The organism is Aminobacter sp. BA135, from assembly GCF_050859125.1.
Taxonomy (GTDB): domain Bacteria; phylum Pseudomonadota; class Alphaproteobacteria; order Rhizobiales; family Rhizobiaceae; genus Aminobacter; species Aminobacter ciceronei.
In genome coordinates this window covers 4,346,994-4,403,383 of record NZ_CP139572.1, presented here as the reverse complement: position 1 = coordinate 4,403,383, position 56,390 = coordinate 4,346,994, and the positions used below count along the sequence as shown (strand labels likewise).

Below are 56,390 nucleotides of genomic sequence, written 5' to 3'. Positions count from 1 at the left end.
TGGGCCAATGAGCGCATCTATGAGGCCGCAGCCGAGCTCGAAACGCAAGACTATGAGCGCGACACCGGCGCCGTCTTCAAGTCGATGAAGGGAACGCTCAACCATCTGCTGGTCGCCGACCGTGTCTGGCTGAAGCGTTTCACCGGCGAGGGCGACGCGCCATCTCAGCTCGATGCGATCATCCATGCCGATTTCGACAGATTGCGCGCCGCGCGCCAGGCTGAGGACAGGCGCATCGTCGAGTGGATCGGCTCGCTCGGCGACAAGGCATTCACAGGGCGCTTCACCTACATGACCATCACCGACATGCGCACCATCTCGCAGCGGCTGGCGCCGGCCCTGATGCACCTTTTCAACCACCAGACGCATCATCGCGGCCAGGCGCACATGATCCTGACAGTTCTCGGGCGCCCGTCCGTAGCTCTCGATCTCATTTACTTCCAGCGCACCGAAGATGGCAGAGCATTCGCTTAAATTGCATAAAATTTTATGCTTGCAACGAACATAATGAAAAGGATTCGATCGTCTACTGCTTCATGTAACGCAATTCAGGGTGGCAGTAAAAAAGTTGATGATGTCCGGGGGGTAGGTGAAACTTATTGCCACGTGGGTTCGTTACTATGCCGGCAGCCAGTCTCAAGGCTGGGTGCTGGGATCGGCAACCACAGGGAGACTTCCATGACTGGTATATCGAAGGCAATTGCCAAGACACTGGCGGGTGGTATCGTTTTTGTGGCGCTCTGCGCGCCAGCCAGCGCCCTGGACATAGGCAACCGCAGCAGTGGACTTGGTGTTTCGATCGATTCAGGCGGAGTGGGCGCTACCGTCGGCGGGTCCGGCGGCGTCAATGCCGACATAGGCTTGGGTTCCGGCGGCAATCCGGGCGGCACAGGTGCCAACGTCAGCGCCAGCGTTGGCGGTTCCAATGGCATCAATGCGGGTCTGAACGCGGGCGCCGGCGGAAGCAAAGGCCTCGTCGACGCCACGGCCAAAGCCACCGTGGGCGGCAATAACGGGCTGGCCGCCAATGTCGGCGCCAATGTCGGCGGCAACAACGGGCTGGTCGGTGTGAATGCCAATGTCGGCCTCGCCGGCAACACGCTCGCCGACATCGGCGTCAACATCGGCGGACCCGGCATTGCCGGTCCTGGCGGTCCCGGCGGACCCGGCGGTCCTGGTGGCCCCGGCGGCCCCGGCATCAACCCAGGCGTCATCGGCGGCATGTCGCAGGCCCAGATCGCTGCCTATGTGAAGCGCTGCAAGATGGTGCTGTCCAACCCGGGTGCATTCGAAAGCGACCTGCGCGAACTGTGCAAGCTTTTGCGCACCGCAAGCCGCTGAGCCTTTCGCCAGATGTTTCGGACGGCCCGCCACCTGCGGGCCGTTTCGATTCCGGCGGTCGGTCGGCCCGGGCCCTTGTCATGAGCCGGTCTTTTGGCATGCCCCAGTATTTGTCATGACCCCGGTATTTGTCATGGCCCCGGTATTTGTCATGACCCCAGTATTTGTCATGAGATGTCTGGATCATCAGATAGCTGCCTCTGGGCAGCGTGACTTGCCTTGTCTTTGCACGTCATCTCGGCCAGACGAAGCATCTGCGACCGCGCCCGGCCAGCCGGCCTGACGTCGCTTTCTCTGTATCGGGATAAAAACGTGCGTCCATTCGGCGACAAGACCGGCCAGGCCATCGTGCTGTTGCTCATTGCCGGTTCCGGCATGGTGGCGATCGCCAGGGGCATGAGCCTGACCTTCCTGGCCATCCGCCTGCAGGGCGATTTCGGCCTGAGCCCAGCCTGGATCGGCGTGCTGATCGGCACCGGGCCGTTGCTCGGCGCTGCCATAAGCCCGTTTGCCGGCACCATTTCGGACCGCATCGGCCGGCGCGTGGTGCTGGTGACAGCTCTTCTGTTTGCCGGGCTCGGGCTTGTCGGCCTCGGTCTCGCGCAATCGGTCGCGGCCTTTGCGCTGGCCCATATCGTCTCGTCGGTGTCGGCTGCGGTCTATGAGCCGGTGTCGCGGGCGCTGATGAGCGATGCGGCGCCCGAGAAGCTGCGGCTCAGGATGTTTTCCTGGCGCTACCTCGTCATCAATGCCGGCTGGGCCGTCGGGCCGATGATCGGCCTGGCCATCGGCGCCAATTCGCCCTTGCCCTTCGTCATTGCCGGCATGGTGCATTTCGTCTTTGCCGCGGCGATCTTCGCCGTCGTGCCGGCGGCACTGGCCGACCGCAGCGGACAGGCCGCGCCGCAGCAGGCGCCCGGGCTGCGCCGGCTCAGTGCCGCTTTGCGCGACCGCCGGCTGCTGTTTTATGTCGGCGGCGGCACGCTTTTGATGGCGGTCTACGGCCAGTGGTCGGTGACCTTGTCGCAATATCTGACCACCAATGTCGCCGACGGCATGAAGATCTTCGCCTGGCTGGTGACGACCAACGCCGCCGTGGTGGTGCTGGCCACAGCGCCGGCGCGTATGGTGATCGAGAAGATCGGACCGCTGCGGGCGATGGTGCTCGGCTGCCTGCTGTTTTTGGGCGGCGAGCTCGGTTTTGCCGTCTCCACCAATGCCGCCATGCTGATCGGCTTCATGGTGCTGTTCACCATCGGCGAGGTGCTTGTCGTGCCGGCCGAATATGTGCTTGTCGACAGGATCTCCAATGACGGCAATCGCGGCGCCTATTTCGGCGCGCATTCGCTGAGTTCGGTCGGCAATTTCATTGGCCCGCTGTTTGGCGGGCTGGCGCTGGGCGCCTTTGGCGGGCAGGGCATGTTCATGCTGTTTGCCATGCTGGCCGCCGGAAGTGCCGTGCTGTTTGCCATCGGCCACGCCGCGCCGCCGCCCGCCACGTCAGACGGCGCGGCGATCGATGCGACAGGCGAGATGCCAGGCGAAGCGCTGCAGCGCAGCCTGAGGCCGGCCTTCGCCTGATCGCCGGGCGACGGCCCTTTCCATCATGCGTCGGTGCTCCGGCATGATCCCCTGGGGTGACCGGTTCCAGGAAAAGATCATGCTGCAACAGCAAGCTGGAGCGGCGCGCTCTTGCCATATCGGCAACTCTCGGCCAAAACCGCCACGCCATGCTCATCATCAATGACCTTTCCCTCCGCATTGCCGGACGCCTTCTCCTCGACCACGCGTCGCTGACCTTGCCTGCCGGCACCAAGGCCGGCCTTGTCGGCCGCAACGGCACCGGCAAGACCACGCTGTTCAAGGCGATAACAGGCGACTTCAGCTCGGAAACCGGCAGCATCAGCCTGCCCAAGAACACCCGCATCGGCCAGGTCGCGCAGGAAGCGCCCGGCACCGAGGAGCCGCTGATCGACATCGTGCTCAAGGCCGATGTCGAGCGCTCGGCACTTCTCGCCGAGGAAAAGACCGCCACCGACCCGCACCGCATCGCCGAGATCCACATCCGCCTTGCCGACATCGACGCCCATTCGGCGGAGTCCCGCGCCGCCACCATCCTTGCCGGCCTCGGCTTCGACGACGAGGCGCAGAAGCGCCCGGCCTCGTCATTCTCGGGCGGCTGGCGCATGCGCGTGGCGCTCGCCGCCGTGCTGTTTTCCGAACCCGATCTTTTGCTGCTCGACGAGCCGACCAACTATCTCGATCTCGAAGGCACGTTGTGGCTCGAGAACTATGTCTCGAAATATCCGCACACGGTGCTCCTGATCAGCCACGACCGCGACCTGCTCAACCGCGCCGTCAATTCGATCGTCCATCTCGACCAGAAGAAGATGACCTTCTGGCGCGGCGGCTACGACCAGTTCGAGCGCCAGATCGCAGAGCAGCGCGAGCTGCAGGAAAAGGGCCGCGTCAAGCAGGAGGCGGCGCGCAAGCACCTGCAGTCCTTCGTCGACCGCTTCCGGGCCAAGGCCTCGAAGGCGCGCCAGGCGCAGTCGCGCATCAAGGCGCTGGAGAAGATGAAGCCGATCGCAGCACTGATCGAAGACAATGTGCGCCCGTTCAGCTTCCCCGAGCCGGTCAAGACCGTGGCCTCGCCGATCGTTGCCCTCGACAAGGTCAATGTCGGCTACCAGGCCGACAAGCCGATCCTCAAGAAGATGACCTTGCGCATCGACGCCGACGACCGCATCGCCCTGCTCGGCGCCAACGGCAACGGCAAGTCGACCTTCGCCAAGCTTCTGGCCGGCCGGCTCAAGGCCGAGACCGGCTCGGTGACGGTCGCGCCGGGGCTCAAGGTGGCGATCTTCGCCCAGCACCAGCTCGACGATCTCAGGCCCGAGGAAAATGCTTATGAGCATGTCCGCCGGCTGATGCCGGAGGCGCCGGAATCGAAGGTCAGGGCGCGTGTCGCCCAGTTCGGCCTGCCGACCGAAAAGATGAACACCGCCGCCAAGGACCTGTCCGGTGGCGAAAAGGCGCGGCTTCTGATGGGCCTGTCGGCCTTTGACGGGCCGAACCTGTTCATCCTCGACGAGCCGACCAACCACCTCGACATCGACAGCCGCGAGGCGCTGATCATGGCGCTCAACGAGTTTCCCGGCGCCGTCATCCTGATTTCCCACGACCGCCACCTGCTGGAAGCCACGGCCGACCGGCTGTGGCTGGTCAAGGACGGCTCGGTCAACCCTTATGACGGCGACCTCGAGGACTACAAGACGCTGGTGACGGGCGTGTCGGGCGACCGGCGCAAGGAGCGCGAGGCCGACAAGGCATCGAAGGCCGACAAGCGCCGCGAGGCCGCCGCACGGCGCGCCGCACTCGAGCCGCTGGCCAAGGAAATCCGCGCCACCGAGGCGCTGATGGACCGCATCCGCAAGCGCATCGACGGCATCGAGGACCAGCTCGCCGATCCCAAGCTCTATGAAAAGGACCCGACGACGGCGACGCAGCTGGCCAAGGAACGCTCGCAGCTGTCGGCCCAGCTCGAAACCAACGAAGAGAAGTGGCTGACCATGTCGGCCGAATATGAAGAAGGCGTCGCGGAGTAGGGCATCTTACCCTCCCGCTTTTGCGAAGGGTCGGACCGAAGTCCGGGGTGGGAGGGGCGGACCGAAGCTCCGGGTGGGGGGTGGCCGAGATCACCCCATCCCGCCTTACTCGCCTTGCTTGCCCGCTCGACCCACAAGGGGGAGGGTCATGCAGCGGTCCGCAATTGGCCCTACACCGCAAGCCGACATCAGGGTAAAACGGCGCCATGAACCAGCACGCCAAGATCAGGATCGGCCATTCGGCCTGCCCGCATGACTGCCCCTCGACCTGCGCGCTCGAAGTCGAGCTGCTCGACGACAAGCGCATCGGGCGTGTGCATGGCGCCAAGTCCAACAGCTATACCGCAGGCGTCATCTGCGCCAAGGTCGCCCGTTATGCCGACCGCGTCCACCATCCCGACCGGCTGCTGAAGCCGCTGGTCCGCGCCGGCACCAAGGGTGACGGCACCTGGAAGGAAGCGAGCTGGGAAGCCGCTCTCGATCTCGTCGCGGAAAAATTCATCGCCGCCGAGGCAATATATGGCTCGGAGACGGTCTGGCCCTATTTCTACGCCGGCACGATGGGGCTGGTGCAGCGCGACGGCATCGAAAGGCTGCGCCACGCCAAGAAATATTCCGGCTTCTTCGGCTCGATCTGCACCAATCTCGCCTGGACCGGTTATGTCATGGGCACAGGTGCGCTGCGCGGCAGCGATCCGCGCGAGATCGGCAAGTCGGACTGCGTCGTCATCTGGGGCACCAATGCTGTCGTCACCCAGGTCAATGTGATGACCCATGCGATCAAGGCGCGCAAGGAACGCGGCGCCAGGATCGTCGTCATCGACATCTACGAGACGGCGACGCTGAAGCAGGCCGACATGGGGCTGGTGCTGAAGCCCGGCACCGACGCGGCCCTTGCCTGCGCCGTCATGCATGTGCTGTTCCGCGACGGGTTTGCCGACCGCGCCTATCTCGAAAAATACACCGACGACCCCAGGGGCCTGGAAGCGCATCTCGCCGACAAGACGCCGGAATGGGCGGCCGCCATAACAGGTCTTACGGTCGAGGAGATCGAGGCCTTCGCCCGGCTCGTCGGCACCACCAAGAAGACCTTCTTCCGCCTGGGCTACGGTTTTTCGCGCCAGCGCAACGGCTCGGTCAACATGCATGCGGCGCTGTCGATCCCGGCGGTGACGGGGGCCTGGCAATATGAAGGCGGCGGCGCCTTCCACTCCAATTCGGGCATCTTCAAGCTCAATGGCGAGCTGCTCGAAGGCACCAAATTCCGCGATCCCAACATCCGTTATCTCGACCATTCGCGCATCGGCCCGGTGCTGACCAATGCCGAGGACGCGCTCTATGGCGGCCCGCCTGTGACCGCACTTTTGATCCAGAACACCAATCCGGCCAATGTCGCGCCCGAGCAGCGGCTGGTGGTCAAGGGTCTTCTGCGCGACGACCTGTTCACCTGCGTGCACGAGCAGTTCATGACCGACACGGCCAAGCTTGCCGACGTCGTCCTGCCGGCAACGATGTTCCTCGAGCATGACGACATCTACAAGGGCGGCGGCAACCAGCACATCACGCTGGGCCCGAAGCTGATCGACCCGCCCGAGGGCCCGCGCACCAACCACTATGTCATCGAGGAACTGGCCAGGCGGCTCGGCGTGTCCGACATGCCGGGCTTCGGCCTGACCGAACGCCAGCACATCGACGTCATGCTGGAAAAGAAGGGCCTCGGCAATTTCGACAGCTTCAAGGACCAGAAATGGGCCGACATGCAGCCGAAGTTCGAGGATGCGCATTTCCTCAACGGCTTCGGCCATGCCGACGGCAAGTTCCGCTTCAGGCCTGAGTGGAACGGTGGTGCCGCCCCCAACAAGCCGCCGCGCAGCATGGGCATCTTCGGCCCGGTCGCGCAGCTGCCCGAATTCCCCGACCATGTCGACCTGATCGAGGTGGCCGATGCCGCCCATCCGTTCCGCCTGGCGACGTCGCCGGCGCGCAATTTCCTCAACTCGACCTTCGCCGAAACGCCGGTGTCGCGCGAGAAGGAAGGGCGGCCGGAACTGTTGATCCATTCCGAGGACGCGGCAGAACTTGGGCTTTCGACCGGCGACCGCGTCGAGATCGGCAACATGCGCGGCGAGGTCGTGCTGCATGCCCGCCTGTTCGACAAGATCAAGCGCGGCGTCGTCATCGCCGAAGGCATCTGGCCGAACTCCGACCATGAGCGCGGCGAAGGCATCAACGTGCTGACCGGCGCCGACGCGCCGGCGCCTTACGGCGGTGCTGCCGTGCACGACAACAAGGTCTGGGTGAGGGCGGCGTAGGCTCTTGAAGCCATAGCCGCATCAAGGCCGGTTGCGCGATGGCGCGGAAGCTGGCTGCTCGCTGGTTGGGGAACAGACGCGATGTCACCCCGCCGGAGTCGGTCAGATACACCGGCTCATGCCGCTGCTTGACCGACATGGAGAAAGCGTCTGGCAGAACGCGTCATCTTTCGCTGACGCTTTGCAGTTTACCCGTCGAGACATCGGTAACCGACCGACGCGTCATGAAAGCGGCCATTCTGCAGCCGACCGATTGCGTCCGTTCGATGACAGGAGACGAAGACGACCACAGGAGACCATGCAGGTCCCTGTCATCTTGAATCATATCCGTCGCAAGTTTCGGGAATTTTGCGACAGATTACGAACAGCTTACAGCTTGGCCGGCTGAAAGCCGAAACCACCAATCTCAGCCCTCACCTTTGGTTAAGTACGAATCCATTCGATAAAATTTTAGTCTTAATGCCGCGCGTCTACGCCATTAGTGGTCGACACCATGGAAATCCCTACGCGCGGAGACTTCACATGCGACGCTGTTTTCTGAATGCCCTGCTGATAGCTGTCATCGCCGGCTTCAGCGTCCCTGGTGGTCCGACGCTCACATACGCCCAGTCGACTCCAAAAGCTCAGTTGGGAGAGGGGCGCGCATACGAGATCATCGATAGCGAAGTCTGGGATGTGCCCGATCCGGTTTCCGGTCGCACCTACCAGGTCTTCGTCGCCTTGCCGCCGTCCTATGCGAAGGAACCACAGCGGCGCTACCCCGTGCTTTACGTCACCGATGCTGACTACGCTTTCCCGATCATCCGGCAGATCGGCCGCCGCCTGAACGTCGAAGGGCCCCGGATCGAGGAATTCATTCTTGTCGGTTTGTCTTATGGAAAAGGTGAGGATGGCAAGGTCAGCCGTCAGCGCGACTACACCCCTACGTCGAACGGTCCAAGGAGCGCACCAGCTGGTGCGATCCATGGGCAGGGACGGGCCTATCAGCGATATCTGGGTGATCAGGTGAAACCATTTGTCGCCGCCCGCTATCGGACCGATCCCGCCAGATCGCTCTTCCTTGGCCACTCCTACGGTGCTTTGCTTGGCGCACAGATACTGTTCACCGAACCTGGCCTGTTTAGCGGCTATATCCTCGGTAGCCCCTCTCTCTGGTACGACAAGCGCCACACCTTGAAGCTCGAAACGGCTTACGCCACGCAGAACAAGGACCTGCCGGCGAAGGTCTATCTTTATGTCGGCGCCTATGAGGCGCAGCGCAAAGGCGACCGGCGCTACAACCAGACGGTAGATATGGTCGCCGACAACCGGGCTTTGGAAGCAGCGTTGCAGAGCCGAAAGTATCCGAACCTGCAATTGAAGTCGGCGGTCTTGGACGACGAGGATCACCTTACCGTCGCGCCGCGTGGCTTCACGCAGGGCTTACAGTACCTTCTGACAGTGCGCTGACAGATCGCATCGAAAACAGGCACGAAGCTGTCGCACACTTCCTGGGTTTTGCGGGCACACCAGTCGCGCTGGATTTTCCGTGGAATTTCCGTCGCAAGGGCCAGGTGCAAAAGTCGGTCCTGCGCGACCGGCCTTTGCGATGCCGAATGGCCGCTTCATCAGGCTGGAAGCGGTTGGGCCGCTTTCCACCCCGCACCGGTCAGCTCCAATATCCCGGCAGCGCCAGATAGCTGCGGCGGCGGCCGAGGCGGGCGCGCATGTCCTCTGCGTCGGCTCTTGGAGCCGGTTTGCCTACTCCAACGGCCACACTTCGACGACGCCATGCGCAACGGCACAGGGAACGCCTGATATCTTCTTTACCGCTTCCGCCATATCCGCAGCCTCGATGATGGCGAATCCGGCAACCGGCAAGGCCGACGACATGAATGGGCCATCCCGCGTCTCCGGACCCGCCGCTTCGGGATTGCGCACCTGCACGGGTTTGCCGGCCGTTCCGATCAATGCGCCCTCCGCGCGCAGCATTGCATCCTGCGCGTGGGCGGCGTCGCGGACGGGTTGGGATGTCCTGTCATAACCGGCCTGGTCGCCATATCCGATGGTGAGGAATTTAGGCATTCTGCAGCCTCCTTTCAGGTCCTGGGTGATGTCGCGCGGTCTCTTGTCGCCTTCATCGGCCGCCTGCAACCGTGCCGACACTGACGGGCCGCGATCGGGGCCGAAATCTCGTTGCCCAACTCAGCCATGAAGGCCTCCGGCAAAGCCGGCCTGCCTTTTACGCACGCCGCTGAGAGGACGTCGGTCCCCAAACATCACGTCGCGCAAGACGGTCATGTCGGAGCGACGCAGGGCATTTGCGTTGCCAGGTTTATCGACAGAGCGACGGTCCAAACCGGCTCGCCGATCCAGTTGCACTTTGCAACTGGATTGGGTTTACGCTTTCCGATTGCATATTGCAAGCAGAGCGATGCAGGCTGGCCAACAAGCCTCCAGCTGTGGCGTGCCTAGACAGAGCTACCTTGAACGAGGGGCTGCGCAACACCTTCGTGATCGCGCAATGTTCTTCGGCGCCATAACCCGCGTCCACCGCGCGCTGGAAAACCGAGGCCGCGAAGTTTGGTAAATCGGCGCCGATCCCCAGATCGTCGGAGACGTCGACGAGACGCGCGATATCTGCCCGCACGGAAGCGATCGTGCTTTCAGGCGCGCTGAAGCTGTTTGTGGCGATCACCCGGGCCATGCGACGCATGTCGTCTGCGAAGAGGGGGGCCGAGCCCGCCATCAACTCTCCGAACTGAGCCGGATCGAGCCCTTCGGCCTCACAGATGACGCGGCTGCGCGGGAGGATCGAATGTACGAGCCGCTGTGCCCAAGCAGGAAAGCCTGTAGGCGTTGGTCAAGTTCTGCTTGCCGGTTCCGCGCGGTCTCGCATTCCCAGATGACCAGCAAGTCCCAACCAAGATCCCGAAGGGCTGCCTCGTTGGCTTGATCCCGCGCGACGTTGCCTTCTGGCTTCGGCAGCCAGAATTCCTGCCTGGTCTTCGGCAGCCATGATGAAGCGGCCACAGACGGGGTAGATAAGGTCGGCTGGACGATCGGAGGCACGCGGTTCCGAGCGCTGGCGGTCGCGGTACGTCGGCTTCCAGGCGAAGGCAATATTTGTTTGAACGCCCGGCTTCAAGGGCGCGAAGCTGCCGTTCGCGGATTTCAGTCAGCCTCGGTTGGAAATAGCGTCAGTGGGCAAGATTGTCGGTCAGGAAAGAGAGGAGAGGCTGGACAATGCGCGCTTCGCTCTTTTCCTCACCAATGACCACGATCTCGGTCATCGGAAGTACAGGCCACTGATCCGAAGGGCGGATAACCTGCATTCCGTCCTGAACGAATGATCGCCCCAGCACGGTCACTCCGAAACCGCCGGCGACGGCTGCGCGCGCGCCTGCCAGGCTGTTGGTCGTGCAGGCCACAAACCAATCGCGGCGAACCGAATCGAGCGCCTTGATGGCCAAGCCGCGGTAGGTGCACGGGGCCGGCAAGAGAACCAGCGGTACCGGTTCGCCTGGATCGCGATCATATAGCTTGGACGAGATCCACATCAACGGCTCACGCCAGATGACCCTGCCTCGCTGCGCACGCCCATCCTTTTTGGCGATGACGATATCCAGCCGATCCTCGTCATAGGCCGCCAGGAGGTTGCAACTGAGGCCAGTCATCAGTTCGAGCCTAACTGCTGGACACAGGCTGGCAAATTTCGACAACAAGGCGGGCAGATGGTGCGGTACGAAATCTTCCGAAATGCCGATACGCAGCCGTTCGACCTCAGCGGAATCGACGAGCGTACGAACTGCCAGATCGTTGAACTCGAGCATACGCCTTGCCGCTGAGAGAAGGCGTTCCCCTTCGCCCGTGAGGATAAGGGAACGGCTGGTCCTCCTGAAAAGCGGACGTCCCAGCAGATCCTCCAGTCGGATGATCTTTTGGCTGACGGCGGACTGCGAACGCCCGACGACATCAGCTGCAGCAGTAAAGCTGCCTGTTTCGGCGACCGTCGTGAATGCCCGGAGAAGATCGATCTCCAGATCGGGATATCTCATTGCGGCCCCTGTCTGTCGTCCAAGCGTCACCATAAACTAGAAGCGTTCCAGATCGATAGCATTAGATTTATGCGTTTCCTCTCATGCGGCGCTGACGGCAAACTCCCAAGAAGACGAAACCGTGTTGGGAGTTGTGGATGCGTGCAATGGTCTTGAGGGCGTACGGAGGCCCTGAGAACTTCAGCCTTGGCAAGCTTGAGGCACCTCGGCCCGCCCCAGGAGAGGTGCTGGTGCGCGTGCAGGCAGCGTCCGTGAACCCGGTCGACGTCCGTATCCGGAACGGTCTTCCCATCGGACCTGCTCTGCCGGCGGTGCTGGGCGCCGACCTTGCTGGCACCGTGGAAGCCATAGGCGAAGGTGTGACCGAACTGATGCCCGGCGATCAGGTCTATGGCTGTGCCGGCGGCGTGAAAGGCCTCGGTGGAACGTTCGCTGAGTATGTCGCCGCTGATGCTCGCCTGCTTGCGCCGAAGCCAAAAACCCTTTCCATGGGCGAAGCAGCAGCGCTGCCCTTGGTGTCGATTACCGCGTGGAACTGTATGGCGCGTGCCGACGTTTGCGCTGCCGACCATATTCTGGTGCACGGCGGCTGCGGCGGTGTGGGCCATATCGCCATCCAGTTGGCAAAAGCACGTGGTGCACGTGTTGCAGCGACCGTCTCTTCAACTGAAAAGGCAGCGCTCGCCCGCGAACTCGGCGCAGACGACACCATCCTCTATCCATGTGAATCTGTAGAGGACTATGTCCAGAGGCTGACTGCGGGGCAAGGATTCGATGTCGTCGTCGATACGGTCGGCGGCAGCAGCCTTGACCATTCGTTGCGGGCCGCTGCACCGCTCGGCCGCGTTGTCGCGACCGCCGCGCGAAGCACCCACGACCTGTCGCCGATGCATGCCAAGGCTCTGTCCCTGCACGTCGTGTTCATGCTGATCCCCATGCTTTCAGGCATCGGCAGGGAGGAGCATGGCCGGATCCTCCGCCAACTGGCGACCCTGGTCGAAGACGGGAAGGTTCGTCCCCTGATCGATCCCGAACGCTTTCCTCTGGACAGGCTGCCCGATGCCTTTCGCCGTCTGGAAAGTGGTCAGGCCCTCGGCAAGGTCGTTGTTGAAGTAACTGGACATTTCGATGCTTGAAACACCCGTACCCTCGCAACGCCTCGATATGCACAAGGTCGCAGAAGCAATCCTGAGTGCTGAACGCAATGCCAAAAGCATGCCGCCGCTCAGCGGTGAACGTCCAGATCTCACACTCGATGAAGCATATGGCATCCAGAAGCTGCTGAACGACATGCGCCTGAAGCAGGGGCTCCGTTTCGCTGGACACAAAATCGGTTTGACTTGGCGCTCAACCCAGATCGCGTGCGGTCTGACCGATCCGATCCGAGGAAGGATCCTCGGCAATTCCGTCTTTGACAGCGGCGCAAGGATTCCAGCCGCGCGCTTCGTGAAGCCGCACATCGAAATGGAACTTGCCTTCATCATGGGGCGCGACCTCGATCGGCCAGGCGCAACGATCGATGAGGCGTTGCAGGCTACCGAACACGTCGTCCCGGCGCTGGAGGTTGTCGACCATCGAATGGCTCCGCCGCGAATTGTCGCTGACACGGTTGCCGACAATTCGGCCTTCGCCGCCGTCGTGCTTTCTGAACGGCGCTTCCGGCCAGAGAACGTCGATATCAGTTGGGTCGGCGCCACCCTGTCGCGCAACGGCATCGTGGAAGAAGCAGGTGTCTCAGCAATCGGAATGGGCCATCCGGCCGCCTGTGTCGCCTGGCTGGCAAACGCGCTTGTCGAGGCCGGAGAGCGCCTTCGCAAAGGCGACATCGTCATGTCCGGAGCCTTCGCAAGAGCGATAGCCGTAGCCGACGGCGACCATATCGAGGCGGATTTTGGTCCATACGGAAACGTCAAGGCATCGTTCTAAAGCAAGCCGCAGCCTTCGGTTCAAGCGGCCAAATCAATAGCCACCACAGTCACCAGCCACCACGATTTCCTGGTGCCGACATTCCTCGGGAGGAGCATGTTAATGAGCAACCGCAATCACGATGAGAAGCCGATACCTGCGGCGGTCATGCAGATGGCGCGAATGGCCAAGGCCGGCCGAATGGACCGGCGTGAGTTTCTGACCATCGCAAGCACGATGGGGCTGAGCGCTGCGACCGCCTATGCACTTGCGGGCGTCGCGATGCCCGTCCCCGCGATGGCGGCTGCACCGCAAAAAGGCGGCGTGCTCAGGGTTGCGATGCCCGTCAAGGAACTGAAGGACCCGCGTACGTTCGACTGGGGCGAGATGGGCAATCTCGGCCGGCAATTTCTCGAGCCCTTTGTCAAATATACCGCCAACTACACGTTCGAGCCCATGCTTCTCGAAAGCTGGGACGTCAACGAAGATGCAACCGAATACGTTCTGCATCTGCGCAAGGGCGTGAAATGGAACAACGGAGATGATTTCACGGCTATCGATGCGATATTCAACATCAACCGCTGGTGCGATAAGAAAACGCCGGGCAATTCCATGGCAGGCCGCATGGCCGCACTGGTCGACCCCGCAACCGGCAAGGCGCGTGGCGGCGCCATCGCGAAGCTCGACGATCATACGGTCAAGCTGTCATTGTCGAAATCGGACATCTCGTTGATTGCAAATTTCGCCGATTTCCCCGCACTCATCGTTCACCGGAGTTACGAGGAAACAGGTTCCGATCTGGTACAACATCCTATCGGGACCGGGCCGTTTGAGCTTGTTTCCTTTGATACATCCGTGCGCGCGGTCTACAAACGCCGGGACGGCTGGTGGGGCGGCGAAACCTACCTCGATGGCGTCGAGTTCATCGACTATGGCACCGATCCCAATGCACTCGCCAGTGCATTCGAGGCAGGCGAGGTCGACGCCAATTTCGAAACCACCGGCGATCAGATTCAGGTGCTGGATTCGATGGGCCTCGCACGCAGCGAAGCGCAGACTGCGGCAACCGCCGTTGCCAGGTTCAATGTGACAAACAAACCGTACGGCGATCAGCGCGTGCGCAACGCCATGCAACTTGCCGTCGACAACGCTGCGGTCCTCGAACTTGGCTACAGCGGCCGCGGAAATGTCGCTGAAAACCACCATGTCTGCCCAATCCATCCCGAGTACTTCCCCTTGCCGAAGCTCGAGCGGAATCGCGAAAAGGCGGCGGCCCTTATGAAGGAAGCCGGCATGATGGATTTTGAACATGACCTGATCAGCAGCGACGACGACTGGCACCGAGGGACTGCCGACGCGATCGCGGGTCAGCTGCGGGAAGCGGGCTTCAAGGTCAAACGTACCGTGCTGCCTAGCTCCACGTTCTGGAACGACTGGACGAAATATCCATTCTCCTTGACCGGATGGACGATGCGTCCGCTGGGTGTCCAGATTCTGGCGCTCGCTTATCGGAGCGGCGAAGCCTGGAACGAAACCGGATTTGCCAGCGACGAGTTCGATACGAAGCTCAACGAGGCGCTCTCGATCGCCGATGTCGAGAAACGCCGCAGCGCCATGGAGGACATCGAAAAAATCCTCCAAGGGTCAGGCGTCATCATCCAACCCTACTGGCGCAAGGTGTTTGCCCACTTCGTCCCAAAGGTCAAAGACCATCACGCTCATCCGCTTCTCCAGATTCAGCTCGAAAAAGTGTGGCTCGAATCCTGAAGCCGCGACAGGCACACCGAGCGGATGGGACGGGGTCCTACCACCACAAGCACCTGGAGGACCGCTGGCGATGTCCGTTTTTGGCAAACGGCAGCGGTGCCTCAATGGCAGCTACAGGGCGCAAAGCGGACAGGCCGGTTTGCGAACGGAACGTTTGGTTGCCGATTTCGGCCGGCGCCGTGGTCATGTCCGACGCCCCGACACACTTGCCGAGACAAATGCCCCGCCGGCTTTCACCGGCGGGGGCAGGGCTCTTCAGCGGTCTTGCAGCAACGCGTTCGTATAGTACTGCGAAGGCTCTTTCCGGGTTGCGCCTTCCTCGGTCGACATCACCAGGTCCTGGGCATCCGATATCACCTTCTCTTCGATCCAGCCGTTGATATGGCCTTCGGGCGCCTGAAGACTGAGCGATGTGGCAACGACCGATTGTCGGATCAGCTCTTCGGATGGAGCAGCACTCCACGCCGATCGCAACGCGCTGGCCGCAGACGCTGGGTCTTTGCGCATGAGGTCGATGGCCTCGCTCGTGGCGGAGAAGAACCGCGTCAAGCTGTCCTGGTTTTTGGCCAGGCCGTCGTCGCTGACCACGGCCGCCAGACCCGGCACCGACAATCCATATTTGGGAAGGTCCAGAACCGCGAACTTGATCCCGCTGCGCTCTTCGATGAGCGGAAGGTCGACATTGGTGTAGACCGTGATCATGTCGATCTTGTTCTGGAGGAACTGCGGCACCTTGATCTGCGGGTCGATCTGAACCTTCGAGATCTTGCTGCAGTCTATGCCGTTCTTTTTGCACAGGACATCGAGATAGGCCGTCGCGGTATCTCCGGTCGATACTGCGAGGGATCTGCCCTCCATCTGCTTCGGCTCGGTGACGGGGCGGTCAGGATGAGAAATGAACGCGAACGGGGTTTTCGGCTGATAGAGTGCTGCGATCTTGACCGGCATGCCTTTCTGGATCGCCGATATGGCAAAAATTGCCGGCACGATGACAACGTCCTCGTTGCCCTGCACCAGCGACCCGAGTGCTGCCTGGGCGCCGGCGCCTTCTCCCAGTTCGACATCGACCTTGTGGGATGAATAAATCCCCTTGTCCCTGCCCAGATAGAAAAAGGCATATTCGCCCTTCAGCTTCCAACTGAAGCGCACTTTGACGGCGTCGTTCGCCCAGGCCTGGCTCGACGTCACCGCTGCTGCGACGGCTACCAGCGCGATGGCTATTGTGTTGGCTATGCGCATTGATGTTCCTCCCGTTTTTTTGTTCGAAGACGTGTGCGGCTAGCGCGCTGCTGTCGCTGTCCGCTTGGCCACCCAACTGGCGACATAGTCCATCAGGCCGGGCGACAGGCAGTCATAGGGCTCGAGCCCGAGTTCTCTCAGCCGGCCGCGCACGCCGTCCATTTCGGACGGATCGACACCCGCCTCGATGATCGACGAGACGAAGGCGGCAAAACCCGGCTCGGCCCAGCCCGCTTCCTGGAAGCGCTCGGGGTGGATGAAATCGAGGCCCTTGAAGGCATGGTCGCGCTCGACCGGGCCATACATGTGCACGCCGCAGGCCTTGCAGGCATGGCGCTGGATCAGTGCCGACGGATCGACCACGGCGAGCTTGTCGCCATTTTCCAGCACCGTCACGTTCTCATGCGCGGTGACCGCCACGACCGAAAACCTGGCGCCTTCCGGCTTCCAGCATTTGGTGCAGCCGCAGGCGTGGTTGTGGGCAACCTGGCCCTTGATCGCCACCTTGACCGGCCTGTCGGCGCAGGCGCAGACCAGCGTGCCGCCGCTGAAGGTCGCACTGCCGGGTTTGACCCCGCCGTCGAGCGCCGGATGTATCGAAACTGAAGCCATGTCGTTCCTCCCTGTTGATGACAATTCGCGATGCGCACCCCCTGGCACAGGGGACGCTCTGGAGAGTTTCCGCTTTTCCTCGAAACGCGGAATCTCTCTATCTCTTTGTTTTTGAGCAATTCCGGACGGAAACCCGCTGCACAGTTTCCCTGGAATTGCTCTAGTAGACGACCACGCTTCTGATGCTTTCGCCTGCATGCATCAGGTCAAAACCCTTGTTGATGTCTTCGAGCTTGAGCGTATGGGTGATCATCGGGTCGATCTGGATCTTGCCCTCCATGTACCAGTCGACGATCTTCGGAACGTCGGTGCGGCCGCGTGCGCCGCCAAAGGCGGTGCCCTTCCAGCTCCGGCCGGTGACCAGCTGGAACGGCCGCGTCGAGATCTCCTGGCCGGCGCCGGCGACACCGATGACGATCGACTCGCCCCAGCCGCGATGGCTGGCTTCCAGCGCCTGGCGCATCACCTTGACGTTGCCGGTGCAGTCGAAGGTGTAGTCGGCGCCGCCGATCTGGTCGGCACCACGCTTGGTCATGTTGACGAGATAAGGAACGATGTCGCCCTCGACCTCCTTCGGATTGACGAAATGCGTCATGCCGAACTTCTCGCCCCAGGCCTTGCGCTCATTGTTGATGTCGACACCGATGATCATGTCGGCGCCGGCAAGCCTGAGGCCCTGCAGCACGTTGAGGCCGATGCCGCCGAGGCCGAAGACGATGGCCGTCGAGCCGATCTCGACCTTGGCGGTGTTGATCACCGCGCCGATGCCGGTGGTGACCCCGCAGCCGATGTAGCAGATCTTGTCGAAGGGGGCGTCGGGGTTGACCTTGGCGAGCGCGATCTCGGGCAGCACGGTGAAGTTCGAGAAGGTCGAGCAGCCCATGTAGTGGAAAATCTTGTCCTTGCCGATCGAGAAGCGGCTGGAGCCATCAGGCATCAAGCCTTGCCCTTGCGTCGCACGGATCGCGGTGCAGAGGTTGGTCTTGCGGCTGAGGCAGGACGGGCAGGAGCGGCATTCGGGCGTGTAGAGCGGAATGACGTGATCGCCCTTCTTGAGCGAGGTGACACCCTTGCCGACATCGACGACGACGCCTGCACCTTCATGGCCAAGAATGGCCGGGAAGATGCCTTCGGGATCGGCGCCCGACAGCGTGAACTCGTCGGTGTGGCAGATGCCGGTCGCCTTGATCTCGACCAGCACCTCGCCCTCGCGCGGACCCTCGAGGTCCACCTCCATGATCTCGAGCGGCTTTCCGGCTCCTACGGCAACGGCGGCGCGGGTTTTCATGCAAATCTCCAGCTTGTCAGATATCGAGAACCAGTTGTCTGGATCGAGCGCGCGAGCAACAGATCGCAATCCGGCTGCCGCTGATCTTTTCCAGCTGGGTCTGGAACGTATCGCGGTGGTCGACCTCGCCGCTGATCACCCGCGTCAGGCAGGTGCCGCAAATTCCCTGCTCGCAGGACAGGAGCGGGCGCAAGCCGGCCTCCTCGAGCGTTTCGGCGATGGATTTGTCGTGCCTGACGCGCAGAACCTTGCCGCTGCGCGCCGCAACGACTTCAAATTCGTCTTCGCCGTGAACGACGGCGGCACCGAAACTTTCGGTGTGGATACGCTCCGGTCGAACCCCCATGCGCTGCGCGGCCGAGGTCACGAAGTCCATGAAACCGCGTGGTCCGCAAACATACACAGCCGTCGTCGGTGTGGCCGATGAGAACGCGTCTTCGGGATTGAACCTTTGGTCAGGTCCGGCGTCGTCGAGATGCAAATGCAGGTTCGAACCGAACGGGCTCGAGGCGATCTCGTCCAGGAAGGCGGCTCTTTCGATCGAGCGCGCGCAAAGATGAAGTGAAAAATCGATGCCCTTCGCAGCCAGCCTGTAGGCCATGCTCAGGATTGGCGTGATCCCTATGCCTCCGGCAACCAGGACCACCCGGGTGTCGTCGTCGGCCAGCTGAAAATTGTTTCTGGGAACGCCGATCTGGATGATGTCGCCGGCCTTGAAGCAATCATGGATGGCCCTGGAGCCGCCACGCGACTGCGCTTCTTTCTGAATGGCGAGGCGGTAACAGGAACTGTCGGCAGGATCATTGGAAATGGAGTATTGCCGCACAAGACCGTCGCCGACGACCACATCGACATGCGCTCCTGCCGTGAACGGTAGAAACGCGTTGCCGGTAGCGGGTGCAATTTCCAGGCAGACGATATCTCTGGCGATGACCGTCCTGCTGCGGATCAGGGCAGGAAAACGCCCCGTTTTCTCGATTGTCATCAGAACTGTTCCAAACCTGAGTACTCCCGGCAGCGATGGGTTCGCTCGACAGGAAAACAGTAGGCTTGGCCCGGGGAATGCGGAAATTGGGATTCTGGAGGTCACATATCGACACGGTCGATAGATCAGTGCTGCGCTGCGTATCGTTCCGTCGCAACCCTGACGATCTGGTCGCGCAGCCATTGCAGGCCGGGGTCGCGGTCATGCGAACGGCGCCACTGCAGCACGTCGGTCATCACAGGCAATTCGAAAGGCACGTTCACGGTTCTGATCGGAAGGTAGGAAGATGCGCGCGCCGCAAGATCTCTCGGGACAAGGGCAATGAAATCCGTCCCGACCAGCGCATCGGGCAGCAATGTGAAACTTGGTGCGGTAATCCCGGGCTGCGGAGCGCGGCCAAACTGCTTGATGAACCAGGATTCGATGAATGTCGTTCGTTCGCTGAAAGCCTGGGCATGTCGGGCTTCAAGAAACGCGTCGAGTGTTATCGACGTTCCGACATGTCTGTTGTCCTGCCAGACGATGCACGCATAGGAATTCGGCGGCAGGGGCTCGAAATGGCAGTCTTCGAGCATGAACCGGTCCGGCACGATCAACAGGTCGATGTCGGTCTTGAAGAAGCGGGTACTTGGTCCGCTGTAGAACATGTTCACGGATGGAGCGTTGTCGCGGAGGGCGGAAATGATGTCGAGGATCAATGTCGCCCAGACATAATCAGAGCATGCAATGGTGAACTGCCGGTCTGACGTCGACGGGTCGAACGCACTTCTCATCGACAGCAGGCGCTCGGTGTCGGACAATATCGCGCGCAAAGGCACGACAAGCTCTTCGGCAAGCGGCGTCAGCGTCATCTGGCGACCCGTCCTGACCACCAGCTCGTCTTCGAAATGTTCACGCAGCCGCGAGAGAATGCCGCTGGTTGCCGACTGGCTCAGGCAAAGTCGTTCCGAGGCGCGGGTGATGTTCTGATGTGTCAGGATCGCATCGAGCGCGACCAGCAGGTTCATATCCAGGTGTCTGAAACGCAAGGTCTGCCCCAGGGAAGCCGAAACAGGTGGCAGCATAACGTATCCCCCGGACATGGACCACAAACGGCAAGCGGCACCGGCAACAATGCCATGGTGCCGCCGTCGTCTGGAAAAAGGCGTTTCAGTTCGCCAGCTCGGCCTTCAGCCCTGCCTCGATGACGCGTCTCGCGCGCACGGCAGGCCCGTCGGTTTGCAGCAGGACCGGGTTGAGCGACATAAGCTCGCTCGTCTCGATCATCCGCTGCTGTGCCTCGATGACGGGTTTGTCCTCGTCATCGAACACGGCAACGCCCACCCGAAGCAGTTCATCGCTGAGGGCTGCATCATCCTGCCTGAAATCGCGCGACATCGCCCAGAAATAGTGGGTGGTGGTGTCGGTTTCAGGGGTGAGCAGGTGCGACGTGGGGATCGACAGGCCTTCTTCCACGGGGCGACCGACACCTGTCATGCCGACATCGAGAAGAAGCAGCGACGGTGCGGACCATCGCATGTAGTTCCGGTGGTCGCCACGCTGGTCCTTCGGATAGCCAAGCATCTGGAAATACTTGTTGGGGTACTGATTGGGACGCGAGAAATGTGCCCAGACCTCATGGCCCGTCGGGTCTTTCTCAGGTTCGAAGCGTGGTGGGCCCTCGGCGTTGGCGAACATCGGGTGGATGTACTGGCCGTGACTGAGGTCGAGCAGATTGTCGGAAATGAGCTGATAGTTGGCCGCGACATGCAGGTAGCTGCTGACGGTCCGAAACCTGGGGTCGGTCAGCACACTGAAATCGGCGATGAGATCTGCGTCGGCGCTCTCGGGATCGCCGAGCCAGATCCATGCGATGCTGTGTTTCTCGACCACCTTGTAGGCTTTTACCCGTGCCGCCCGCGGGATCTTGCCGTCTCCGTGGGGATTGAGCGTGCAGGCCCCGGAGGCGTCGAAACACAGGCCATGGTAGGCACATTCGACAATATCTCCCTTCAGCTTGCCGAGGTGCAGGGGCACAAAACGATGCGGGCACCGGTCCTCGATGGCCGCGATCTCACCTGACTCGGTGCGATAGAAGACGATCTTTTCGTTGGCGATGGTTCGGGGGAAGAGGTCTCGCGTTATCTCGCTCGACCATGCCGCCGCGTACCAGATGTTCTTGATGTAAGCCATGGACTCCTCTCTGGCTCTGGTTGGTGGATAGGTCCGAGCAGGAGTCTCGCATCGTTCACCGGCTTCAAAAAATTGCGAATTCAAATGGGTACTATCGGCCCAGTCGCTGATTGCTCCGCGCCGACGTTTCTCGTCATCGCGCCGCTGCCTGGCGCCGTGCTTGGACGTCGCGCATCGCGACCAGCATGTCGATGCGGGTGGTCGGCAAGGCTGGTCGAGCCATTCCGCAGCCGACCCCCAGAGCGGGCCGTTGGCTGGCAACAGGCGGCGCGCTGAAGTTTGCTGCCGGCCCGGCTAACGGCCGCTATATGGTCGCGTGAAGGGCAGGCCGTTGAATGTGTGGGTGCAGCAGGAACATGAGGGTTCCATCTGCTCGACCGACAGCGCCGGATCGACTTTCGCAAGGCGATTGTCGTCGTCGACATACAGGCCGCTGTAATAGGAGTTTTCGCCCATCCGCACCGAAGGTTGCTTCTCCGCCCCGGTGCGGGCGACGAGCCAGAAGATCGGCGCCTCGTCATCCAGCCGTGACACGGCCTCGCTGTGCACCGCCGCCCAGTCCTTGCCGACGCGTGACAGCAGAAACCGGAACAACGGCGTGTAGTCCCGCCCACGCTGCTTTCCCTGATGCATGGAGCCTCGGCCCGCCAGACTTTCGTCACCCAGGCTCTCGTTGCCTAGGTTCTCTTGGCCCGAGCTCGTTTTGCGTCGTCGCGACGATCGATAGTCGCCACCAAAGTCGTGGCGGACATTGTGCGTGCGCGTGTTGACGCTGCGAAACAGTGGCTCTTTGCCTGGTGTTCGAGATCGGCTCATTGGCGGACTTGATCATATCGAACGCTGTCTTTCCACCCGAACGAAAAAGGGCCGCGCGCCATGACGGCGCGCAGCCCTTTGTCTTGACCGCTTGTTTTGACCGCTTAGGCGGCGAGGGCAGCCGTGTCGCGCAGCACGTCAGCGAGCGGCACCAGTCCTTTCATCGCGCCGCTGCCTTTGGCCGTGACGTCGCCGTCTTCGATCGCCACCGCGAAGCGGAAGGCCGGGTCGGCTTCGATGCGGTTGCGCAACGCCAGGATGCGCGGATAGTCGGCCGGGTTCACCGCCTTGTGGAAGTCGGTCCAGCGCGCCACGCCTGAAAACACCGCATCCGCCAACGTCGGCTTGTTGCCGAGCAGATAGTCGCTGTCGCCGATCATCGCCTCGAGCTGGGCGTGGCGGGTGGCAACGAAGTCGCGGCCAAACTTGCGCAGCGTCTCACGCTCCGCTTCGCTGGCGTCTTCGGCTTCCAGCGCCACCCAGAGCGGGCCGAAGGCGCCGGTGAAGGCGGTGTTCAGGAAGGCGATCATCTGGTGCATCCTGTCGGCCTCCGGCGTGCCTGGCACGAAGCTGATGCGGCGTTCGCTGTCGCGTGCTTCGAGCCACAAGGCGATTGCCATGGTCTCGGTCAGGACGCGGCCATCGTCTGTGATCAGCACGGGTGTTTCGACCCGGCCGTTGAAACGCTTGTAGGCCTCGGTGCGCATCTCGCCTAGCATGTCGACGCGGGTCAGCCGGTAGGGCTGGCCGAGCCATTCGAAGGCGGCGACGAGGCCGGCCGAGGAACCGAGCGGGAAGCCGGAGGTGAAGATCGGGGTGGTTGTCATGTGAGGTCTCCATTGTTGATGACCCCGATGTATCGGTGTGGACTTTGATCCTGTAGTCGGGCAATTTGAAACCAAATGTCCACAAATGTAGACTTTGATGCTGAACCTCAACGATCTCCATTTCTTCGCCCAGGCAGTCGACAATGGCGGTTTTGCCGCCGCCGCTCGGCGTCTCGGCTGCCCCAAATCGACTGTCAGCAAACGGGTCGCAGCCCTGGAAGTGTCGCTCGGCGCCCAGCTGATCCATCGCAGCTCGCGCAGCTTCACGCTGACCGACGTCGGTCGCGACTGTTATGACCATGCCCGTGCCGCCGTCATCGAGGCCGAGGCGGTGGAGACGGTTGTGTTGCAGCGGCTGGCCGAGCCGGCCGGCACCGTACGCATCACCACCTCGGTGCCCAACGCGCAGTTCCGGCTGGCGCCCCGGTTGCCGGTGCTGGCGCGTCGTTATCCCAAGCTTTTGATCCAGCTGCATGTCACCGACCGTTTCGTCGACCTGGTGCAGGACGGCTTCGACATCGCGCTGCGCAGCCATTTCGCGCCGCTGCCCGATTCCGACCTCGTGCAGAGACGGATGAGCGAGGACGCGATAACGCTTGTGGCGGCGCCCTCCTATCTCGCCGACCGCGGCCACCCCGAGACGCCGGAGGCGCTCGCCTCTCATGACGGGCTGATGAGCGGCATGACGGCAAAGAGCTGGCGGCTGCGAGATGCGCAAGGGCGCAGTGTCGAGGTGGCGCCGCGGCAGCGTTTCCATGCCGATGAGTCAGTGCCCTTGCTGATGGCGGCCGAAGCCGGCCTCGGCATCGTCTGCCTGCCCGAGCTGATCTCGGCCAGTTCAGTGGCGCAAGGCAGGCTGGTGCGGGTGTTGCCCGACTGGACGGCAGGCCGCGTGACCACGACGATCCTGACACCGCACAAGCGCGGGCAATTGCCGGCGGTGCGCGCGGTGATCGACTTTCTGCTCGAGAAGGATGTACAGCCGGCAAGCTAGGTGTGGCTGCAGCGGGCGTCGGAATGTGCGCAAGCACGCGCATGACGAGGCTGGCAGCCGTGAAGAAACAACCAGAAGGGCGCGCAAACCGCCACGGAAGTCCGAAACCCGGTGCGTGAGGCCATCTCGGCCAATGGAAACGGGCCAAGATCGGCCGAGGCCATGCGCCGTCATATGGCGTAGGCGGCGGATGCCGCAGAATATTCAGGAGCGTCTTGATCCGAGTAGCACCCTTGGCTCGGTCGTTTCCGAATCCAATGGGTTACTGCGCCGTGTTCCGAGAAGCCTAGGAGTTCCTGGAGAAGATGGACGAGCGGGAACAGAAGAAGTGCTGGAGAAGTGTGTTCAGCGTTATTGAGCATCGGCCGTGGCTTGGTCAGCTCAATTCCATCACAGATCGCGATATTCCGTATCGAGGACTATTCCACTAGTACAAACAAAGTGGCAAGGATTGATATCCTGTCCTCAAAAATAGCACCTAGGTAGTTTTGCACGATGACCGAAAATGCAAACTCTGGCGAAGCGGAATTCATATCGACAGTTAAGCTTTTCGACGGAACATCGCGAAAGCTGCCAATCACCACGTCCGCACCGCTCTTTGTGGTGGGGCCAAATGGCTCAGGTAAGTCCGGCTTGATGCTCTCCTTGTACCGGTTGAATCTTGAGAGTGCGGTGCGTATCGCGGCGCATCGGCAAACCTGGATGGAAACCAACGCGGTTCCATTTTCTCCCCAAGATAAAATCAATAACGAGCTAGGCGCCAAATCCTGGGATTCTCAGCCTTATGCGCGTTGGAGAGAAGTCAGCCCCGGAATGCGAAGTGGGTTGATTATTGCGAACCTCATTGAAGCGGATAACAACATCTCGCGTCAGATACGAGCGGCCCTAAGGTCAGGACAAAGCGTCGAAGCAACTCAGTTGGCGCAGGAGTTACCTCCCCTTGACACTATCAACGAAATGCTGGCCGCATCGGGAATACCAATTGTCATGACAATTGAGCCTGATAGTTCGATCGTAGCCAGCAAACGTGGAGGCACTCCTTATAGCATCGCAGCCTTATCTGACGGCGAAAGGGCGGCCCTTTTGATGGCAGGAAATGTGCTGACCGCCAAACCAGGCTCTTTGATTTTGGTAGACGAGCCGGAGCGGCATCTGCACACATCGATTGTCATACCATTGCTTCATCAGCTGTTCTCAAAACGCCCCGATTGCTCATTCGTCGTTTCTACACATGAGCTGTATCTGCCAGTTTCCTATCCTGATGCGAGAACTGTGTTGGTACGCGACGCTAAAACAGGAGGCGAGGACATAACAAGTTGGGACCTCGATGTTCTTGATCCTGGCGTGGATGTGGACGACGCGACCAAAGAGGCGATCCTTGGATCTCGCCGCAAGATGCTCTTCATCGAGGGAACGGCAGGCAGCTTGGACAAACCTCTTTATGAAATACTGTTCCCTGGAGTGTCTATATTTCCGCGATCGACTTGCGGAGACGTTGTACATGCCGTTAGCAGTGTTCGCGACGTTAGTGAAATTACATGGGTGCAGGCCTACGGAATCGTGGACCAGGACCAGCTTGGTGCCGAGCGAAAGTCCGAGCTCGAGGCACAGGGGATATTCGCTCTTTCTCTCTACTCAGTCGAGGCGCTCTACTACAACCCAGATGTGGTCGAAGCGATCGCTAGGCGTCAATCTGCTGTAATAGGCGGCAATGTTCATCGAATGGTGGAGGGAGCCTGGACCGATCTCCTAAACGCTGTGCAGGCAAATTCGGATCGTCTGGCTGCCCGGATGTCCGAACAAGCCGTGAAGGATGAAGTTAGCCGTGGGATGTTAGACTGGAAGAAGATCCAATCAGGGCGGAACGTGAGTATCGCAGTTGATGCGCAGGCACACTTTCAATCAGAAAAAGAACGCTTAGGTGGTTTGATAGCGTCCAAGGATGTGACCAAGATTGTTGCTCGCTATCCAATTCGAGAGACACAAGCTTTATCAGCAATTGTGAATGCTCTGCAGTTCAAAAGTCGCGGGCAGTACGAAGCTGCTGTTAGAAGACTGGTGATGGACGATGCTACCATCCGAAGCGCTTTATGTGCTCATTTTGGAGGGTTGCCGGCCACCTTGGCCTAACCGGCTTTATCGAAGCGGCCGGGCGGTCGCACCGCCAGACCGGCGCCCCAGATCGATCCCGAGGCGTCTAAGGCCCGCTGCAGATCAATGCAGGCAGCTGTCAGCCGGCCAGAGCGTCGATCAGCGTCCTGTGCTGTGGTCCGCCTTCGCTGTCGCGACGTATCATGGCCACGGTGTCGAACAGAATTTCGATCGTGACGTCATTGAAGGACATCATCCAGAATCTCGGGGCCAGCGCTGGCCATCGCGACGTCTCCGCGCCGCCGAGAATTTCGTTGAACGCCCAGGGTTCGATCGGATAGCGGCAGTCGCCGAGGCCGTCGACATTCACGGGCGTGACACGAAAATCGATCACATGACCAAACCTGAGGACGACATTGCCACCGCCTGCGCGCAGCGAGGCTTCGTAACAGACGGCAACATCGTGTCCGTCATAAAGCGCTGCCGGATTGGCGACGGTCCCCGGCTCCGGGAAAGATTCTGTGGGAACGACGACTTGCATGATCAACAACGTTACAGCTTGTTGGAAGATCGAAACACCGTCAGACTTTGACGACAGCTTTGTCAACTGGAGCTGGCGTGTCGTTATCTGTCCGGCGAGGGGAGGCCTTGATGAGCGGCGACCATGATCACGGCGACATGCAGAACACGCCTGTTTCACGGCTGTGGATCGCCTTTGGCCTGACCGGCAGCTTCATGATCGCCGAGGTGATCGGCGGCCTCGTCACCAACAGCCTGGCGCTGATCTCGGATGCCATGCATATGGCGACCGACGCCATGGCGCTGGCGATCGCCTTGATCGCCATCAAGGTCGGGCGCCGCGCCGCCGACCTGTTGCGCACCTATGGTTATGCCCGCTTCGAGATCCTGGCCGCCGCCTTCAATGCGCTGCTTCTGCTCGCTGTCGCCTTCTACATCCTCTACGAGGCCTATGTCAGGCTGTCCCAGCCGACCGAGATCGCCTCGCTCGGCATGCTTGTCGTTGCCGTCATCGGCCTTGCCGTCAATTTCCTCTCGATGCGGCTTCTGTCAGGACACAAGGACAACAGCCTCAACGTCAAGGGCGCCTATCTCGAGGTCTGGGCCGACATGCTGGGCTCGCTCGGCGTCATCGCCGGTGCTGTCGTCATCTGGCTGACCGGCTGGTCATGGATCGATTCCGTCGTTGCCGTCGGCATCGGCTTCATGGTCTTCCCGCGCACCTGGGTGCTGCTCAAGGAATGCATCAACATCCTGCTCGAAGGCGTGCCGCCTGATATGGAACTGGCCGAGGTTGAGCTGGCGATATCAACCGTGCCCGGCGTCGCCTCGGTGCACGATCTGCATCTGTGGGCGATCACCCAGAGCAAGGCGTCGCTGACCGCGCATGCGGTGCTGGAGGAGGGCGCCGATGCCGAGGCGGTGCGCCAGGCGGTGGAAAGGCGGCTGCAGGAGCAGTTCGACCTGCACCACACCACGCTGCAGATGGAGCGGGTCAGCTGCGCGCCGCTGGAGCGCATTCACTGACCCTGCCTGCGTCAACCTGTCAGCACTCTGTCCCATTATCTCTAACATCTGGAATGCCTATCTATGGCCCGGCCGATGCGTGTTCGGCGCGGAACCTCAGGAGAGCGTCGATGGGCGGGCATGATTTCAGGAACAGCGGCAATAGCCGCGACAGGGGCCGCGACAGGGACCGCAACAGGGGCAGGGATGGCCTGCTCGGCACGGTGCTTGGCGAAATCGGCAAGCGGCTTGGCGACAAGGCCTCAAACGGCAGTCATGATGGCAGCAGTCATGGCAGCAGCAGTCATGGCAGCAGCAATCGGGGCGGCGGCGGCAACTGGGGCGCCAATCAGCGTACGCCGTCGGGCCATGATGGGCCAGCGGCCTTCGGGCGCGACGGGCGCGCGGCACAGGCAAAAACCGAGCCGCGCTCGCGTTTGCCCGGCTTCGGCAGCACGGCAGCGCTGGTCGTGCTGGTGGTGTGGACGCTGCTGGCCTGGGGCGGCTACAGCCTCGTCGACGGCGTGCTTGCCTGGACGTCGAGCAATGCAGGCGCCCTGGTGCAGACCGGCCGGGATGCCGCGGCTGCGACCGGCATTGGCTCGGAGGTCGTCGGTGTGGTCGGCAGCGCCGAGACGTCGGGCCTGCTCAGCGGATTTTTCGCGCTCCTCGGTGCCGTGCTCAAGCCGCTTGTGGTCGTGGTCTGGCTGGTCGGCGCGGTGTTGATCATGGCGGCGCCCAGGCTGGTGTCCCTGCTCACGCGCAAGTTCCGCTAGGCGGTCGGCGCGCCTGTCCCGGCGCGCGCCCAGGACGTGCGCGCGCCCCCAGGACGCGCCCGCCAGACCGGCGCCTCAAGACGCACGCCCCAAGACGGGCGCGCGCCCCAAGACCTGAAATGGCGCCGCGCGTTATGGCGCCATGTCAGATGCGGCTGTCAGGGGTGCTGGTAGCGGAACTCCTGGGTCTTGCCGCCATACCCATAAGAGGCCGCGCGCACGTCATGGACGTGGATGTAGCTCTCTTCGTGGATATCGCCGAGAATTGCGGCGAAGCCCGCGAACACCGCCGCGATGTAGCGCTTCTTCTCGTCCTTGGTGTTGGTCTCGTCGGTGACCTTGATCTCAAGTGCAAAGCTCGACTTGCCGTGGCTCTGCAACGACTTGCCGGCGATGATCCAGTCGCGCGGGTCGATGTAGCTGATGGCGATCGCCGTCACTTCGGGCTTCTTGCCGAGAATGGTGCTGGTGTGTTCGGCCAGCATCGCCGCCACCTTGTCGGTCAGAGTGTCGCTGCGCTGGGCGGCAATTTTAACGGTGAGGATAGGCATTGTCTGTCTCCGGTGGTTAGCTATGCAACTATTGTGAATGGCTTGTGTGTGATGGCTGGCTCATTCGGGGTGACTGGCCAGCCTTGCGGCGATCGCCTTCGCCTGCTCGACAAAACCGGCAAAAACCTCTGCGCCGAAAACGCCTTGCAGGCGTTGGGTGACCGCGCCGCTGGCGGCGTTCAGCGCGTCCTTGATCGCAACTGCCTCCGCTGTCGGCGTGATCAGGGATTCGCGTTTGTCCGCCGTTGACTTGCTCCTGACGACCAGCCCCTTGGCTTCCAGCCCGTCGAGGCCGCGGGTCGCGGTGGCGCGGGCGATCTTCAGCTCGTCGGCCAGCTCGCTCTGCAAAAGGCCCGGCCGCGCCAGCACCGCCCTGAGCATGAAGCCTTGCGGCGGCGTCAGGTCGAATGGCGCAAAGGCCACGGTCCAGACCCGGTCGAGCTGGCGCGCCAAAGCTGTGGTGTTGAAGTAGATGCAACGGTCGAACATGGCGACACCATAGTCCAGAGTAGTTGCATATGCAATTACTATTTTGAGCTGGACGGAAAAATCCACAGCGGCCGCGACCGGGCGACGAAGATGGCGGCCGGAAAAATCGCAGCCGGGTTCCAGCGGGTGCCCGGTTGGCATTGATCTTCTGCACCCTGCTGTCACGGGCTTTGGCAATCTCGTCGATGCGGCGGTGCCGCACGCCTGCCTGTCGCCATCGGACGAGGCGATTGCAGGTGGTGCGTCGGCCGCATCGGGTAAGTTCGCCATGGCGCACCGGATCGCAGCACCCGGAAATTGTCGTTCAGCACGGGCCGACACGCCTCGGGGCTTGGTGGGCAACAGCGGCTCGATCATGCGCCAGTCGAAGTCGGTCAGGTCATATCGGCTCATGGGGAGCCTGAATCGGAATAGGCATGAAAGCCGAAATTGCGATGTGAGCGACTTTTACAGCCTGACCTCTTCGACCGGATCGCCGCGCTCGAACTCCCATGACCTTAGCATGTTCAACACATCCTCGAATGGCTCATCCGGATGAGAAGAGGTGCATAGAAAGCGTGTCCCGTCGCTTCCGTCAGCGACCACGATCTCGTCGATAATGTCTTCGACCCTCGCGCAACCCGGTCCGACCACGGCCACGAGCGACACACCATCATTCAGACATTGCTCGACAAAGCCGGCAAGCAAGGCTTCATCGGATAGCGGAACGTGAAGAATGAGTTTTCGGGCGTGCGGCATTGCCAGATCGTAGACAGTCGGATGATTGCTTTCCAGCCGTCTCGATCACCCGGCATTTTCAGGTTCACGACCTGGCGCGATGGTCGTATGCCGCCGGGAGCAGCGCCGGCCAAGCGGTTGCGCCTCAGGCCAGCTCTTTTGGCCTGAGGCAATGGGTCAGGCGCGCCATGCCGGGGCGTAGTTCGTCCCAGCCGCCTTCGAATTCGAAGCGGGCCAGCGCGCCGCTCGGGAACTTCTCTTCCAGCGACTGGATCGCATCGCTGCTCGAACCGGGACCGGCCAGCTGGGCAGCGAAGATCTCGAGCCCCGGATTGTGGCCGATGACCAGCAAGCTGCCGATCTCGTCAGGCACGGCTTTGGCAAGCGCAAACAGGTCGTTGGCCAAAGCGCCATAGATGCTGTCGTAGAAGCTTGCCGCGGGCAGGGGCGCCGGCCAGTCGGCTGACGCAAGCTGCCATGTCTGGCGGGTGCGCGCGGCAGGCGAGACATAGACCAGCTCGGGCAGCCAGCCGCGTCTGGCGATCTCGGCGCCCATGCGCGGCGCCGCCGCCTTGCCTCTTGGCGCCAGCGGCCGGTCGAAATCGGCAAGCGCTTCGTCGTCCCAGCTCGACTTGGCATGGCGCAGCAGCAGTAGGTGCCTGATCTTTGCCATGCGGGGTCTTTCGGCTCAGGGCGTGATGCGGGCGAGCTGCTCCAGGTCGATCTCGTCGCGTGCCGGGTGAGGGGCTACGATCTCGTCGGTGCCGATGCTGTCGCTGAAGCCGGAGAAGGCCGTGCGGCTGCCCTCCATGCGCACCTTGCCTTCGGCGAAGAGCTTGAGGGCGAGCGGATAGAGCCGGTGCTCGGCCTTGAGCACGCGCGCCGACAATGTCGGCTCGTCGTCGTCGATCAGCACCGGTACGGCGGCCTGGGCGATGATCGGGCCGTCATCCATTTCGGGCGTGACGAAATGCACGGTGCAGCCATGCACGCGGATGCCGGCGTCGAGCGCGCGCTGGTGGGTGTCGAGCCCCTTGAACGACGGCAACAGTGCCGGGTGGATGTTGATCATCCGGCCTTGCCATGTCTCGACGAAGCCGGTGGTCAACAGGCGCATGTAGCCGGCTAGCGCCACGATCTCGGCGCCGAACGTGTCGAGCGCAGCACCGATCGCCTCGTCATGCGCCTCCTTGCTGGCATGGTCGGCGCGGGTCACCACCTTGGTGGCTATGCCACGGCTGGCGGCGATGCCGAGGCCGGGCGCATTGGCCTTGTCGGAGATGACGCCGACGATCTCGGCGGGGAATGCCGGCTCGGCGGCGGCGTCGATCAGCGCGGCCATGTTGGAGCCGCGACCTGAGATCAGGATGACCGTACGTTTGCGCTGGATCATAGGGCGAGCGACCCGCGATAGATGACGCCGGTGTCGCGGCGCGGCACGATGCGGCCGATCGGCGTCACCGTCTCGCCGGCCTCCTGCAGCACGGCGGCGACCTGGGCTGCCTGTCCGGCGGCAACCACCGCGATCATGCCGATGCCGCAGTTGAAGGTGCGCATCATCTCTTCAGGCGACACGCCGCCGGTCGCGGCGAGCCACGAGAACACGCGCGGCGCCTCGATCGCCGACAAATCGAGCTCGGCCGAGAATTCCTTGGGCAGCACCCTGGGGATGTTTTCGGGGAAACCGCCGCCGGTGATGTGGGCCAGCGCCTTGATGCCGTTGGTTTCGCGGATCGCCCGGAGCAGCGACTTGACATAGATGCGCGTCGGCTCGAGCAGCGCTTCGGCCAGCGTCGGGCCATCGGCGAAGGGGGCGCGGTCGCTCCACTTCAGGCCCGAGACCTCGACGATGCGGCGGACCAGCGAATAGCCGTTGGAATGAACGCCCGAGGAGGCCAGGCCGAGCAGCACGTCGCCTTCGACGACGTCGTCGGTCGGCAAAAGCCGGCCACGCTCGGCGGCGCCGACGGCAAAGCCGGCGAGGTCGTAGTCGTTGCCATGATACATGCCGGGCATTTCGGCGGTCTCGCCGCCGATCAGCGCGCAGCCGGCCTGGCGGCAGCCTTCGGCGATGCCGGAGACGATGTCGGCGCCCTGGTCGGGGTCGAGCTTGCCGGTGGCGAAATAGTCGAGGAACAACAGCGGCTCGGCGCCCTGGACGACGATGTCGTTGACGCACATGGCGACGAGGTCGACGCCGATCGTGTCATGCTTGCCGGCATCGATGGCGATCTTCAGCTTGGTGCCGACGCCGTCATTGGCCGCGACCAGGATCGGATCGTTGAAACCGGCGGCCTTGAGGTCGAACAGGCCGCCGAAGCCGCCGATCTCGCCATCGGCGCCCGGCCGGCGCGTCGAGCGCACCAGCGGCTTGATCTTCTCGACCATCAGGTTTCCGGCGTCGATGTCGACGCCCGCCTGCGCATAGGTGAGACCGTTCTTGCCTTCGCTCATCGCCAAATCCTGAAGTCGTGCGCTTTTGGGGCGCTATTCGCATGAACGGCCGGTTCCCGCAAGCGAGACGGCCGGATTGCCTTGGAAACGGCCGCCAAAGCGGTGGACAGGGGGCTGACACGGCCCGCTCTCTTGCGATGCCGTGAAGTCTCGCCCATTTATCGACCAAAGACAGAATATCTCAAAAGACAAAGCATAATGGCAAAAAGCCGAGACGGGATGCTGATTGTGACTATTCCGAACATGATCACCATCATGAGGCTGATCCTCGTGCCGTGCGTGATCTACGCCATGCTGGCGGGCGAGTGGGACTGGGCCTTTGCCGGCTTTGTCATTGCCGGCGTCTCCGACGGCGTCGACGGCTTCATCGCCCGCCATTTCAACCAGCGTTCGGAACTCGGCGCCTATCTCGACCCGATGGCCGACAAGCTGCTGCTGGTCAGCGTCTTTGTCGTGCTCGGCATCATGGGGCACCTGCCTTTGTGGCTGGTCATCCTGGCGGTGTCGCGCGACGCTCTGATCATCGGGGCGGTGCTTCTGTCGACGATCATGGGCCATCCGGTGAAGGTGCGTCCGCTGATGGTCTCGAAGGTCAACACGGCGATCCAGATCGTCCTAGCGGCGATCGTGCTGGCCGAACTTGCCTTCAGCTTTGCGCTCGGCCCGGTCCGGCCGGCGTTGATAACCATTTCCGGCCTCTTGACCGTCGCTTCGGCGGCAGCCTATCTCGTGGCTTGGCTGAGGCACATGAGCGGTTATGGCGAAGGCGACACTCCCAACCGATAACGAAGCGGCCGAAGAAGCGGCGGCGGCGGCATTCCGCAAGCAGATCCGTTTCTGGCTGATTTCGGCCGTCCTGTTCGCCGCCTTCCTCTATCTGTTCAGCGACATCCTGCTGCCCTTCGTCGCCGGCATGGCGCTGGCCTATTTCCTCGACCCGGTCGCCGACCGGCTGCAGAAGCTCGGCCTGTCCAGGCTGATGGCGACCGTCGTCATCCTGGTCTGCTTCCTGGTGCTTCTGGTGCTTGGCCTGGTCATCATCATTCCGGTGCTGGCCTCGCAGATGGCCGACTTCGCCGCCAAGGTGCCGGGATATCTCGAAAGCCTGCAGCAGCTGATCACCAACTTCAATCCGCAATGGCTGGAGCAGCGTTTCGGCGTCGATGCGCAAGGCCTGCGTGAGGGGCTGAGCTCGCTGCTCAAGTCGGGCTTCGGTTTCGTCACCACCATCTTCCAGTCGATCTGGAGTTCGGGCGTGGCGCTGTTTTCGATCGCCAGCCTGTTCGTGGTCACCCCTGTCGTCGCTTTCTACATGCTGCTCGACTGGGACCGCATGGTTTCAGTCGTCGACAGCTGGATCCCGCGCGACCACGTCGTGACAGTCCGCCAGATCGCCCGCGACATCAACACCGCGATTGCCGGCTTCGTCCGCGGCCAGGGCACATTGTGCCTGATCCTCGGCATCCTCTATGCCGTCGGCCTGACCCTGACCGGGCTCAATTTCGGCGTGCTGATCGGCCTGTTTGCCGGCCTTGTCAGCTTCATTCCTTATGTCGGCTCGCTGCTCGGCCTGGTGCTGTCGATCGGCGTCGCCTTCGTCCAGTTCTGGCCGGACTGGACAATGGTCGCAGCCGTTGCGGCAGTGTTCTTCGTCGGCCAGTTCATCGAGGGCAACATTCTGCAGCCGCGCCTGGTCGGCAAGAGTGTCGGCCTGCATCCGGTCTGGCTGATGTTTGCGCTGGTCGCCTTCGGCGCGATGTTCGGTTTTGTCGGCCTTTTGGTGGCGGTGCCGTCGGCGGCAGCCGTTGCGGTGCTGGTGCGTTTCGCCATCGGCCGCTACCTCGATTCCCCGCTCTATCACGGCCATGCCGTCGAGCCTGCAGAAGCCGCTCGCTTGCCGAGCGGCGCAAAAGCAGAAGCCGCTCGCCTGCCGAGCGGCGCAAAGGCAGAAGCCGCGCGCTTGCCGAGCGGCGCAAAAACCGAGGCTGCCAGGCCGGGCAGTGCAAAGATCGAGGCCGGCAAGCCGAGCGCCGCGAAAGTCTCGGCCCGCAAGCCGGGCGGCGCGAAACCGGAAAAATGACAGTGTCGCGCGAGCCGATCAAACCGCGCCAGCTGCCGCTCGACCTTGGTCATAGCCCGGGGTTCTCGCGCGACGACCTCGTCGTGTCAGGCGCCAACACGCAGGCCGTGTCGCTGATCGACCGCTGGCCCGAATGGCCGGCACCCGTGGTGCTGCTCGCCGGTCCCGCCGGCTCGGGCAAGTCGCATCTCGCCGCGATCTGGCGCGACCATGCCGACGCGCTTCAGCTCGACGTTTCAGACATATCAGCCCATCTCGGTGAGGTCGGCACAGCCTCGGTACTGATCGACGATGCCGACCAGGGCCGGCTCGACCAGAACGGGCTGTTTCACCTGATCAACACGGTGCGCGGCTCGGGCGCGCAGCTGCTGCTCACCGCGCGCAGCTTTCCCGTCGCCTGGGGCGTGACGCTGCCCGACCTCGCCTCGCGGTTGAAGGCTGCGGCGACAGTCGAGATCGACGAGCCCGACGACCTTTTGCTCGCCGGCGTCATCACCAAGCTGTTCGCCGACCGCCAGGTCGAGGTCGAGCCGCATGTCGTGCAGTTCCTGGTCCGCCGCATCGAACGCTCTTTGTCGACCGCCATCCGTGTCGTCGAGCGCCTCGACCGCGCCGCCCTCGAACAGAAGAGCCGCATCACCCGCGCACTCGCCGCCGAGACCATCGGCGCGCTCGACGCCGGGCAGGGTGAGCTCGAGCTCTAGGGCGTAAGCATAATCGAGAGATGGCACGCCTTCGTCATCCCAGGGCGGAGCAGGAGCGCAGCTCCGTCGCGGAGACCCTAGGATGACGAGGGGGCGCGCCGCGGGCTTAGGTGGTCAGGAGGGCCGTGGCGGGTCGATGATGGCGACCACCTCCATTGGGCTCAATCCAACTTCTCGGGCGAGACTGAACGCGTTGGGAACGATCCAGTAGGCTGTATCAGCATCATAAGGTGCAGGCTGCATGGCCAGATTGTAGAGCGTCTTGGCGCATGCCTCCTCGAAACAATATTGCGCTTCCGACCTGCGATCGCTCAGCCTTTCTGCCTTCAGAGTCTTCGAGCGAATGGCGTCAAACAGCTTGCGAGACCTGGGCCAGGAACCGTGATCTCCAATCATCTGGTCGAGCTGCCTCAGCGTCTCGGTATCCGCGCAATGCAGGCAAAACAGCCGGATCAGGCTCTGCATCTGTTGAAGGCATTTCGTCATGGTAGACCATCATTCCATCGAGGTCGCGCAGAACAAGATTGAGGAGCTTTTACAGTGGAATGACCAGCCAGATACGTCAAACGGCTCCAGTCGGGCCGAGGCAGTTATCCCTGGGCATCCCATTGCTTCAGGATCTGTTGCTGCCGAGCACGGCCCCACCCCTTCGCCATCCCAGAGGCTCGACCCGACAATCCATGCCGTGAGGGTGAGGAGCGTGAGGCGGGTGCAGGAAGAGCACGCGTTCTGGGCCTTCTGTGCGCTGCCGCATGGTTACGGCAGGGATCCTAGGGTCTCCGCGTCGCTGCGCTCCTGCTCCGCCCTAGGATGACGACTTGGAGAGGCCGCTCGGGGCAGTCGAACATCACTCCTGCGACGCCCCCGTCCTTCGTCATCCTAGGGTCTCCGCGTCGCTGCGCTCCTGCTCCGCCCTTGGATGACGAATTGGAGAGGCCGCTCGGGGCAGTCGAACATCACTCCTGCGACGCCCCCCGTCCTTCGTCATCCTAGGGCGGAGCAGGAGCGAAGCTCCGTCGCGGAGACCCTAGGATCCATGCCGTGAAGGTGAGGAATGCGAAGAGGGCGGAAGAAAGAGCACTTGTTTGCTCGCTTGAACACAGTTGCCATGCCGTAGCCGGAAAAACAGCCAGGGCAATTCCAGGAAAAACGTGCAGCGGTTTTCCGTCAGGAATTGCGCAGGAACAAAAACCGCCTCCGCCATTTGAAGACAGGCGCTTCCGGAATCTAACCCCTGGCCAGCCGCCCATAGAGCGCCTTGGCCGCGAACAGCACGGCCAGCAGCGTGACGTTGGAGACGAGGCCGATGCCGATAGCAAACGCCTTGGCGACGTCGTCGGAGGCGCCGAAGCTGAACGGGATCAGCACGGCGACGAAGACGACGCCCAGCGCGATCGGGATCCAGCGGTTGAGGGTCGGCTGGGTGTTGGCGGCGGTCAGCACCAGCGCGACCAGCAGGCCGATCCGGAACGGGTCGGTCAGCTGGGCCAGATAGATGTCGAGATAAGGCATTGTCGTTCCTCCCCATTCCAGTTGTGCAGGTCGCAGGCCAACTGTCGAGTAAGCCTATCGTCTAGGCCGCAGCCATAAGCGAAGCCGAAGCCGCATTGAAGCGCGCTGGACCATGGCGAGAACGTTTGCGGCCGGCTTGTCGCGGTTCGCAAGCCTCCTGATGTGCCCTATTCCGGGTAGTCCGCGACGGGAGTGCTGCTGCCCTGAATGAGATAGAAGAGGAAGGGCGTGCCCGGCTCCACGGACGCGTCCGTACGTCGCGCGCCCACTTCTCCGGAGACCGGGCTCGTGTATTCAGCCACGACCTCGCCAAAGGCGTTTCTCTGGATGGCCACCTTCTGCCCGGCTTCGACCCTGTCGTTCAGATCGACGAGGAGATGGAGGAAGCCGCCATGGGTCGAGATCGAGGCGCCCATCGTATCGCCGATGAAGACCTCGCTGTCCTTTCCGGTCCGACCCATGGGGCCGGAAATCAGCCCGTGCAGACGGAGCACGTTCATCGTGCCTTCGACGAACAGCGCGATCATGTCGAAATCCAGCCTGCGCGGAGTGCCGATCTCCGGGGTCAGGGCAGGGATGCCCGCCGCGATCAGCGCGTTGGCAAGAAGCGTCGGGTATTGCGGGTCGTCGAAAATCTGGTCGATGGGGAAGAGCTCCGCCATCGCCTTGACCTCTGGATTGGTCATGTCGGCCAGGTGAAAGGCCGTCGCGTCCATGCCGGTCGCGGCGGTATGAAAGTCGAGCGCATAGTTCGCATTGGGACGCAGCAGCTTGTTGAAGACCAGCCAGGCATGGCGCGACACGGCGTTTGGCCCATTCTCGTTTCCCGGCCACCAGCGGTTCATGTCGACAAGATCGATGCCGCGTCCCGTATCCGGCCAGCGCCGTGTCATGCCTTCGATGGCCGGCCGGGAGATGTCGAGAACTGCCAGAACCGTGCCCGCCATGGCTGACGGGTCAAGCTGATCCAGCACTGTCTGGATGCAGTGTATCGGGTTCATTTCGTCGCCATGAACGCCGCTGGTCAGAGCGACGCATTTGCCGGGCTTCGCCCCCTTCACCACAACGACGGCATTGTACCAGTGCTGACCACCGACCCTTTGGACGCCTTCGAAGTAGAAGTGGTGCCTGCCGGGCTCCAGGTCGTTCACGTCGAGGGCCCGGATGACCTTTTTGCCTTCGATCATGTCACCCGTGTAGACCGTGCCTTCTCCGCCTTGCGTTGCAGTCGCCGTGTCCTGTGCCGATGCCGTGGCAACCGTCGATACCAGGGCGGTTGCGCTGGCGGTGGCAAGGATCATGAAGTCGCGTCGATCCAGTCCGTTTGTGTCACTCGACATGTCGTTCTCCCGGTTGCAGTAGCGGAACACTTGCAGTTCGTCCGCCTTGTTGAAAGGGCCCGCAAAGACTGGCTACGGATAATGACCCCGTCGCGCCGAAGCCGTCAAAGTCCAGCCGGCATTTTGCCCTGCGTCTGGACGGCTACACTTCTGACAGGCAACCGGTGCATGGCCATTGCTGAACAGGTCGTTGGCCGAGCCGCGCACCGGCAACAGAGGCAGAGGTCGCAGGCGACGTGTCGAGCAAGCCTATGGTCGTAGCCTGATACGCGAAGCCACAGCCGCAAAGAAGCGAGCTGAACCATGGCGAGAACATTTGTGGCCGGCTTGTCGTAGCGGGTCGCAACCTTCCGGAAGTGCTTCAGTTTGAAGAAGAAGCGCTCGATGAGAGCGGCTCGATCAAGCGCCACCCGAATTCGGTTAGATCTATCGGCTCATGCCGATGCTGAATCAGATTTTCGGCCCAACGTGAAAGACAGCGTCCGCATTCGACCTATTGCTGACGCTTGGAGTGCTTCCCTAGAGGCCTGAAACCTGCCGTTCGTGTATCTTCCTCCTCCGACGGTAAAGACGGCCGACAGCGGCTATTCCGACTTCAGCGAGCGCTGGTGGGACGCTGCCCTCCCAAGCGCCCCAAGACCGTCGGCCAGGTTTGCACGGCATCAGCGCCCAATTGATTGATGCCTCCCATCGATAAGTCTAAGAGCATTGGCGCAGCTAATCGCGCGTGACGATCCGATCTAGCTAAGTGGCATGCTTCCGGCGCGTTTCGCGTCCCGGCTCAAAGGATGTCTCGATGGATGTGGCCTACACCAGACCAATGGCGGAGAACCGCGCACAGTGGGGTGCGGTCGTGTCCATGGCGCTATGTGTTTCGGTGCTGATCGCCTCGGAATTCATGCCTGTCAGCCTGCTATCACCTATCGCGTCCGATCTCGGCATCACCGAAGGTCAGACCGGACAGGCGATTTCGATCTCAGGCTTGTTCGCCGTGATTACCAGCCTCTTCGTTGCGGTCGTGAGCCGCCGCGTCGACCGCAAGCTCGTCATCTCCGGCTTTACATTGACCCTGATCGTCTCGGGTCTGATGGTCACCTTCGCGCCGACCTATCCTTTGTTGATGGCAGGCCGGGCGCTGCTTGGCATCGCCATCGGCGGGTTCTGGTCGATGTCGACCTCGATCGTGATGCGCCTCGTATCGGAACGAGAGGTGCCGAAGGGGCTGGCGATGCTCAACGCGGGCAATGCCATCGCGGCGACGATCGCCGCGCCACTCGGCAGCTTTCTCGGCACCTATGTCGGCTGGCGCGGGGCGTTCTTCCTCGTCGTGCCGCTCGCGCTTCTGGCGCTTGTCTGGCAATGGATCAGTCTTCCCTCGCTACCCCCGCGCGGCCGCCAGCGCGCCGGTGTGTTCAGGCTGCTCGCCCGGCCGCAGGTTGTGCTCGGCATGGGCTCGATCCTGCTCCTGTTCATGGGACAGTTCGCGCTTTTCACCTACCTGCGTCCCTTCCTGGAAGGCGTCACCGGCATGTCGGTGAACGCGCTCTCGCTTGTCTATCTCGCCATGGGTCTCGCGGGGGTCGGCGGCACCTGGGTCATCAGCCGCCTGCTGGAGACGCGCCTTTTCGCCATCCTCGCCACGATCCCGCTTCTCATGGCCGGTGCGGCCGTGGCCCTGGTCGCTCTCGGCGCGCAGCCCTTTCCGGTCTCGCTCCTGCTTCTTGCCTGGGGCTTCTTCGGGACCGCGGCACCTGTGGGCTGGGGCACGTGGCTGAGCCGCACCCTGGCGGACGATGCCGAAGCTGGCGGCGGGCTTCAGGTCGCAACCATCCAGCTCGCCATCACGCTGGGCGCCGCCATCGGCGGGCTTCTGTTCGACGCCGTGAGCTGGTGGAGTCCATTTGCGCTCGCCGCCGCGCTGCTCTCCGGCTCGTCACTCATGGCGGCTGCCGCATGGCGCAATGCCCGCATGGCGCATACGCCACCCGGTTAGCGGTCTTGCCGGATCCACTTTCAGGAATTTCACACCGCATTTACCAGGAGAACTCCATGACCGATAACATTGCAGGAAAGGTGATCGTCATCACCGGGGCTTCGAGCGGCATGGGCGCGGGCGCTGCCCGCCATCTTGCCCATCATGGCGCCAGCATCGTCCTGGCGGCGCGGCGGGCTGACAGGATCGCAGGTCTTGCGGCCGAGGTCGTCGGGTCCGGCGGCAAGGCCATCGCCGTGGCGACGGATGTGACGCAGCTCGACGACATGCAGCGTCTGGCGCGGGCGGCTATCGATACCTTCGGCAGAATCGACGTTCTCGTGAACAATGCGGGCCTGATGCCGCTCTCGCCGGTGGAGCGGTTGAAGGTCGACGAGTGGAACCAGATGATCGACGTCAACCTCAGAGGTGTGCTGCACGGCGTCGCCGCTGTCCTGCCCATCATGAAGGACCAGAAGTCGGGTCACATCATCACCACGGCATCGGTCGCCGCCTACAAGGTCTTCCCGGCCTCGGCGGTCTATTCCGCGACGAAGTTCGCGGTCCGCGGGCTTTCCGAGGGTTTGCGACAGGAGGTAAAGCCCTACAACATCCGCACCACGCTGATCTCGCCCGGCGCCGTCACCACGGAACTGCTCGACCACATCAGTGAAGAGGACGTCCAGTCGGCCAATCAGGACTATGTCGGAAAGATTGGTATCCCCGCGGATAGTTATGCACGCATGGTCGCTTTCGCCGTAAGCCAGCCCGAGGACGTCGACGTCAACGAGATCGTCTTCCGTCCCACAGCCCAGGAGCTTTGACCAGACATGCGCAGGATCGTTGGATGCGCAATCGCTACACTGCTTTCGACGGGAGCCACCATGGCACAGGAAAAAATCGTGATCTCGTCACCCTGGGGGAAAGTCACCGCCGAACTGGTCGACAACGCAGCCACCAGGGCGCTTCTGGAGATGCTTCCGGTCACGTTGGAGATGAGTGACCATCTTCGACAGGAGAAGACGGGGATGTTGCCCGGTTCGCTGCCGCAGGCCGAACGCCAGATGGAGTTCAGCAACGGCACGCTCGGGCTGTGGGCATCGACCGATTTCGTGATCTACTATCGAAACGGAAGCGTTCCACGACCCGGGATCGTCATTCTCGGGAGCGTTGACGGCGACGCATCGCTTTTCGATCGGCCCGGCCCGGTCACGGTGCAGATCGACCGGGCTGACTAAGTCCATCGGTATCAGGCACCGCGATCGACCCTCACGAAGGCCACAAATGCGCGCGGTCTGAACGTTTCTGCCCGCTGCTCCAGAAGACTTCGACGCGCCAAAGGCGTAGTGCAGATGGCTCTCATTCTCCCGATCATGGGCGCGGTATTCGCGAGCTTCCTGCTCGTGGGCATCGCGCTGCCCGTGCTGCCCATACATCTGAGCGGCGATCTCGGCTTTGGCCCCTTCGTCGTCGGCCTCGTTACCGGAAGCCAGTTTATCGCATCCGTGCTGTCCCGTGTCTGGGCCGGGCGCCTTGCGGACCGTCGCGGAGGAAAGGATGCGATCCTGCTCGGGCTGGCCGTCTCCGGCCTTGCGGGATTGCTCTATCTCCTGTCGCTCACCGTCCTCACCACGCCACCGCTTTCCGCGGGAATCCTGCTATTCGGCCGCGCAGGTATCGGTATCGCGGAAAGTCTCGTCATCACCGGCGCTGTCACCTGGGCGATGTCGGTATCCGGGCCCGCACACTCCGGCCGCGTGATCGCCTGGATCGGTACCGCCATGTTCGGCGCGATGGCGCTCGGGGCGCCGCTGGGCACCGTGATCTACGAAGCTTCGGGGTTCGTGGGAATCTCGCTTTCGACGGTCCTGATTTCGGTGGCCGTGGCGCTGGCGATCATGCCTCTCGGGTACTCCAAACCAGCGCCGGCCAAGGATGGGCGAACCCTGTTCAGCGTGCTGGGCGGCGTCTGTGTTCCCGGAGTAGCGGCAGCACTCAGCAGCCTCGGTTATGGCGCGATCCTGGCCTTCGGGACGCTTCTATTCGTCCAGAACGGTTGGACTCCGGTCTGGCTACCGTTCTCCGCTTATGCAGCAGCGCTTATCGCAGCCCGCCTCCTCCTCGGGCAACTGCCCGACCGCCTCGGCGGCGCGCGCGTGGCCGCGATCTTCGTCGTCGTAGAGATGGTAGGCCTCATCATGATCTGGGCCGCGCCCGGCCCGCTCGTGGCAGCGGCGGGATGCGTCGTCGTCGGCTTTGGCTATTCGCTTGTCTATCCGGGGCTGGGAGCCGTGGCCGTCGGCCGCGTCGACGCGGCAGCCCGCGGTCTGGCGATGGGCCTCTACACGGTCTTCCTCGACATCGCGCTAGGCTTCGGCAGCGTCGGCCTGGGCATCCTCGCCGCATCGTCATCCGTATCTGTGGTATTCGTGACGACCGCGGGCATGGTCCTGTGCGCACTTCCCATCGCTGTCGGTCTCACCCGGGTCAGCAATCATTCGAGGCAGTAGCGACTTTTCGCGATACCCGGGACGCGGAGAACCCCGGCCTGCGACGCAGACCGGGGCTGGAACTTAACCTTGATGGGATCAGGCAGACAGGTTCTGCTCGAAGAAGGACTGCAACTTGTCGAAGGGTATTACATCGAGGTTGTCATAGAGCGCGACGTGATCGACGCCTGGGATGATCATCAGCTCCTTCGGCTCGGCGGCAGCCTTGAACGCATCCTCGCTGAAATAGCGCGAGTGGGCATTCTCCCCGGCAATCAACAACACCGGTCGCGGCGCGATTTCCTTGATGTAGGTCATCATCGGCATATTCATGAACGACATCGGGTTGGTGATGGTCCAACCAGTGGTCGAGTTCAGCGAGCGCGGATGGAAGCCGCGATCCGTTTTGTAGTAGTTCCAGTACATCGTCACGACCGGATCATCGATGCCGTCGAGGGTCTCCGGCAGGCCGCCGGCGAAGGCGGGTGTGACCTCATCGGCGTCTTCCCACCGCTGCCGGCTGATCGTGTCGAGCATCTCCGCACGAGCCTCCGGCGTCAGCGCATCGTAGTAGCCCCGGGCCATCACACGCGACATGTCATACATGCTGGCGACCGCGACTGCCTTGACGCGCTTGTCCACGGCAGCCGCGTTGAGCGCCATGCCGGAGAGACCGCAGACGGCCATGAGGCCGATCCGCTCACGATCGACCGAAGTGTGCAGCCCCAGGAAATCCACGGCGGCGCTGAAGTCCTCGGTATTGATGTCGGGCGAAGCGACCGCATGGGTCCCGCCGCCGCTCTCGCCGACGAAGGACGGGTCGAAGGCGAGTGCCACGAAACCGCGTTCGGCCAACGTCTGCGCGTAAAGCCCTGACGACTGTTCCTTCACGGCGCCGAACGGACCCGAGACGGCGAGCGCCGGCAGGCGCGCGTTGCCGCGATTGGCCGGAAGGTAAAGGTCCGCGGAAAGCCGGATGCCGTAGCGGTTGGTGAAGGTGACCTTCTGATGGTCGACGCGGTCGCTCTTCGGGAACGTTTTGTCCCAGCCTGCGCCGCTTTGCGCGATGGCGGGGGAACTTGCGATGCTGGCAACGGCGGCCGAGGCAAAGCCTGCGCCGGCGAACTTCACCAGGTCGCGGCGGCTGACGTCAAAGGTATTGGAGATAGATTTCGTGGGCACGGAAGGACTCCTGGTTCCTGTTGGGGACGAGGAGGAAACTAAAGCCTGCAAGGCCTATTGATTAGACGAACGAGCGCGATTGGATTGATCGACGGGAGCCATCAATGGCCGATCAGAATCCGTCAGGTTCCGCCGTGCTTGAGTGCGTCCACGATCACCCTGAAGGACGGCAGGCTCTGTCGACGACTGGGGAAGTAAAGGAAGTACCCCGGAAAGGGCGCGCACCACTCGTCCAGAACCTGGACCAGCTTCCCGGATTCGACGTGGTGCTGAACAATGTTCTCCGGGACATAGGCGATGCCGTAGCCGGCCAAAGCCGCATCGACCATCATCATCGAGGTGCCGTAGGTGAGCTGCCCATCGACGCGGACGCGCAACTCCTGCCCGTCCTTCTCGAACTCCCACGCATACAGCCCTCCGGCCCGGTCCTGACGCATGCCGATGCAGTCGTGGCCGACGAGTTCCTGCGGGTGCGTGGGAATCGGCCTGGTGGCGAAATAGGAGGGTGCGGAGACGGCGACGAGACGCCAGTCCGGCCCTATTCGAACGGCGATCATGTCTTTCTCGACGCTTTCGCCGAGCCTCACGCCAGCATCGAATCCTTCCTCGACGATGTTGCGAAATCCGTTGTCGAGACTGAACTCGACCTTCACATCGGGATAGGCGCGGAGCACCGGCCGGAGCTTCGGCCACACCACCATCTCGTAGGCATGGTCGGACAGGGTCAGCCGCACCATGCCCGCCGGCTTGTCGCGGAATTCCATCAGCGAGTCGATCTCGGCTTCGATCTCCGCGACGCGTGGACCGAGCGACAATCGCAGCCGCTCGCCCGCCTCGGTCGTCGCGACACTGCGCGTGGTGCGTGTCAGCAGGCGGATGCCCATCCGGGTCTCAAGCCGCTTGATCGTGTGGGACAGCGTCGACTGGGTGATGCCGAGCTTGGCCGCGGCGCGCGTAAAACTCTTTACCTCCGCCACCGCGAGGAACCAGAGCAGATCGTTGAAATCCTGTCGCGGCACGTCTCACCCTCCTGACACCCGGCAACTATTCATGGCCGAGGTCGATTAAAGCAAGCGAATTGCCCCGGGTACTGAACCACCCCGCCTGCGTGTAGCTTCAAACAACAGACGACGGCGGACCACCGAGCCGCCATCGGGACAGCGGAACGAGGATCGGCATCCTCGATAAGTGACGGCTTGATCGAAGGGGTATCGACCGGATCGGCCCCGGTCATTGCGATGAAAGGATCGACGAGATGAAAACATTTTCCTTTGAGGCACTGCGGCACACAGGTCGCCCAAGAATTCTGGCCGGCGCAGGCATGGCTGCCCTTTTCTTTGGAGCCGTCCTCAACCCGGTGTCACAGGCTCTCGCGCATCATGGCTGGCCAGGCTTTCTGACCGACAGGCTCGTCTACATCTCGGGTACGGTTTCTTCTGAAGGCGTCTGGGGCAACCCGCATTCGCAGTTCGAAATCACTCTGGACACCGACCTGCCTGCCGACACGCCCGAACTGTCGATACCGGAGGAGTTGCAGGACCCCGAAGACAGCAGCCGCGTAAACGCCGCGCTCTCTTACGACGGAGCGCTCACGGAACTGGAAATCATCATCGCGCCGCCCGCCTGGTCGGGTCGATGGGGGCTCGACCGTCCGCTTGAAGTCGGAGAGCGCTTCCAGGCGGTCGGCTACATCAATCGAACGGATGACGGGCTCTTCCGCCCGGTCGTGTTCTGGTACGGCGATGATGCCACCCAGGTCAATCAGGTGCTCGGCAACACGCTGCCGGTCAGGGCGCCACTGCCGAACTGATTCACCCGGACTTCGAACAGCCGGCATCCCCCGCTTCTCCCGTCCAGCGCGAGGAAGCCTGCTTCAACTTATCGTCGTCGTGTCAGGTTGGGCGGATTTGCCCGCGTGGCACGCGCCGCGGGCAAACGGAACCTTATATGCCAGAACTTCTCCACCTCGTGCTTGCGTGGTTGCAGGGAACCGCGCTGGGTCAAACTGTCCGCACCGCGGAGTATGTCTACCCGATCCTGGAGGCCGTCCACATCATCGGGATCGCGCTGCTTGTCGGTCCCGCCTTCACCTTCGATCTCCGGCTTCTCGGGCTGGGGCACCGCGTCGTTGCCGTCACATCCGCCGCACGCGCCCTGCTTCCGATCTCACATGTGGGCATGGTCGTTGCCGTTGCAACTGGGATCGCGCTACTCAGCGCGCAGCCATTGGTGGTCGCGGGCGTCGGCGCCGCACCGTGGAAGTTCGGCCTTCTGCTGGTTGCCGTCCTGAACGTCCCCGTCTTCCACTACGGCATCTACCGTAGCGTGGACTCTTGGGCCGACGCTGTTGTCACCCCCTTCGCGGCCCGCATCGCGGCGGGCGTGTCGCTGCTTACGTGGACCGGCGTGATCTTCGGCGGCCGCCTGCTTGCCTACACTTGATTCTGATCAACGGGCCGGGCGCCCGCCCGGTGCTATCTTCTGCGGCCGTAGAGTGCGGTAGTCGTTTGCGGCTGAGGGCTGCTTTCGTAGCCGCGGTTCCCGAAAGCGGCCGGTCCACAAACCACCCAAATCACGCTCATTCAATCGATGCCCTAGCTGCCCGGTCGCGGCAGCGTCACGCCGAGCAGCAGCCGGACCAGCGACGACTGTTTGGACACCCCCGACTTGGCGAAGATCGAGCGCAGATGCGAGCGCACGGTTTCGCGCGCGATGCCGAAATCCTGGCCGATGGCGTCGATCGAGCGGCCGTCGGCGAGGGCGGACGCGATGCGCGCTTCGCTCGGCGTCAGGTCGAACAGCGCCTGCAGCACCTTGACCGGCGGCGCGCCCGGGCCGGGCAGGGGCATGATGACCAGGATGCTGTTCATCCGGCTGAACAGGTCGTTGGCCGAGCCGCGCACCGGCAGCAGATGGGCGACGCCTGACGGCTTGCCGTCCTGGCCCTTGATCGGGAAGGACTGGACGATGCCGCGCCTGGTGCCGCCGGCCAGTGCCGAAAGGGCAGACTCGAGCAGCGCATCGGCCTTCCTGTCGGTGATCTGGGCGCGCGCCGTGCCGTCCTGCACCATGTCGGGGATCAGCCTGTCCATCAGCTGGTTGCAGGCGAGCAACTGGCCGCGTCCGCCCAGCACCGCCGCCGGCAGGCCAAGCGCCTCCAGCGCATCGGCGCCTGCGCGCGCCTTTTCCAGGCCGATCCGTGCGCCGACCATGGCAGCGCGGGCGATATGCGGCCGCAGCCGGTCGAGCGCCTCGACATAGGACCGCTCGAACGGGCCGCGCATTGTTGCGCGCTCGAGGTTGAACGACAAAACGTCGCCGGTGGGCAGCGGGATATGGGTGCCGGCCGCCCAGCCCATGCCGCGTGGCCTGAGGAAGTCGCGGTAGATTGGCTCTTGCTCCAGCTCCGCTTCGCTGAAGGCATCCAGATCGGTGATGAAGCCGGGATAGGCCAGCGCTTCGGCGCGCGTCGCCCGGCCGTTCACCGCCATCCAGCCCTCATCCATGAAGGCCTCGACATGCGGGGCCACCGCGTCTGAGGCGACATAGGCTGACGCGCCGCGGCTGATGGTGAAGAGATAGCCGCCCATGCCGTCGACCGCCCTGGCGAGGTCGTCGAGCAAAGCGGGCCATTTCTCCGGGACGAAGGACGCCTCATAGATCTGGTCGATGAATTTCTCGGATAGCTCCGCCAATCGTTGCCACTCCCACCCTGGCCCGCGACCGGTTATGCAAAGTCATTCGCCCGTAGCGACAGGCCGGCGAGCGGATCCGCCAGGCCCAGGCATGGTCGAACACGAGGCTGTCATTCAGCTTTTGTTAACCATGCTTGATCAGACGATAGCACTACACTTTGATTCATCAAATGCTGGCTGCCGTGCGCAAAGGTCGCAACGGCACATCTCCCGGTGATCTTTCCACAATCTATGGCCGACGCCGTCCTGCACATCGGATGTGCAGGCGAAACGTACGGGCGGGGGCGTCGCGGGCGGCCCCGTCGGCGCCGGGCATGGGCGCGGCGGATTCAGCGGACTTGCCGATCTTACGATTCCGCGACGAGATGGCCGCCGCCGACATCGGTGAGCACCAGCTTCTTGGGCGCGTCGCCAAGCTTGCGCACCGGGCTCGGGATCTCGCGCTCCATGCGGGCGAAACGTGTCCGGCGCCTGGCCGGGTCGGGAACCGGCACCGCCTCGATCAGCCGCCTGGTGTAGGCATGGCGCGGATTGGAGAAGATCTGGTCGCGCGTGCCCATCTCGACGATCTGGCCGAGATACATGACGGCGACACGGTCGGAGATGTTCTCCACCACCGCCATGTCGTGCGAGATGAACAGATAGGCGACGCCGAATTCGCGCTGCAGCTCCTTCAGCAACTGCAGCACCCGCGCCTGCACCGAAACGTCGAGCGCCGACACACTTTCATCGGCGATGATCAGCTTGGGCCGCAGCGCCAGGGCACGCGCAATGCAGATGCGCTGGCGCTGGCCGCCGGAAAACTCGTGCGGATAACGTTCCATCTGCTCAGTCGAAAGACCGACTCGCTCGAACAAGGCGGCGACCCGTTCGCTGCGCTCCCCTGGCGTGCCGATGTCGTGAATCACAAGCGGCTCGGCGACGAGGTCGCCGACACGCATGCGCGGATCGAGCGAGGCGTAAGGGTCCTGGAAAATCATCTGCACGTCGCGGCGCACCGCCTTGCGCGCCCCGCGGCCGAGGCCGGTGAGGTTGCGCCCGCCGATCTCGAGCTCGCCGTGATAGGGCACCAGGCCGGCAAGCGCCTTTGCCGTCGTCGACTTGCCGCAGCCGGATTCGCCGACCAAGGACAGCGTTTCGTTGGGCGCGATGGCAAAGCTTATGCCTTCGACGGCATGGACCCGGCGGTTGACCCGGCCGAAGAAGCCGCCAGTGAGGTCGAAGCGGACATGGAGGTCGCGCGCCACGGCGACCGGCTGCGACTTTGTCGCCTCGGCTTCGGCTGCTGCCGGTTCGCGCGCGGTGCCCGTGCCCATGCGCGGCACCGCCGCCAGCAGGTCGCGTGTGTAGTCGGCCGCGGGCCGTGCGAAGATGTCGGCGACCTTGCCCTGCTCGACCATGCGGCCGTTGCGCATGATGATGACGCGGTCGGCCATTTCGGCGACGACGCCCATGTCGTGGGTGATGAGGATGACGCTGGTGCCGTGCCGGCGCTGCAGGTCGCGCAACAGCTCGAGCACTTCGCCCTGCACGGTGACGTCGAGTGCCGTGGTCGGCTCGTCGGCGATCAGCACGTCCGGCTTCAGCGCCAGCGCCATGGCGATCATGACGCGCTGGCGCATGCCGCCCGAGAGTTCATGCGGATATTGTTTCAGCCGGCTTTCGGCCTCGGGGATGCGCACGGCGGTCAGCGCCTCGATGGCGAGTTTGCGCGATTCCGCTGAGGAAACACCTTTATGGGCTTCGATCGCCTCGACCAGCTGGCGGCCGATCGACAGCACCGGGTTGAGCGAGGTCATCGGCTCCTGGAAGATCATGGCGATGCGGTTGCCGCGGATGCGGCGCATCCGGCGTTCGTCGAGCGAGGCGAGATCGGTGTCGCCGAGCCTGATCGAACCGGCCGCGATGCGCGCCGCCGGCTGCGGCAGCAGCGCCATGATCGCCAGCGAGGTCATCGACTTGCCGGAGCCGGATTCACCGGCGATGCACAAGGTCTCGCCGCGCGAAAGGGTGAAGGAGAGGTCGGAGACGACAGGACGTTCGCCGTCTTCGCCGCGCACGGAAATGGTCAGCCCGGCGACGTCGAGCACCGGCGTTTCCGTCACCGGGATGGCGGCTGCCGGGGCAGGGGCTCCGGCAGCCTGTTTCGGATCGGTCGCTGCGTTCATTCGAACACGCAGCGCGGGAAGTAGAATGTGACAACCCAGTTCGGCATGTCGACGATCTCCGAAATGCGCAGGTCGCCGCAGACAGACACCAGCATGTAGGCGTCGACGGGGTCCATCTGGTAACGCCGTGACAAAAGGTCGACCATCTGCGCGACCGCCTCTTTGGCCCCGGTCATCAAATCGGGGCCGATGCCTGTCGTCACCTCGTAACCCTTGGCGTCGAGATGCCGCGTCACCGGCCCCGGCGTGGTGAAGCGCGGCGTCTTCAGCCTGGCATCCTTGACCAGGTCGAGGGTGAGCACGACGTTCATCGGGCTTTCGATCGCCGTGCCGCAGACCTCGCCGTCGCCCTGGGCGGCATGCGTGTCGCCGACAGAAAACAGCGCGCCCGCCACTTCGACAGGCAGATAGAGCACGGTGCCGGCGGCAAGGTCGCGGATGTCGAGATTGCCGCCGACACGGCGCGGCGGCACCACTGAGTGGTGCCCCATCTCGGCAGGGGCGTTGCCGATGGTGCCGGCGAAAGGCTTCAGCGGCACGCGGCCGTTTTTGCCGAACAAAGCCGGCTCGAGCGACGTCGCGTCATATTTCCAGATGGTGAGCGCCGGCTCCTTGAAGTCGTCGGCGAGCAGGCCAAAACCCGGAATGTTCGCCGTCCAGCCGAAGCCGGACGGCTTGAACGCCTCGATCGTCACCTTGAGCGCATCGCCCGGCTCGGCGCCCTCGACGAAGATCGGCCCGGTCACCGGGTTGATCTGGTCGAAGTCGAGTTTTGCGATGTCGTCGACGGTGCTGTCGGCCGTGAGCTGGCCGCCCGAGGAATCGAGGCATTCGAACTCGATCGTCGAGCCGGGCGCCACCCGCTCGGCCGGGACGAAGGAATTGTCCCAGCCGAAGTGATGATGGCGTCCGTGGATGGTGTAGTTGCAGTTATTGCACATCGTTCACATACACATAGTCGTAGTTGATCGGGATATGGACCGGGTCGACATAGAGCTTGTCGTCGCCGCCCATGCGCGGCGACTTCATGGTGAAGCGCTGCTCGTTGAAGACGGGTGCCCAGGGCGCGTCGGCCATGACCTTGGCGTAGATCTCGCCCCACAATTTGGCGCGTTCCTCGGCCTTGGCCGGGTCGACGATCGAATCCGCCGCCGCCGCCTTTTCGTCGAGCTCCTTGTTGCAGTACCAGGCCCAGTTCCAGCCGCCCTGCACCGCGCCGCCGCAGCCGAGGATCGGGCCGTAGAAGTTGGACGGATCGGGGAAATCGGCGATCCAGGCCATGCCGCCCGACCAGATCATCGGCGCGCCGCCCTTTTCGCCGCCGGCGGCAATGACGTTGGCCTGGGCCAGCGACTGGATCGCCGCCTTGATGCCGATCGCCGCCAGATCCTGCTGGATCGCCTGGGCGATGCGCGGATTGGGATCGGTGTTCATGACGAACAGCTCGGTCTCGAAGCCATCGGGATGGCCGGCCTCGCCGAGCAGCGCCTTGGCCTTGTCGATGTCGAAGGCATAACCGGTGAAAGCCTTGTCATAGCCGGGCATCGACGGCGGCAGCGGCTGGTTGGCGGGGACGGCGCGGTTGTTGATCAGCTTGACGATGCGGTCCTTGTTGATCGCCATGTTGACGGCCTGGCGCACCTTGACGTTGTCGAAGGGCGGCATCTCAGTGTTCATGGTGACGTAGCCGGTCTGCAGCTGGCCGCCTTCGACGACACGCGCCTTCTGCTCGGGATCGGCCATCACCTCCTGGAACTTGGCCGGCGGAATGCCGTCGCCCGGAACGTCGACCTCGCCATTCTGCAGCCTGAGCAGAGCGACGATCGGCTCCTGGCCGATCTCGAAGGTGATCTTGTCGATATAGGGCAGGCCCTTGTGCCAGTAGTCGGCGTTGCGCTCGAACACCAGGCGCTGGCCAAGCGTCCATTCGGCCATCTTGTAGGCGCCGGTGCCGACAGGGTGCTTGCCGAAGTCGGCGCCGTATTTCTCGACCTCTTCCCTGGGCACGACATGGCTGAAATTGATCGCCATGACATGCAGGAAGGTGGCGTCGGGCCGCGACAGCTCGATCTTGACGGTCGAGGGGTCGACGACGGTGACGCCGGCAAGGCTTTCCGACTTGCCGGCGGCGACGTCGTCATAACCGTTGATCGAGGCGAAGAAGCCGGCGCCCGGGCTCTGCGTCTTGGGGTTGGTGACGCGGTCGAGCGAATATTTGACGTCCTCGGCCGTCATCTCGCGGCCATTGTGGAATTTCACGCCCTGGCGCAGCTTGAAGGTGAAGGTCTTGCCGTCGGGGGAGATCTCGTAGCTCTCGGCCAGTTCGGGCCGCAGCGTGGTGGTGCCGGGCTCGTAATCCATCAGCCCGTCGAACAGGCTCTTGATCATCGACCAGTTCTGCCAGTCATAGCCGATCGCCGGGTCGAGGGTGGCGACGTCGTCCTTGTAGGTGATGGTGATCGCGCCGCCCTGCTTGGCCTTGGGGTCGAGCGTTTCCTGTGCCGTGGCGGATGCCATGCCGAGCGCCAGCAATAGCGCTGACGCGGCGACGGTCGATGTCAACAATTGTCTCATCCGAGGTTCCCTTCTCTTTTGTTTGTGTGTCTCAGTGCAGTCTGTTGGTCTTGTCGTTGATCAGCGCAGCTTGATGCGCGGATCGATGAACGGGGCGACGATGTCGGCGAGCAGGTTGCCGAGCACGATGGCGCAGGCCGAGACCAGCGTGACGCCCATGATGATCGGGATGTCGACGCGCTGGATCGCCTGCCAGGCGAGCTGGCCGATGCCGGGCCAGCCGAACACGCTTTCGACCACCACGATGCCGCCCATGAACAGGCCGATGTCGATGCCGATCATGGCTATGACCGGCAGGATGGCGTTGGGCAGAGCGTGGCCGAACAGGATGGCGCGCTGGGCCAGGCCCTTGGCGCGGGCGGTGCGGATATAGTCCTGGCGCAGCACGTCGATCATCGACGAGCGCATCATGCGCGAATACCAGCCGGCGCCGAGGATGCCGAGCGTCAGCGACGGCAGCACCATGTGGCTGAAGGTGCCGTAGCCGCCGATCGGAAACCAGCCGAGCTTGACGGCAAAGACGTAGAGCAGAAGCAGGCCGACGACGAATTGCGGCGCCGACACGCCGATGAAGGAGCCGACCATCAGTGCCTGGTCGGTGGCGCTGCCGCGCCTGACCGCAGCGACCAGCCCCATGCTCAGCCCGATGACCAGCTCGCAGACGATGGCGCCGACCATCAGAAGCAGGCTGGCCGGCAGGCGCGCCACGATCAGCTCGCTGACTTCCGAACGCTGGATGTAGGAGCGGCCGAGATCGCCGCTGACGAGATTGGTCAGATAGCGCCAGTATTGCACCGCGAAAGGCTGGTCGAGCCCGAGCTGCTGGCGGATGCTTTCCACCGTCTGCGGCGTGGCGCTGCGGCCGGCGATCTGGCGCACCGGGTCGGCCGGCAGGAGATAGAGCAGGGCGAAGGTGATCAGCGTCACGCCGAGCAGGATCAGCGCTGCCTGGATCAGCCGGCGGGTGAGATAGGCGATCATGCCCGGCCTCGCTGCGTCGGGTCGAGAATGTCGCGCAAAGCGTCACCGACGAGGTTGAAGGCGAGCGCCAGGGCCAGGATTGCGGCACCGGGGAAGAACACCAGCCAGGGCGCTGCCTGGAAATAGGTCTGGTTCTCGAAGATGATGTTGCCCCAGGACGCCGTCGGCGGCTGCACGCCGATGCCGAGATAGGACAAGGTCGCTTCCAGGAGCACCGTCGTCGAGATGCCGAGCGTGCCCCAGACGATGATGGTCGGCAACAGATGCGGCAGGATGTGGCGGAACAGGATGCGTGCCGTGCCGGCGCCGATGGTGCGCTCGGCGTCGATGAACTCGCGTTCGGCAAGCGAGCTGGTTTCGGTGAAGACGATGCGGGCGGTCTGCACCCAGTTGACCAGCGCGATCACCATGGCGACGATCCACAGGCTGGGCTGGAACACGGCGGCCAGGCAGATGGCGAGCAAAAGGGCAGGGAAGGCCATCATCAGGTCGGTGAAGCGCATCAGGGCTGCGCCGACAAAGCCGCGGAAATAGCCTGCGGTGATGCCGACAAGCGTGCCGATCAAAAGGGCCGCGCCATTGGCGACGATGCCGATGATCAGCGAGGTCCGCGCGCCATGGAGGATGCGGGTCAGAAGGTCCCGGCCGAGCAGGTCGGTGCCGAGCCAGAAGGTGGCGCTGGGCGGCAGCGGCGCGCCTTCCAGCGTCAGCCCGTCGAACATCTGGTCGTTGGGGTCGTAGCCGGTGAGATAGGGGGCGAGCAGGGCGCCTGCGACGGTGATTGCGATGATCACCAGCCCGGTCAGCGCCAGCGGCCGCCTGACCAGGCGGCGCCAGACACCGGCGCGCGGCCTGGCCGGCGCAGCGGCGGCTGATATCTCAGGCGCGATGGGACTGGTCAACGCCGGCCTCCTTGTCGGTCTTGGCCGTCTCGGTCTGGGCCTTGTCGGTCTTGGCCTTGTCGGTGAGGGCGACGACACGCCGGGCGGCGTCCTCGAGGCTGACCTGCCAGTTCATGGCGAGCGATCGCAATTGCGCATAGGCGCGTTCGTCGTCGACGCCCTGGCTCGACAGAGCGGTAACAGCGCGGACAATGGTCTGGCGCTCGGCGACACGCTGCTGGAGTGCTGCGATCTCGTCGGCCAGTTGCCGGCGCGCGGCAAAACTCTGGCGGGCAATCAAAAGCGCGCTGTAGACGCCGGCATTGCCGACCGGCTTCAGCAGCTGCGCATCGGCCTTGTGCGACAGCGCCCATTCGATCCGGCCCGGCGCTTCCGAGCCGATCAGCGCGATCGTCGGCATCGGCGCTGAGCCGCGCGGCCAGGGAAACTGCTGGTCGAAGCCGAGATCGACGTCGAAGAACACGAAATCGGCGGCCAGCGCCTCGGCCGGCAGGTCCGGCCAGCAGTCGACGACCTCGAGGCCGATCGCCTGGAGCTGGCGTGATATGGCGCTGACCGTGGCATGCGGGCGGTGCAGCACGAATGCCCTGGCGCCGCCGAGATTGGGGATATGGGCGGCCCGGCTCATGACACGACCCCGCTCATGACACCACCTTGAGCCTGGCACGGCCGAAGGTCTTGGCCCGGTCGTAACGCGAGAGATAGGGGTCCGGGGCGACACGCTCGATATGGCTGACGCGTTCGAAGCCGAGCCCTAAGATGCGGCCGATCTCGACCGGCAAGGTCGCATGCTGGGTCTGCGGGTCGATGGCGATGCTGCCGAAGGGCGTGGCGAAATTGCTGTTGGCGAATGCGGTCGACAGTTCGGCGAAACCGGCATCCGGATTTGCCTGGAGCACCTTGGCCAGCACCATGACCGAGGCATAGGCCGAGGCCTCGAAGGACGACGCCGGTGCCTCAGGCGTGGCGGTGCCGGCGTCGCGGAAATAGGGCCCGACGGAGAGGTGGCCGCTGCCGGCAGCACCGATCGCCGGCAGTTCGGCCTCGGTCAGGTTGCAGGACAGGATCGGGCAGCGCTCAGGCCCGAAATGCGGATCGCGGCGCGCCAGCTCGGCATAGGCGGCAAAGAAGGCGTAGGACGAGGTGCCGATCAGATTGTTGAGGATGAAGGACGGCCGTGTCGCTTTGATCTCCTCGATCAGCCTGGAAACGTCGGCATCGCCGATCGGCAGATAGCGCTCGCCCAGCACCTTGCCGCCGGCGTCCGCGATCAGGTCGCGCGCGACGCGGTTGGTTTCCCAGCCCCAGATGTAGTTGGAGCCGAGCAGGAAACCATCGGCGCCGAAGCGCGGCACGACATGGGCCAGAAGCGGCACCAGATGCTGGTTCGGGCAGGCATGCATGTAGACGACATGCTCATTGGCCTCGAAGCCCTCATAGGGGCAGGCATACCACAGTGCCGCCCCCGACTTTTCCAGCACCGGGATGACCTCCTTGCGGCTCCACGACGTCACGGCGCCGACGACATGGCGCGCGCTGCTCTGGCGCAGGATCTCGTCGCACAAGGGTGCGTAGCGGTCGATATTGCCGGCTGGGTCGCGCTCGATGGCGACCAGCTCGATGCCGCTTGCCGGGTCGGCATTGACGTCCGATATGGCGCGCATGGCACCCGCATGGCAGGCGTTGGCAACCAGCTGATAGCTGCCCGAGCGCGAATAGAGCACGCCGATTTCGATGCGCGACTTCAAAAAATCCTCCCAAAAACAAAAATGCCCCGCAGCCGCCGCCGGGAGGCGAGGCATACGAGGCATGTTTGCCACCCGGCAGTCGGGGCCGGTATTTGAGGTCAGCCTAGCCTGTCGCGCCTGCCAGTCAAGGGGCCTGATGCAAATGCATGGATCCGGGCAAAGGCATGGCAACTGTGTTCAAGCAAGCAAGTGCTCTTTCTTCTACCCTCTCCACACTCCTCACAGTCACGGCATGGATCCCAGGGTCTCCACGTCGCTGCGCTCCTGCTCCGCCCTGGGATGACGAAGGAAGTGGGTGGTCTCCGCGGGCTTGGGAGGCGAGTCGGTTGCCGGGCGCCGCCTCCCAATTCGTCATCCTAGGGCTTGACCCTAGGATCCATGCCGTGAGGGTGAACAATCTGGGGCGGGTGGAAGAAAGAAGGCGTGCGTTCTGAACCGTCTTCGCACTGCCGCAATGTCGCGGCCGGGCGCATCGATGTATCGGCGTGAGGCATGATCAGGCTCAGATCTGGTGGCCGACCAGCGCCAGGCCGAGCCC

General features: G+C 63.0%; 54 protein-coding genes and 2 pseudogenes (2 of these 56 cut by a window edge). 22 read left to right on the top strand and 34 right to left on the bottom strand.

Annotation, left to right across the window (positions count from 1 at the left end; genetic code table 11):
• The 6 genes from SLT36_RS21470 to SLT36_RS21445 all read left to right on the top strand — a co-directional run.
• A protein-coding gene (locus SLT36_RS21470) for a DinB family protein (RefSeq protein WP_432284340.1) crosses the window boundary here: on the top strand, nucleotides 1-474 show its 3' portion. 39 nt of this gene lie to the left of the window's left edge; only the last 474 of its 513 coding nucleotides appear in the window; the start codon falls outside the window, past its left edge; its stop codon occupies nucleotides 472-474.
• Nucleotides 475-678: 204 nt separating this feature from the next.
• Nucleotides 679-1,341 (top strand): hypothetical protein, encoded by a 663-nt coding sequence (locus tag SLT36_RS21465; RefSeq protein WP_432284339.1) that lies wholly within the window; start codon nucleotides 679-681, stop codon nucleotides 1,339-1,341.
• Between the two features lie 312 nt (nucleotides 1,342-1,653).
• Entirely contained in the window at nucleotides 1,654-2,922 is a 1,269-nt protein-coding gene (locus SLT36_RS21460; RefSeq protein WP_432284338.1) for an MFS transporter, read from the top strand.
• Between the two features lie 149 nt (nucleotides 2,923-3,071).
• Nucleotides 3,072-4,949 (top strand): ABC-F family ATP-binding cassette domain-containing protein, encoded by a 1,878-nt coding sequence (locus SLT36_RS21455; protein ID WP_432284337.1) that lies wholly within the window; start codon nucleotides 3,072-3,074, stop codon nucleotides 4,947-4,949.
• A 206-nt stretch (nucleotides 4,950-5,155) separates the two neighbouring features.
• On the top strand, nucleotides 5,156-7,261 hold the full coding sequence (locus SLT36_RS21450; protein ID WP_432284336.1) for a molybdopterin-containing oxidoreductase family protein: 2,106 nt from the start codon (nucleotides 5,156-5,158) through the stop codon (nucleotides 7,259-7,261).
• 522 nt (nucleotides 7,262-7,783) lie between these two features.
• Nucleotides 7,784-8,710, top strand: a complete 927-nt coding sequence (locus tag SLT36_RS21445) for an alpha/beta hydrolase (protein WP_432284335.1) — start codon at nucleotides 7,784-7,786, stop codon at nucleotides 8,708-8,710.
• A 291-nt stretch (nucleotides 8,711-9,001) separates the two neighbouring features.
• Here the strand turns inward: SLT36_RS21445 and SLT36_RS21440 are convergent, their stop codons facing one another.
• From SLT36_RS21440 to SLT36_RS21430, 3 genes are all read right to left on the bottom strand, one after another.
• Nucleotides 9,002-9,325, bottom strand: coding sequence for a YciI family protein (locus SLT36_RS21440; RefSeq protein WP_432284334.1), 324 nt, complete (start codon nucleotides 9,323-9,325; stop codon nucleotides 9,002-9,004).
• A gap of 250 nt (nucleotides 9,326-9,575) precedes the next feature.
• A complete protein-coding gene (locus SLT36_RS21435) occupies nucleotides 9,576-9,989 on the bottom strand; it encodes a hypothetical protein (protein WP_432284333.1) in 414 nt (137 codons plus the stop codon).
• A gap of 451 nt (nucleotides 9,990-10,440) precedes the next feature.
• Complete coding sequence (locus tag SLT36_RS21430; RefSeq protein ID WP_432284332.1) at nucleotides 10,441-11,298, bottom strand: LysR substrate-binding domain-containing protein; 858 nt, start codon at nucleotides 11,296-11,298, stop codon at nucleotides 10,441-10,443.
• Between the two features lie 251 nt (nucleotides 11,299-11,549).
• Between SLT36_RS21430 and SLT36_RS21425 the strand changes: the two genes are divergently transcribed.
• From SLT36_RS21425 to SLT36_RS21415, 3 genes are all read left to right on the top strand, one after another.
• A complete protein-coding gene (locus SLT36_RS21425) occupies nucleotides 11,550-12,434 on the top strand; it encodes a zinc-binding dehydrogenase (protein WP_432284331.1) in 885 nt (294 codons plus the stop codon).
• The gene (locus SLT36_RS21420) at nucleotides 12,427-13,224 is read left to right on the top strand and encodes a 2-keto-4-pentenoate hydratase (protein ID WP_432284330.1); all 798 of its coding nucleotides are present in this window, start codon (nucleotides 12,427-12,429) and stop codon (nucleotides 13,222-13,224) included. Before SLT36_RS21425 ends, SLT36_RS21420 begins: the two co-directional genes overlap by 8 nt.
• Nucleotides 13,225-13,326: 102 nt before the next feature.
• The gene (locus SLT36_RS21415; protein WP_432284329.1) at nucleotides 13,327-14,970 is read left to right on the top strand and encodes an ABC transporter substrate-binding protein; all 1,644 of its coding nucleotides are present in this window, start codon (nucleotides 13,327-13,329) and stop codon (nucleotides 14,968-14,970) included.
• Nucleotides 14,971-15,225: 255 nt separating this feature from the next.
• Here the strand turns inward: SLT36_RS21415 and SLT36_RS21410 are convergent, their stop codons facing one another.
• The 8 genes from SLT36_RS21410 to SLT36_RS21375 form a co-directional block, all read right to left on the bottom strand.
• Nucleotides 15,226-16,209, bottom strand: a complete 984-nt coding sequence (locus tag SLT36_RS21410; RefSeq protein WP_432284328.1) for an ABC transporter substrate-binding protein — start codon at nucleotides 16,207-16,209, stop codon at nucleotides 15,226-15,228.
• A gap of 39 nt (nucleotides 16,210-16,248) precedes the next feature.
• The gene (gene gfa, locus SLT36_RS21405) at nucleotides 16,249-16,821 is read right to left on the bottom strand and encodes an S-(hydroxymethyl)glutathione synthase (RefSeq protein ID WP_432284327.1); all 573 of its coding nucleotides are present in this window, start codon (nucleotides 16,819-16,821) and stop codon (nucleotides 16,249-16,251) included.
• Nucleotides 16,822-16,981: 160 nt separating this feature from the next.
• Entirely contained in the window at nucleotides 16,982-18,109 is a 1,128-nt protein-coding gene (locus SLT36_RS21400; protein WP_432284326.1) for an S-(hydroxymethyl)glutathione dehydrogenase/class III alcohol dehydrogenase, read from the bottom strand.
• 16 nt (nucleotides 18,110-18,125) lie between these two features.
• On the bottom strand, nucleotides 18,126-19,094 hold the full coding sequence (locus SLT36_RS21395) for a PDR/VanB family oxidoreductase (protein WP_432284325.1): 969 nt from the start codon (nucleotides 19,092-19,094) through the stop codon (nucleotides 18,126-18,128).
• Nucleotides 19,095-19,219: 125 nt separating this feature from the next.
• Nucleotides 19,220-20,176 (bottom strand): LysR family transcriptional regulator, encoded by a 957-nt coding sequence (locus SLT36_RS21390; RefSeq protein ID WP_432288428.1) that lies wholly within the window; start codon nucleotides 20,174-20,176, stop codon nucleotides 19,220-19,222.
• A 67-nt stretch (nucleotides 20,177-20,243) separates the two neighbouring features.
• The gene (locus tag SLT36_RS21385; protein ID WP_432284324.1) at nucleotides 20,244-21,350 is read right to left on the bottom strand and encodes a Rieske 2Fe-2S domain-containing protein; all 1,107 of its coding nucleotides are present in this window, start codon (nucleotides 21,348-21,350) and stop codon (nucleotides 20,244-20,246) included.
• Between the two features lie 210 nt (nucleotides 21,351-21,560).
• Nucleotides 21,561-21,899 carry a hypothetical protein gene (locus SLT36_RS21380; protein ID WP_432284323.1) on the bottom strand — a complete coding sequence of 113 codons (339 nt, stop codon included), beginning with the start codon at nucleotides 21,897-21,899 and terminating at the stop codon, nucleotides 21,561-21,563.
• A 287-nt stretch (nucleotides 21,900-22,186) separates the two neighbouring features.
• The gene (locus SLT36_RS21375; protein ID WP_432284322.1) at nucleotides 22,187-22,909 is read right to left on the bottom strand and encodes a glutathione S-transferase family protein; all 723 of its coding nucleotides are present in this window, start codon (nucleotides 22,907-22,909) and stop codon (nucleotides 22,187-22,189) included.
• A 97-nt stretch (nucleotides 22,910-23,006) separates the two neighbouring features.
• On the opposite strand from SLT36_RS21375, the gene SLT36_RS21370 reads away from it, so the two are divergent.
• Nucleotides 23,007-23,903 (top strand): LysR substrate-binding domain-containing protein, encoded by an 897-nt coding sequence (locus SLT36_RS21370; RefSeq protein ID WP_432284320.1) that lies wholly within the window; start codon nucleotides 23,007-23,009, stop codon nucleotides 23,901-23,903.
• A gap of 495 nt (nucleotides 23,904-24,398) precedes the next feature.
• On the top strand, nucleotides 24,399-26,033 hold the full coding sequence (locus SLT36_RS21365) for an AAA family ATPase (RefSeq protein WP_432284319.1): 1,635 nt from the start codon (nucleotides 24,399-24,401) through the stop codon (nucleotides 26,031-26,033).
• Nucleotides 26,034-26,133: 100 nt separating this feature from the next.
• Here SLT36_RS21365 and SLT36_RS21360 read toward each other — a convergent pair whose 3' ends face one another.
• The gene (locus SLT36_RS21360) at nucleotides 26,134-26,601 is read right to left on the bottom strand and encodes a hypothetical protein (protein WP_432284318.1); all 468 of its coding nucleotides are present in this window, start codon (nucleotides 26,599-26,601) and stop codon (nucleotides 26,134-26,136) included.
• Between the two features lie 44 nt (nucleotides 26,602-26,645).
• On the opposite strand from SLT36_RS21360, the gene SLT36_RS21355 reads away from it, so the two are divergent.
• Nucleotides 26,646-27,539, top strand: a complete 894-nt coding sequence (locus SLT36_RS21355) for a cation diffusion facilitator family transporter (protein WP_432284317.1) — start codon at nucleotides 26,646-26,648, stop codon at nucleotides 27,537-27,539.
• A gap of 110 nt (nucleotides 27,540-27,649) precedes the next feature.
• A complete protein-coding gene (locus SLT36_RS21350) occupies nucleotides 27,650-28,294 on the top strand; it encodes a hypothetical protein (RefSeq protein WP_432284316.1) in 645 nt (214 codons plus the stop codon).
• A gap of 158 nt (nucleotides 28,295-28,452) precedes the next feature.
• Here SLT36_RS21350 and SLT36_RS21345 read toward each other — a convergent pair whose 3' ends face one another.
• The 7 genes and pseudogenes from SLT36_RS21345 to purM all read right to left on the bottom strand — a co-directional run bounded on the left by SLT36_RS21345 (nucleotide 28,453) and on the right by purM (nucleotide 32,505).
• Entirely contained in the window at nucleotides 28,453-28,845 is a 393-nt protein-coding gene (locus SLT36_RS21345) for a tautomerase family protein (protein ID WP_432284315.1), read from the bottom strand.
• Nucleotides 28,846-28,905: 60 nt separating this feature from the next.
• On the bottom strand, nucleotides 28,906-29,226 hold the full coding sequence (locus SLT36_RS21340; protein ID WP_432288427.1) for a MarR family winged helix-turn-helix transcriptional regulator: 321 nt from the start codon (nucleotides 29,224-29,226) through the stop codon (nucleotides 28,906-28,908).
• A 229-nt stretch (nucleotides 29,227-29,455) separates the two neighbouring features.
• Nucleotides 29,456-29,727 (bottom strand): annotated as a pseudogene (locus SLT36_RS21335) (transposase); the annotation flags it as partial.
• A 54-nt stretch (nucleotides 29,728-29,781) separates the two neighbouring features.
• Nucleotides 29,782-30,072: a hypothetical protein gene (locus tag SLT36_RS21330; RefSeq protein WP_432284314.1), complete on the bottom strand. Its 291-nt coding sequence runs from the start codon at nucleotides 30,070-30,072 to the stop codon at nucleotides 29,782-29,784.
• Between the two features lie 124 nt (nucleotides 30,073-30,196).
• Entirely contained in the window at nucleotides 30,197-30,724 is a 528-nt protein-coding gene (locus tag SLT36_RS21325; protein ID WP_432284313.1) for a SixA phosphatase family protein, read from the bottom strand.
• Nucleotides 30,725-30,739: 15 nt separating this feature from the next.
• Complete coding sequence (purN, locus tag SLT36_RS21320; protein WP_432284312.1) at nucleotides 30,740-31,444, bottom strand: phosphoribosylglycinamide formyltransferase; 705 nt, start codon at nucleotides 31,442-31,444, stop codon at nucleotides 30,740-30,742.
• Nucleotides 31,441-32,505, bottom strand: coding sequence for a phosphoribosylformylglycinamidine cyclo-ligase (purM, locus tag SLT36_RS21315; protein ID WP_432284311.1), 1,065 nt, complete (start codon nucleotides 32,503-32,505; stop codon nucleotides 31,441-31,443). The genes purN and purM overlap by 4 nt, the downstream gene beginning before the upstream one ends.
• A 228-nt stretch (nucleotides 32,506-32,733) precedes the next feature.
• Between purM and SLT36_RS21310 the strand changes: the two genes are divergently transcribed.
• The 3 genes from SLT36_RS21310 to hdaA are packed head-to-tail and all read left to right on the top strand — an operon-like array spanning nucleotide 32,734 to nucleotide 35,289.
• Nucleotides 32,734-33,291: a CDP-alcohol phosphatidyltransferase family protein gene (locus SLT36_RS21310; RefSeq protein WP_432284310.1), complete on the top strand. Its 558-nt coding sequence runs from the start codon at nucleotides 32,734-32,736 to the stop codon at nucleotides 33,289-33,291.
• On the top strand, nucleotides 33,263-34,585 hold the full coding sequence (locus SLT36_RS21305; RefSeq protein WP_432284309.1) for an AI-2E family transporter: 1,323 nt from the start codon (nucleotides 33,263-33,265) through the stop codon (nucleotides 34,583-34,585). The genes SLT36_RS21310 and SLT36_RS21305 overlap by 29 nt, the downstream gene beginning before the upstream one ends.
• Nucleotides 34,582-35,289: a DnaA regulatory inactivator HdaA gene (gene hdaA, locus SLT36_RS21300; protein ID WP_432284308.1), complete on the top strand. Its 708-nt coding sequence runs from the start codon at nucleotides 34,582-34,584 to the stop codon at nucleotides 35,287-35,289. Before SLT36_RS21305 ends, hdaA begins: the two co-directional genes overlap by 4 nt.
• A 114-nt stretch (nucleotides 35,290-35,403) precedes the next feature.
• On the opposite strand, the gene SLT36_RS21295 is transcribed toward hdaA, so the two are convergent.
• From SLT36_RS21295 to SLT36_RS21280, 4 genes and pseudogenes are all read right to left on the bottom strand, one after another.
• A complete protein-coding gene (locus tag SLT36_RS21295) occupies nucleotides 35,404-35,754 on the bottom strand; it encodes a hypothetical protein (RefSeq protein ID WP_432284307.1) in 351 nt (116 codons plus the stop codon).
• Between the two features lie 762 nt (nucleotides 35,755-36,516).
• Nucleotides 36,517-36,801, bottom strand: coding sequence for a hypothetical protein (locus SLT36_RS21290; RefSeq protein ID WP_432284306.1), 285 nt, complete (start codon nucleotides 36,799-36,801; stop codon nucleotides 36,517-36,519).
• 167 nt (nucleotides 36,802-36,968) lie between these two features.
• Complete coding sequence (locus SLT36_RS21285; protein WP_432284305.1) at nucleotides 36,969-38,102, bottom strand: M14 family metallopeptidase; 1,134 nt, start codon at nucleotides 38,100-38,102, stop codon at nucleotides 36,969-36,971.
• 308 nt (nucleotides 38,103-38,410) lie between these two features.
• Nucleotides 38,411-38,530: pseudogene (locus SLT36_RS21280) on the bottom strand (IS5/IS1182 family transposase); the annotation flags it as partial.
• Nucleotides 38,531-38,937: 407 nt separating this feature from the next.
• Here SLT36_RS21280 and SLT36_RS21275 point away from each other — a divergent pair.
• The 4 genes from SLT36_RS21275 to SLT36_RS21260 all read left to right on the top strand — a co-directional run bounded on the left by SLT36_RS21275 (nucleotide 38,938) and on the right by SLT36_RS21260 (nucleotide 42,623).
• Nucleotides 38,938-40,134 carry an MFS transporter gene (locus tag SLT36_RS21275; protein ID WP_432284304.1) on the top strand — a complete coding sequence of 399 codons (1,197 nt, stop codon included), beginning with the start codon at nucleotides 38,938-38,940 and terminating at the stop codon, nucleotides 40,132-40,134.
• Nucleotides 40,135-40,190: 56 nt separating this feature from the next.
• Nucleotides 40,191-40,937 (top strand): SDR family oxidoreductase, encoded by a 747-nt coding sequence (locus SLT36_RS21270; protein ID WP_432284303.1) that lies wholly within the window; start codon nucleotides 40,191-40,193, stop codon nucleotides 40,935-40,937.
• A 60-nt stretch (nucleotides 40,938-40,997) separates the two neighbouring features.
• Entirely contained in the window at nucleotides 40,998-41,351 is a 354-nt protein-coding gene (locus SLT36_RS21265) for a cyclophilin-like fold protein (RefSeq protein WP_432284302.1), read from the top strand.
• Nucleotides 41,352-41,465: 114 nt separating this feature from the next.
• On the top strand, nucleotides 41,466-42,623 hold the full coding sequence (locus SLT36_RS21260; protein WP_432284301.1) for an arabinose transporter: 1,158 nt from the start codon (nucleotides 41,466-41,468) through the stop codon (nucleotides 42,621-42,623).
• Between the two features lie 78 nt (nucleotides 42,624-42,701).
• Here SLT36_RS21260 and SLT36_RS21255 read toward each other — a convergent pair whose 3' ends face one another.
• A complete protein-coding gene (locus SLT36_RS21255) occupies nucleotides 42,702-43,784 on the bottom strand; it encodes an alpha/beta hydrolase (RefSeq protein ID WP_432284300.1) in 1,083 nt (360 codons plus the stop codon).
• Nucleotides 43,785-43,906: 122 nt separating this feature from the next.
• Complete coding sequence (locus SLT36_RS21250) at nucleotides 43,907-44,803, bottom strand: LysR family transcriptional regulator (RefSeq protein WP_432284299.1); 897 nt, start codon at nucleotides 44,801-44,803, stop codon at nucleotides 43,907-43,909.
• A gap of 236 nt (nucleotides 44,804-45,039) precedes the next feature.
• Between SLT36_RS21250 and SLT36_RS21245 the strand changes: the two genes are divergently transcribed.
• Complete coding sequence (locus SLT36_RS21245) at nucleotides 45,040-45,594, top strand: hypothetical protein (protein ID WP_432284298.1); 555 nt, start codon at nucleotides 45,040-45,042, stop codon at nucleotides 45,592-45,594.
• Between the two features lie 137 nt (nucleotides 45,595-45,731).
• The gene (locus SLT36_RS21240) at nucleotides 45,732-46,226 is read left to right on the top strand and encodes a hypothetical protein (RefSeq protein ID WP_432284297.1); all 495 of its coding nucleotides are present in this window, start codon (nucleotides 45,732-45,734) and stop codon (nucleotides 46,224-46,226) included.
• 152 nt (nucleotides 46,227-46,378) lie between these two features.
• Here the strand turns inward: SLT36_RS21240 and SLT36_RS21235 are convergent, their stop codons facing one another.
• The 9 genes from SLT36_RS21235 to SLT36_RS21195 form a co-directional block, all read right to left on the bottom strand.
• Complete coding sequence (locus SLT36_RS21235; protein WP_432284296.1) at nucleotides 46,379-47,479, bottom strand: helix-turn-helix transcriptional regulator; 1,101 nt, start codon at nucleotides 47,477-47,479, stop codon at nucleotides 46,379-46,381.
• Between the two features lie 347 nt (nucleotides 47,480-47,826).
• Nucleotides 47,827-49,647, bottom strand: a complete 1,821-nt coding sequence (locus tag SLT36_RS21230) for an ABC transporter ATP-binding protein (RefSeq protein ID WP_432284295.1) — start codon at nucleotides 49,645-49,647, stop codon at nucleotides 47,827-47,829.
• Complete coding sequence (locus tag SLT36_RS21225) at nucleotides 49,644-50,588, bottom strand: acetamidase/formamidase family protein (RefSeq protein ID WP_432284294.1); 945 nt, start codon at nucleotides 50,586-50,588, stop codon at nucleotides 49,644-49,646. Before SLT36_RS21225 ends, SLT36_RS21230 begins: the two co-directional genes overlap by 4 nt.
• A complete protein-coding gene (locus SLT36_RS21220; protein WP_432284293.1) occupies nucleotides 50,578-52,221 on the bottom strand; it encodes an ABC transporter substrate-binding protein in 1,644 nt (547 codons plus the stop codon). Before SLT36_RS21220 ends, SLT36_RS21225 begins: the two co-directional genes overlap by 11 nt.
• A 60-nt stretch (nucleotides 52,222-52,281) precedes the next feature.
• Nucleotides 52,282-53,202 (bottom strand): ABC transporter permease, encoded by a 921-nt coding sequence (locus SLT36_RS21215; protein WP_432284292.1) that lies wholly within the window; start codon nucleotides 53,200-53,202, stop codon nucleotides 52,282-52,284.
• Nucleotides 53,199-54,104 (bottom strand): ABC transporter permease, encoded by a 906-nt coding sequence (locus tag SLT36_RS21210; RefSeq protein WP_432284291.1) that lies wholly within the window; start codon nucleotides 54,102-54,104, stop codon nucleotides 53,199-53,201. The genes SLT36_RS21215 and SLT36_RS21210 overlap by 4 nt, the downstream gene beginning before the upstream one ends.
• Nucleotides 54,082-54,732 carry an ANTAR domain-containing response regulator gene (locus tag SLT36_RS21205; RefSeq protein ID WP_432284290.1) on the bottom strand — a complete coding sequence of 217 codons (651 nt, stop codon included), beginning with the start codon at nucleotides 54,730-54,732 and terminating at the stop codon, nucleotides 54,082-54,084. The genes SLT36_RS21210 and SLT36_RS21205 overlap by 23 nt, the downstream gene beginning before the upstream one ends.
• 13 nt (nucleotides 54,733-54,745) lie before the next feature.
• On the bottom strand, nucleotides 54,746-55,852 hold the full coding sequence (locus SLT36_RS21200; protein ID WP_432284289.1) for a transporter substrate-binding protein: 1,107 nt from the start codon (nucleotides 55,850-55,852) through the stop codon (nucleotides 54,746-54,748).
• 502 nt (nucleotides 55,853-56,354) lie between these two features.
• Nucleotides 56,355-56,390: the final stretch of a LysE family translocator gene (locus tag SLT36_RS21195; RefSeq protein WP_432284288.1), read on the bottom strand. 672 nt of this gene lie beyond the right edge of the window; the window shows 36 of its 708 coding nt (coding positions 673-708); its start codon lies off the right edge, out of view; its stop codon occupies nucleotides 56,355-56,357.

Coding starts and splice junctions, on each gene's coding strand:
- SLT36_RS21465 (WP_432284339.1), top strand. CDS start 679: ATGACTGGTATATCGAAGGCAATTGCCAAGACACTGGCGGGTGGTATC.
- SLT36_RS21455 (WP_432284337.1), top strand. CDS start 3,072: ATGCTCATCATCAATGACCTTTCCCTCCGCATTGCCGGACGCCTTCTC.
- SLT36_RS21450 (WP_432284336.1), top strand. CDS start 5,156: ATGAACCAGCACGCCAAGATCAGGATCGGCCATTCGGCCTGCCCGCAT.
- SLT36_RS21445 (WP_432284335.1), top strand. CDS start 7,784: ATGCGACGCTGTTTTCTGAATGCCCTGCTGATAGCTGTCATCGCCGGC.
- SLT36_RS21440 (WP_432284334.1), bottom strand. CDS start 9,325: ATGCCTAAATTCCTCACCATCGGATATGGCGACCAGGCCGGTTATGAC.
- SLT36_RS21435 (WP_432284333.1), bottom strand. CDS start 9,989: ATGGCGGGCTCGGCCCCCCTCTTCGCAGACGACATGCGTCGCATGGCC.
- SLT36_RS21430 (WP_432284332.1), bottom strand. CDS start 11,298: ATGAGATATCCCGATCTGGAGATCGATCTTCTCCGGGCATTCACGACG.
- SLT36_RS21420 (WP_432284330.1), top strand. CDS start 12,427: ATGCTTGAAACACCCGTACCCTCGCAACGCCTCGATATGCACAAGGTC.
- SLT36_RS21415 (WP_432284329.1), top strand. CDS start 13,327: ATGAGCAACCGCAATCACGATGAGAAGCCGATACCTGCGGCGGTCATG.
- SLT36_RS21410 (WP_432284328.1), bottom strand. CDS start 16,209: ATGCGCATAGCCAACACAATAGCCATCGCGCTGGTAGCCGTCGCAGCA.
- gfa (WP_432284327.1), bottom strand. CDS start 16,821: ATGGCTTCAGTTTCGATACATCCGGCGCTCGACGGCGGGGTCAAACCC.
- SLT36_RS21400 (WP_432284326.1), bottom strand. CDS start 18,109: ATGAAAACCCGCGCCGCCGTTGCCGTAGGAGCCGGAAAGCCGCTCGAG.
- SLT36_RS21395 (WP_432284325.1), bottom strand. CDS start 19,094: ATGACAATCGAGAAAACGGGGCGTTTTCCTGCCCTGATCCGCAGCAGG.
- SLT36_RS21390 (WP_432288428.1), bottom strand. CDS start 20,176: ATGTCCGGGGGATACGTTATGCTGCCACCTGTTTCGGCTTCCCTGGGG.
- SLT36_RS21380 (WP_432284323.1), bottom strand. CDS start 21,899: ATGCATCAGGGAAAGCAGCGTGGGCGGGACTACACGCCGTTGTTCCGG.
- SLT36_RS21375 (WP_432284322.1), bottom strand. CDS start 22,909: ATGACAACCACCCCGATCTTCACCTCCGGCTTCCCGCTCGGTTCCTCG.
- SLT36_RS21370 (WP_432284320.1), top strand. CDS start 23,007: ATGCTGAACCTCAACGATCTCCATTTCTTCGCCCAGGCAGTCGACAAT.
- SLT36_RS21365 (WP_432284319.1), top strand. CDS start 24,399: ATGACCGAAAATGCAAACTCTGGCGAAGCGGAATTCATATCGACAGTT.
- SLT36_RS21355 (WP_432284317.1), top strand. CDS start 26,646: ATGAGCGGCGACCATGATCACGGCGACATGCAGAACACGCCTGTTTCA.
- SLT36_RS21350 (WP_432284316.1), top strand. CDS start 27,650: ATGGGCGGGCATGATTTCAGGAACAGCGGCAATAGCCGCGACAGGGGC.
- SLT36_RS21345 (WP_432284315.1), bottom strand. CDS start 28,845: ATGCCTATCCTCACCGTTAAAATTGCCGCCCAGCGCAGCGACACTCTG.
- SLT36_RS21340 (WP_432288427.1), bottom strand. CDS start 29,226: ATGCTCAGGGCGGTGCTGGCGCGGCCGGGCCTTTTGCAGAGCGAGCTG.
- SLT36_RS21330 (WP_432284314.1), bottom strand. CDS start 30,072: ATGCCGCACGCCCGAAAACTCATTCTTCACGTTCCGCTATCCGATGAA.
- SLT36_RS21325 (WP_432284313.1), bottom strand. CDS start 30,724: ATGGCAAAGATCAGGCACCTACTGCTGCTGCGCCATGCCAAGTCGAGC.
- purN (WP_432284312.1), bottom strand. CDS start 31,444: ATGATCCAGCGCAAACGTACGGTCATCCTGATCTCAGGTCGCGGCTCC.
- purM (WP_432284311.1), bottom strand. CDS start 32,505: ATGAGCGAAGGCAAGAACGGTCTCACCTATGCGCAGGCGGGCGTCGAC.
- SLT36_RS21305 (WP_432284309.1), top strand. CDS start 33,263: ATGGCGAAGGCGACACTCCCAACCGATAACGAAGCGGCCGAAGAAGCG.
- hdaA (WP_432284308.1), top strand. CDS start 34,582: ATGACAGTGTCGCGCGAGCCGATCAAACCGCGCCAGCTGCCGCTCGAC.
- SLT36_RS21295 (WP_432284307.1), bottom strand. CDS start 35,754: ATGCAGAGCCTGATCCGGCTGTTTTGCCTGCATTGCGCGGATACCGAG.
- SLT36_RS21290 (WP_432284306.1), bottom strand. CDS start 36,801: ATGCCTTATCTCGACATCTATCTGGCCCAGCTGACCGACCCGTTCCGG.
- SLT36_RS21285 (WP_432284305.1), bottom strand. CDS start 38,102: ATGATCCTTGCCACCGCCAGCGCAACCGCCCTGGTATCGACGGTTGCC.
- SLT36_RS21275 (WP_432284304.1), top strand. CDS start 38,938: ATGGATGTGGCCTACACCAGACCAATGGCGGAGAACCGCGCACAGTGG.
- SLT36_RS21270 (WP_432284303.1), top strand. CDS start 40,191: ATGACCGATAACATTGCAGGAAAGGTGATCGTCATCACCGGGGCTTCG.
- SLT36_RS21265 (WP_432284302.1), top strand. CDS start 40,998: ATGGCACAGGAAAAAATCGTGATCTCGTCACCCTGGGGGAAAGTCACC.
- SLT36_RS21260 (WP_432284301.1), top strand. CDS start 41,466: ATGGCTCTCATTCTCCCGATCATGGGCGCGGTATTCGCGAGCTTCCTG.
- SLT36_RS21245 (WP_432284298.1), top strand. CDS start 45,040: ATGAAAACATTTTCCTTTGAGGCACTGCGGCACACAGGTCGCCCAAGA.
- SLT36_RS21240 (WP_432284297.1), top strand. CDS start 45,732: ATGCCAGAACTTCTCCACCTCGTGCTTGCGTGGTTGCAGGGAACCGCG.
- SLT36_RS21230 (WP_432284295.1), bottom strand. CDS start 49,647: ATGAACGCAGCGACCGATCCGAAACAGGCTGCCGGAGCCCCTGCCCCG.
- SLT36_RS21225 (WP_432284294.1), bottom strand. CDS start 50,588: ATGTGCAATAACTGCAACTACACCATCCACGGACGCCATCATCACTTC.
- SLT36_RS21220 (WP_432284293.1), bottom strand. CDS start 52,221: ATGAGACAATTGTTGACATCGACCGTCGCCGCGTCAGCGCTATTGCTG.
- SLT36_RS21215 (WP_432284292.1), bottom strand. CDS start 53,202: ATGATCGCCTATCTCACCCGCCGGCTGATCCAGGCAGCGCTGATCCTG.
- SLT36_RS21205 (WP_432284290.1), bottom strand. CDS start 54,732: ATGAGCCGGGCCGCCCATATCCCCAATCTCGGCGGCGCCAGGGCATTC.